Origin of the sequence: Mycobacterium sp. 1423905.2 (genome assembly GCF_001673155.1) — a bacterium.
In the GTDB taxonomy this organism is placed as follows: domain Bacteria; phylum Actinomycetota; class Actinomycetes; order Mycobacteriales; family Mycobacteriaceae; genus Mycobacterium.
In genome coordinates this window covers 1-57,671 of sequence record NZ_LZLE01000306.1, presented here as the reverse complement: position 1 = coordinate 57,671, position 57,671 = coordinate 1, and the positions used below count along the sequence as shown (strand labels likewise).

Annotated in this window: 51 protein-coding genes and 2 pseudogenes (1 of these 53 running past the window's edge); 26 read left to right on the top strand and 27 right to left on the bottom strand. The window is 64.3% G+C overall.

Features of this window, described 5'->3' with window-relative positions; translation table 11 throughout:
- Positions 1-358 carry the end of a Tex family protein gene (locus A9W95_RS20440; RefSeq protein WP_067416923.1) on the top strand. Its footprint begins 1,961 nt before the window's first position, so 358 of the gene's 2,319 nt are visible here — the last part of the coding sequence; its start codon lies beyond the left edge, outside the window; the stop codon is at positions 356-358.
- A 58-nt stretch (positions 359-416) separates the two neighbouring features.
- Positions 417-1,700: pseudogene (locus tag A9W95_RS20435) on the top strand (acyltransferase); the annotation flags it as partial.
- Here A9W95_RS20435 and A9W95_RS26510 read toward each other — a convergent pair.
- The 7 genes from A9W95_RS26510 to A9W95_RS20405 form a co-directional block, all read right to left on the bottom strand.
- Positions 1,689-2,126, bottom strand: a complete 438-nt coding sequence (locus A9W95_RS26510; RefSeq protein WP_082983229.1) for a nuclear transport factor 2 family protein — start codon at positions 2,124-2,126, stop codon at positions 1,689-1,691. The pseudogene A9W95_RS20435 and the gene A9W95_RS26510 overlap by 12 nt on opposite strands.
- 3 nt (positions 2,127-2,129) lie before the next feature.
- Positions 2,130-3,287, bottom strand: a complete 1,158-nt coding sequence (locus A9W95_RS20430; protein WP_067416919.1) for an FAD-dependent oxidoreductase — start codon at positions 3,285-3,287, stop codon at positions 2,130-2,132.
- Complete coding sequence (locus tag A9W95_RS20425) at positions 3,284-4,165, bottom strand: DUF1295 domain-containing protein (RefSeq protein WP_172826670.1); 882 nt, start codon at positions 4,163-4,165, stop codon at positions 3,284-3,286. The genes A9W95_RS20430 and A9W95_RS20425 overlap by 4 nt, the downstream gene beginning before the upstream one ends.
- A 180-nt stretch (positions 4,166-4,345) precedes the next feature.
- The gene (locus A9W95_RS20420; RefSeq protein WP_067416916.1) at positions 4,346-4,621 is read right to left on the bottom strand and encodes a DUF4235 domain-containing protein; all 276 of its coding nucleotides are present in this window, start codon (positions 4,619-4,621) and stop codon (positions 4,346-4,348) included.
- A gap of 155 nt (positions 4,622-4,776) precedes the next feature.
- Entirely contained in the window at positions 4,777-6,963 is a 2,187-nt protein-coding gene (gene glgX / locus A9W95_RS20415) for a glycogen debranching protein GlgX (protein ID WP_067416914.1), read from the bottom strand.
- 253 nt (positions 6,964-7,216) lie between these two features.
- Positions 7,217-7,807, bottom strand: coding sequence for a hypothetical protein (locus tag A9W95_RS20410; RefSeq protein WP_067416911.1), 591 nt, complete (start codon positions 7,805-7,807; stop codon positions 7,217-7,219).
- A 164-nt stretch (positions 7,808-7,971) separates the two neighbouring features.
- On the bottom strand, positions 7,972-8,808 hold the full coding sequence (locus A9W95_RS20405) for an SDR family NAD(P)-dependent oxidoreductase (RefSeq protein ID WP_067416961.1): 837 nt from the start codon (positions 8,806-8,808) through the stop codon (positions 7,972-7,974).
- A 75-nt stretch (positions 8,809-8,883) separates the two neighbouring features.
- On the opposite strand from A9W95_RS20405, the gene A9W95_RS20400 reads away from it, so the two are divergent.
- The 3 genes from A9W95_RS20400 (at position 8,884) to A9W95_RS20390 (ending at position 12,237) form a co-directional block, all read left to right on the top strand.
- Positions 8,884-10,497 carry an arylsulfatase gene (locus tag A9W95_RS20400; RefSeq protein ID WP_067416909.1) on the top strand — a complete coding sequence of 538 codons (1,614 nt, stop codon included), beginning with the start codon at positions 8,884-8,886 and terminating at the stop codon, positions 10,495-10,497.
- A gap of 121 nt (positions 10,498-10,618) precedes the next feature.
- Entirely contained in the window at positions 10,619-11,725 is a 1,107-nt protein-coding gene (locus A9W95_RS20395; protein ID WP_082983228.1) for a type III polyketide synthase, read from the top strand.
- 41 nt (positions 11,726-11,766) lie between these two features.
- A complete protein-coding gene (locus tag A9W95_RS20390; protein WP_067416956.1) occupies positions 11,767-12,237 on the top strand; it encodes an isoprenylcysteine carboxyl methyltransferase family protein in 471 nt (156 codons plus the stop codon).
- A gap of 83 nt (positions 12,238-12,320) precedes the next feature.
- On the opposite strand, the gene A9W95_RS20385 is transcribed toward A9W95_RS20390, so the two are convergent.
- Positions 12,321-12,524, bottom strand: a complete 204-nt coding sequence (locus A9W95_RS20385; RefSeq protein WP_067416906.1) for a cold-shock protein — start codon at positions 12,522-12,524, stop codon at positions 12,321-12,323.
- A 207-nt stretch (positions 12,525-12,731) separates the two neighbouring features.
- Positions 12,732-13,535 carry a transglutaminase family protein gene (locus A9W95_RS20380; protein WP_067416904.1) on the bottom strand — a complete coding sequence of 268 codons (804 nt, stop codon included), beginning with the start codon at positions 13,533-13,535 and terminating at the stop codon, positions 12,732-12,734.
- 102 nt (positions 13,536-13,637) lie between these two features.
- Here A9W95_RS20380 and A9W95_RS20375 point away from each other — a divergent pair, with 102 nt between their 5' ends.
- Positions 13,638-15,836, top strand: a complete 2,199-nt coding sequence (locus A9W95_RS20375) for a molybdopterin-dependent oxidoreductase (RefSeq protein WP_082983227.1) — start codon at positions 13,638-13,640, stop codon at positions 15,834-15,836.
- A 3-nt stretch (positions 15,837-15,839) separates the two neighbouring features.
- Here the strand turns inward: A9W95_RS20375 and A9W95_RS20370 are convergent, their stop codons facing one another.
- A complete protein-coding gene (locus A9W95_RS20370; RefSeq protein ID WP_156746308.1) occupies positions 15,840-17,237 on the bottom strand; it encodes an acyl-CoA desaturase in 1,398 nt (465 codons plus the stop codon).
- 27 nt (positions 17,238-17,264) lie between these two features.
- A complete protein-coding gene (locus tag A9W95_RS20365) occupies positions 17,265-18,362 on the bottom strand; it encodes a ferredoxin reductase (protein WP_067416953.1) in 1,098 nt (365 codons plus the stop codon).
- 280 nt (positions 18,363-18,642) lie between these two features.
- Here A9W95_RS20365 and A9W95_RS20360 point away from each other — a divergent pair, with 280 nt between their 5' ends.
- Positions 18,643-19,674, top strand: coding sequence for an alpha/beta hydrolase (locus tag A9W95_RS20360; protein WP_067416893.1), 1,032 nt, complete (start codon positions 18,643-18,645; stop codon positions 19,672-19,674).
- Positions 19,675-19,714: 40 nt separating this feature from the next.
- On the opposite strand, the gene A9W95_RS20355 is transcribed toward A9W95_RS20360, so the two are convergent.
- The gene (locus A9W95_RS20355; RefSeq protein WP_067416890.1) at positions 19,715-19,951 is read right to left on the bottom strand and encodes a hypothetical protein; all 237 of its coding nucleotides are present in this window, start codon (positions 19,949-19,951) and stop codon (positions 19,715-19,717) included.
- Positions 19,952-20,169: 218 nt separating this feature from the next.
- Between A9W95_RS20355 and A9W95_RS20350 the strand changes: the two genes are divergently transcribed.
- The gene (locus A9W95_RS20350; protein ID WP_067416950.1) at positions 20,170-22,800 is read left to right on the top strand and encodes an FHA domain-containing protein; all 2,631 of its coding nucleotides are present in this window, start codon (positions 20,170-20,172) and stop codon (positions 22,798-22,800) included.
- On the opposite strand, the gene A9W95_RS20345 is transcribed toward A9W95_RS20350, so the two are convergent.
- Complete coding sequence (locus tag A9W95_RS20345; RefSeq protein ID WP_067416887.1) at positions 22,787-23,674, bottom strand: M48 family metallopeptidase; 888 nt, start codon at positions 23,672-23,674, stop codon at positions 22,787-22,789. The genes A9W95_RS20350 and A9W95_RS20345 overlap by 14 nt on opposite strands.
- Before the next feature lie 168 nt (positions 23,675-23,842).
- Here A9W95_RS20345 and A9W95_RS20340 point away from each other — a divergent pair, with 168 nt between their 5' ends.
- Genes A9W95_RS20340 through A9W95_RS20330 form a run of 3 tightly spaced genes read left to right on the top strand, consistent with a single transcriptional unit; the run spans position 23,843 to position 27,521 of the window.
- Complete coding sequence (locus tag A9W95_RS20340) at positions 23,843-25,474, top strand: class I adenylate-forming enzyme family protein (protein ID WP_067416885.1); 1,632 nt, start codon at positions 23,843-23,845, stop codon at positions 25,472-25,474.
- Complete coding sequence (locus tag A9W95_RS20335) at positions 25,461-26,234, top strand: class II aldolase/adducin family protein (RefSeq protein WP_067416882.1); 774 nt, start codon at positions 25,461-25,463, stop codon at positions 26,232-26,234. The genes A9W95_RS20340 and A9W95_RS20335 overlap by 14 nt, the downstream gene beginning before the upstream one ends.
- A gap of 18 nt (positions 26,235-26,252) precedes the next feature.
- On the top strand, positions 26,253-27,521 hold the full coding sequence (locus A9W95_RS20330) for an amidohydrolase family protein (protein ID WP_067416880.1): 1,269 nt from the start codon (positions 26,253-26,255) through the stop codon (positions 27,519-27,521).
- A gap of 10 nt (positions 27,522-27,531) precedes the next feature.
- Here the strand turns inward: A9W95_RS20330 and A9W95_RS20325 are convergent, their stop codons facing one another.
- Entirely contained in the window at positions 27,532-28,314 is a 783-nt protein-coding gene (locus tag A9W95_RS20325) for an SDR family oxidoreductase (protein WP_067416877.1), read from the bottom strand.
- 165 nt (positions 28,315-28,479) lie between these two features.
- On the opposite strand from A9W95_RS20325, the gene A9W95_RS20320 reads away from it, so the two are divergent.
- Genes A9W95_RS20320 through A9W95_RS20310 form a run of 3 tightly spaced genes read left to right on the top strand, consistent with a single transcriptional unit; the run spans position 28,480 to position 30,351 of the window.
- The gene (locus tag A9W95_RS20320; protein ID WP_067416873.1) at positions 28,480-28,797 is read left to right on the top strand and encodes a DUF2218 domain-containing protein; all 318 of its coding nucleotides are present in this window, start codon (positions 28,480-28,482) and stop codon (positions 28,795-28,797) included.
- A gap of 58 nt (positions 28,798-28,855) precedes the next feature.
- Positions 28,856-29,653, top strand: a complete 798-nt coding sequence (locus tag A9W95_RS20315; protein WP_067416870.1) for an SDR family oxidoreductase — start codon at positions 28,856-28,858, stop codon at positions 29,651-29,653.
- Between the two features lie 20 nt (positions 29,654-29,673).
- Entirely contained in the window at positions 29,674-30,351 is a 678-nt protein-coding gene (locus A9W95_RS20310; RefSeq protein WP_067416867.1) for a hypothetical protein, read from the top strand.
- On the opposite strand, the gene A9W95_RS20305 is transcribed toward A9W95_RS20310, so the two are convergent.
- From A9W95_RS20305 to A9W95_RS20295, 3 genes are read right to left on the bottom strand one after another with little or no spacing between them, the layout of a single operon-like run.
- Positions 30,348-31,211, bottom strand: a complete 864-nt coding sequence (locus tag A9W95_RS20305) for an NYN domain-containing protein (protein WP_067416863.1) — start codon at positions 31,209-31,211, stop codon at positions 30,348-30,350. The two genes, A9W95_RS20310 and A9W95_RS20305, sit on opposite strands and share 4 nt — an antisense overlap.
- 51 nt (positions 31,212-31,262) lie before the next feature.
- Positions 31,263-32,852, bottom strand: a complete 1,590-nt coding sequence (gene fadD1, locus A9W95_RS20300) for a fatty-acid--CoA ligase FadD1 (protein WP_067416860.1) — start codon at positions 32,850-32,852, stop codon at positions 31,263-31,265.
- Complete coding sequence (locus A9W95_RS20295; protein ID WP_067416947.1) at positions 32,849-33,499, bottom strand: TetR/AcrR family transcriptional regulator; 651 nt, start codon at positions 33,497-33,499, stop codon at positions 32,849-32,851. The genes fadD1 and A9W95_RS20295 overlap by 4 nt, the downstream gene beginning before the upstream one ends.
- Positions 33,500-33,633: 134 nt before the next feature.
- Between A9W95_RS20295 and A9W95_RS20290 the strand changes: the two genes are divergently transcribed.
- The 9 genes from A9W95_RS20290 (at position 33,634) to A9W95_RS20250 (ending at position 44,242) form a co-directional block, all read left to right on the top strand.
- Positions 33,634-34,872 carry a hypothetical protein gene (locus A9W95_RS20290; protein WP_067416857.1) on the top strand — a complete coding sequence of 413 codons (1,239 nt, stop codon included), beginning with the start codon at positions 33,634-33,636 and terminating at the stop codon, positions 34,870-34,872.
- A gap of 96 nt (positions 34,873-34,968) precedes the next feature.
- A complete protein-coding gene (locus tag A9W95_RS20285; protein WP_082983225.1) occupies positions 34,969-36,210 on the top strand; it encodes an FAD-dependent oxidoreductase in 1,242 nt (413 codons plus the stop codon).
- A 143-nt stretch (positions 36,211-36,353) separates the two neighbouring features.
- Entirely contained in the window at positions 36,354-36,599 is a 246-nt protein-coding gene (locus A9W95_RS20280) for a hypothetical protein (protein WP_067416855.1), read from the top strand.
- Positions 36,600-36,663: 64 nt separating this feature from the next.
- Positions 36,664-37,350: a TetR/AcrR family transcriptional regulator gene (locus tag A9W95_RS20275; RefSeq protein WP_067416852.1), complete on the top strand. Its 687-nt coding sequence runs from the start codon at positions 36,664-36,666 to the stop codon at positions 37,348-37,350.
- A gap of 186 nt (positions 37,351-37,536) precedes the next feature.
- Entirely contained in the window at positions 37,537-38,739 is a 1,203-nt protein-coding gene (locus A9W95_RS20270) for a cytochrome P450 (RefSeq protein WP_067416849.1), read from the top strand.
- Positions 38,740-38,802: 63 nt separating this feature from the next.
- Complete coding sequence (locus A9W95_RS20265) at positions 38,803-39,774, top strand: enoyl-CoA hydratase/isomerase family protein (protein ID WP_067416845.1); 972 nt, start codon at positions 38,803-38,805, stop codon at positions 39,772-39,774.
- A 15-nt stretch (positions 39,775-39,789) separates the two neighbouring features.
- Positions 39,790-42,147, top strand: coding sequence for a CoA transferase (locus A9W95_RS20260; RefSeq protein WP_067416842.1), 2,358 nt, complete (start codon positions 39,790-39,792; stop codon positions 42,145-42,147).
- Positions 42,144-42,908, top strand: a complete 765-nt coding sequence (locus tag A9W95_RS20255) for an SDR family NAD(P)-dependent oxidoreductase (RefSeq protein ID WP_067416839.1) — start codon at positions 42,144-42,146, stop codon at positions 42,906-42,908. The genes A9W95_RS20260 and A9W95_RS20255 overlap by 4 nt, the downstream gene beginning before the upstream one ends.
- A gap of 26 nt (positions 42,909-42,934) precedes the next feature.
- Entirely contained in the window at positions 42,935-44,242 is a 1,308-nt protein-coding gene (locus A9W95_RS20250; RefSeq protein ID WP_067416941.1) for a hypothetical protein, read from the top strand.
- On the opposite strand, the gene A9W95_RS20245 is transcribed toward A9W95_RS20250, so the two are convergent.
- The 7 genes from A9W95_RS20245 to A9W95_RS20215 form a co-directional block, all read right to left on the bottom strand.
- The gene (locus A9W95_RS20245; RefSeq protein WP_067416836.1) at positions 44,214-45,335 is read right to left on the bottom strand and encodes a Xaa-Pro peptidase family protein; all 1,122 of its coding nucleotides are present in this window, start codon (positions 45,333-45,335) and stop codon (positions 44,214-44,216) included. The genes A9W95_RS20250 and A9W95_RS20245 overlap by 29 nt on opposite strands.
- Positions 45,325-46,566: a Xaa-Pro peptidase family protein gene (locus A9W95_RS20240; RefSeq protein ID WP_067416834.1), complete on the bottom strand. Its 1,242-nt coding sequence runs from the start codon at positions 46,564-46,566 to the stop codon at positions 45,325-45,327. Before A9W95_RS20240 ends, A9W95_RS20245 begins: the two co-directional genes overlap by 11 nt.
- Entirely contained in the window at positions 46,560-47,789 is a 1,230-nt protein-coding gene (locus A9W95_RS20235) for a cytochrome P450 (protein ID WP_067416832.1), read from the bottom strand. Before A9W95_RS20235 ends, A9W95_RS20240 begins: the two co-directional genes overlap by 7 nt.
- A gap of 34 nt (positions 47,790-47,823) precedes the next feature.
- The gene (locus A9W95_RS20230; protein WP_067416829.1) at positions 47,824-48,501 is read right to left on the bottom strand and encodes a TetR/AcrR family transcriptional regulator; all 678 of its coding nucleotides are present in this window, start codon (positions 48,499-48,501) and stop codon (positions 47,824-47,826) included.
- Positions 48,502-48,530: 29 nt separating this feature from the next.
- Positions 48,531-48,935 carry a PPOX class F420-dependent oxidoreductase gene (locus A9W95_RS20225; protein WP_067416939.1) on the bottom strand — a complete coding sequence of 135 codons (405 nt, stop codon included), beginning with the start codon at positions 48,933-48,935 and terminating at the stop codon, positions 48,531-48,533.
- Positions 48,936-49,387: 452 nt separating this feature from the next.
- On the bottom strand, positions 49,388-50,497 hold the full coding sequence (locus tag A9W95_RS20220) for a glycosyltransferase (protein ID WP_067416826.1): 1,110 nt from the start codon (positions 50,495-50,497) through the stop codon (positions 49,388-49,390).
- Positions 50,498-50,585: 88 nt separating this feature from the next.
- A complete protein-coding gene (locus A9W95_RS20215; RefSeq protein ID WP_067416823.1) occupies positions 50,586-51,452 on the bottom strand; it encodes a DUF4344 domain-containing metallopeptidase in 867 nt (288 codons plus the stop codon).
- A gap of 173 nt (positions 51,453-51,625) precedes the next feature.
- Here A9W95_RS20215 and A9W95_RS20210 point away from each other — a divergent pair, with 173 nt between their 5' ends.
- Positions 51,626-52,198: a DUF417 family protein gene (locus tag A9W95_RS20210; protein ID WP_082983223.1), complete on the top strand. Its 573-nt coding sequence runs from the start codon at positions 51,626-51,628 to the stop codon at positions 52,196-52,198.
- A gap of 440 nt (positions 52,199-52,638) precedes the next feature.
- Here A9W95_RS20210 and A9W95_RS28250 read toward each other — a convergent pair whose 3' ends face one another.
- A complete protein-coding gene (locus tag A9W95_RS28250; RefSeq protein WP_256388922.1) occupies positions 52,639-52,773 on the bottom strand; it encodes a hypothetical protein in 135 nt (44 codons plus the stop codon).
- A 22-nt stretch (positions 52,774-52,795) separates the two neighbouring features.
- Positions 52,796-53,107, bottom strand: a complete 312-nt coding sequence (locus A9W95_RS28085) for a hypothetical protein (protein WP_253851713.1) — start codon at positions 53,105-53,107, stop codon at positions 52,796-52,798.
- Between the two features lie 200 nt (positions 53,108-53,307).
- On the opposite strand from A9W95_RS28085, the gene A9W95_RS20200 reads away from it, so the two are divergent.
- Complete coding sequence (locus A9W95_RS20200; protein ID WP_067416821.1) at positions 53,308-56,103, top strand: RND family transporter; 2,796 nt, start codon at positions 53,308-53,310, stop codon at positions 56,101-56,103.
- Between the two features lie 57 nt (positions 56,104-56,160).
- Positions 56,161-57,039 carry an SDR family NAD(P)-dependent oxidoreductase gene (locus A9W95_RS20195; protein WP_067416818.1) on the top strand — a complete coding sequence of 293 codons (879 nt, stop codon included), beginning with the start codon at positions 56,161-56,163 and terminating at the stop codon, positions 57,037-57,039.
- A gap of 7 nt (positions 57,040-57,046) precedes the next feature.
- On the opposite strand, the pseudogene A9W95_RS27345 reads toward A9W95_RS20195, so the two are convergent.
- Positions 57,047-57,671: pseudogene (locus A9W95_RS27345) on the bottom strand (antibiotic biosynthesis monooxygenase); the annotation flags it as partial.

Sequence of the window (57,671 nt, the reverse complement as noted above, 5' to 3'; positions counted from 1 at the left end):
GGGCATGATCCTGGAAGGCGTCGTGACCAACGTGGCAGCCTTCGGAGCCTTCGTCGACGTCGGGGTGCATCAAGACGGGTTGGTGCACGTGTCGGCAATGTCGGACCGGTTCGTCTCCGACCCCCGCGAGGTGGTGCGCTCCGGCCAGGTCGTCCGAGTCAAAGTCGTCGATGTCGACGTGCCAAGGCAGCGGATCGGGTTGAGTTTGCGCCTTAACGACGAGGCTCCGGCCAGCCGCGGCAGACGCAGCGGTCAGCCACCCCGGTCCGGTCCCGTCCGGGACAAGAAACCTGAGCGCCGGCAATCGTCGAGCGGATCCTTGGCCCAGGCGTTGCGGGATGCCGGCTTCGGGCGCTGAGGCACGGACGAGTAGTCCTACTCATGTCACCGGATGCGTTTCCCCGCATGGTGGGCACATGACCAGCGCTCAGCTCATCAGCGACCCGCGCCGCCTCGCGGCTTGCACCCCGTCACACCGTGATCGCGCCGTCGACGTGGCGCGACTGGCCGCCCTAGTCGTCGTGATGTTCGGGCACTGCGCGTTGTTGTTGGCAACCATCGATTCGTCCGGTGTGCGCATCGGCAATCTGCTCGGAGAAGTGCCCGCCTTGACGCCCATCACCTGGATCGTGCAGGTCATGCCGCTGTTCTTCTTTGCGGGAGGCGCCGCCGGCGCATACGGTTGGCGTGCCGGAACGCCATGGGGTACCTGGTTGGCCGTGCGCGCGCAGCGGTTGTGCCGCCCGGCATTTTGGTATCTGGCGGCTTGGGTCGGGGCGCTGATCGTGGTGCGCATGCTCCTGGGCGACCAATCTGCCGATGGGTTGGGGCGGGAGTGCGTGGCGCTGTTGTGGTTTCTCGGGGTTTACCTGGTCACCCTCGCCTTCGTCCCCGTGTTCGTGCGGTTGCGCACCGGACGTGCCGTCGCCGTGGTCCTCGGCTCGCTGCTGGTGGCGGCCGCCGTGCTGGACGGTGTTCGGTTCGCCGTCGGAACCCCGGAAGCGGGCGCCTTGAACTTCGTCGTGGTTTGGCTGATTCCGGTAGTCATCGGTGTGGCCTACGCCCGCCGGCTGATCACCCCGCGGATGGCGCTGGTGTTGGGCGCCGCCGCGCTGCTCGGGCAATTCGTGCTGGCGGTAAGCGGGGCCTATGAGGTCTCCCTAGTCGTCACCGGCACCGAGCGAGTCTCCAATGTCTCCCCACCCACCCTGCTGTTGGCACTGCACTGCGTGTGGATGTCGTCCTTGTTCGTCGCGTTCGCCGGAGCGGTCCGCCGGTGGGCGTCCCGGCCGCGGGTATGGCAGGTCGTTGCCCTGGGCAACGGGGGAGCAATGACGTTGTATCTCTGGCACATTCCGGCGATCGCGGTGGCCGCTTTCTGCTTGCACGCGGCCGGTCTGGATGCCTACGACCCGCACGCCCCGGGGTTCTGGGCTCTGCTTGCGCTACGGGCGGCCGTGTTTGCCGCGGTCATGACCGCAATGTTCCGCCTGCTCTCCCCGCTAGAGCATCGCCGGTTGCCCTGGTGGGATGCGCCCTTACGTGCTGCGGGCCGGTGGTCGAGCGCTGCCGGTGTGCTGATCTGCCTCGGCGGTGTCGCACTGGTGCTGATGGCCAAGAGCGGCCTGGGCGACGCGCCCGGGTGGACCGCCCTGGGCTTGTTCCTGGCGTCGACAGCCGCTGCCCGGTTAGCGGCGGGCCATGGTCGACTCCGGAGCGGCCCAGTCGGTGGTGACCTGGCGGTGTTGGATGAGCCAAGTGCCCCCGTCGGGCACCAGAGTGTCGCGGTAGCGGCCGAAATGATCGAGCCCGATATGGGTGGTGACGGTGAAGTAGGACGAGACATGGGCCCGACCGGGAGTGACGTCGTCGAATAGCAGGTTAGCGACGTTGTGACGAACGACGGCCGTGGTGGTGGCGGTACTGGCGACGTTCTTGGTGACGCCGGTGAGGAAAGCCAGGATTTCCGATCGGCCCTGCAAGGTGGGCATGCCACGGATCTCGAGCACCCCATCGCGACAGAAGGTCGCTACGAGCCGATCAAGCTGTCCAGAGTCCCCCGACCAGTTGTAGCGCGCGAGCGTGTCACGGATCTGCTCGCGAGCGATCAGCTCCCATATCTCCACCGGCTACGGCCTCTCACCAATATTGTTGTCCGATAACCCTTTCGATGGTTCATTGGGGCGCACACCGCGATACATGCCCCAGCGCACGATCCCCGGCATCACAACCCGTTCGACCGCCCAGGAGGGGAACCGGAACGCATGTCCGGTGGGCAAGAAGACTTCCAACCCGTCAGGTTGGGTGCCCAACAACGAACCCCACCGCCGGCGCGGCGCTCGGAACGAGCGCAACTGCCGACCGGCTAATTCGGCACGAATGTTGTTCGCCACCAAGGCGTCGCCACGGTTGCGTGCTGAGCTGCGTAGTGGGTCCGTCGCGGCGACGTCACCGACGGCGAAGACGCCGGGATGTCCGGGTACGCGCAGTTGCGGAGTCACGCGCACAAAGCCCTGCTCATCGAGCAACTCCGCCGGCAACCAGCCGGTGTTGGGCCGTACCCGTCCGACTGCCCAGAGCACGGCCTCAGCGGTGGCCGGCGATTGCCCGGTGCTCCATTGAATCGGTCCACTGGTGATCTCATCACCGGTGAACCCGTCCGGCAGGACGGCACGGTGAGCGGGGTGGAGCTGGACGCCAAGCATGTTGAGCCGCTGCTGAATTCGTTGCCATGTACGAGGGTGGTATGCCGGCAGTGGGCGCTGGCCGGGAAAGTACAAATCTATCCGCTTGTCCGGCCAGGTGGTGGCCATGTTGACAGCGCTGCTGACCGCCGCCGCGCCGCCCCCGACGACGGCCACCGATGCCGCCGCGGCCAGCCGCTGGTGGGCGGCGTGCAGCTCGGCGCCGATCTCGGCGGCGGATTGCACGGTGGGTCGGCGCCAGAAGCCGTTGCTCACCCCGGTCGAGATCACCAACGCGTCATACGCCTCGGCGACTGGTGCGCCATCGGCGCCACGACCGAACACCTTCCCGGTCGCCAGGTCCAGTCGGGTCAGCTCGGCTTGCACCGTCCTGACCGCGTCCAGGCGGCGGAACCGGTCGAACGGAATCCAATAGTCGCGAGCCCAATCGCTCGGCCTGGCCAGGCGCAGGCCGAGTTCCTGGCCGCTGACCAGCGCGGGTTTTGCGGAGATGCCGACTACCTCGACATGCCGGCACAACCGGATGGCGGTCAAAAGACCGACGTCACCGAGTCCGGCGATGACGACCCGCTTGCGGCTCATGCCGCGACTCGACGCGGCGGCCTGGGCACGAACCGCGGCACCCGATCGATCACTTCTCGGTAGCGCGGCCGCCGCTGCAGGCTGCGCGCCTCCATCATCGGGATACTGGCGCCCAAAAACATGCCCAGCATGGAAAGCGCGCCGATGAACAGCCACCACCCGTCGGAGGGAGCGGCGGCAACCCCGAAGAGGGCCAGGGCGAACCAGAAACTGAACTCTCCGAAGTAGTTCGGATGCCGCGACCAACTCCACAGTCCGCGGTCCATGACCTCGCCGGGTCGCCGTGTCCGGACGAACCGGTGCAATTGCAGATCCGCAAAGAACTCGAGGGTCACCGCCGCCACGCCGAGGACGAAGGCGGTGACGGTCAACCAACGGATGTCGCGACCAGCACGGGTGACACACACGTAGACCGGCAACATGGCGACGAAGACTTGCACCGTGGGGATGAGGTGAATCGCCACTAAATCAGCGACAGCTTCCCAACGTCCTGCACGTTGCCGAAACATGGGGTAACGCCAGTCTTCATGATGCAAACCGGGGAATCCGTACACCCAATTACCGGTCAACCGCACCGCCCACAACAGCACCAGCCCCGCGACCAGCCAGCAGCGCACCGGATCGACGCCCGAGCCGGCCTGACTCCACCAGTAGAAGGTCAGCAGCGGGGGGATAACACTCCAGTACGCGTCGTAGCAGCTCGAGTTGCGGTAGACGCGGCTGAATACGAAGACCGTCAGCGTGGCCACCACGTCGGCGATCAGGGTGTCCAGCCACAGCCGTCCGGTGGATGGACCCCAGACGAGCCATGCGGCGGCCAGGCCCACCGCTACGGCGTACGCTGCACCGACGATCAGCAGTGAGCGGGTCTTGGTCATCACCGTGGGCGGCGGCCGCTGCGAGGATGAGAAGCCATGCCGCACAGTGCGTCTCGTTGCACAGGATCCATGACGGCTCCTCCTGACGCACACAGCCGATCACCCCGGCCCCGTCGGCGGGTCGGCAAACTGTAACACGTTCTACTGGCGGCGCGTGGTGCAGTTCGCCGGCTTGGACGGCTAGGGAACCGGGGATTCGTGCGTGACAGCTTGGTAGCCGCGGGCACCCACCCGGTCGACCGCTGCCTTCACCACACCGAAGATCAGGCCCTGCAGTCCGGCGCCGATGAGCGCCGACCGGGCCGAGTTGCTCAAGTCCTTCGGGTCCGGCGGGGCCTGGTCTTCGTCGGTGAAACGCTTCCATACCTGGCTGAAGATGGCGCCCGCGAGGAGGCCTCCGGTGACACTGGTGGCAATGGAAAGCGGCATGTAGAAGGCTTTCGACTTCGCGCTCATAGCGATCCTCACGGTCTGGCGGGGGTGCATGTGGGTACCGGTATTCATTCCCCGATCGCCACCAAATTAAGCCGCCAACACTCAGCGCCGCACCGCCCTAACCTCGTGAAGGTTCGAGCGGATCGGCCAACGACTCACACCCGCAACGGCTTTGGCTACTCGCCGGTCTCGGAGGTGGCTTGCAACAGCACCATGGAACGGCCTTGTACCGGGATCGTGCCGCCGGCTTTCAAAGCGCCGTCTTGTTCGACCTGGCCGGTCGCCAGGTTCGTGTCCAATACCGGAGTCCAGCCGGGACCGAATTCCTCTGGTGGCAGGACAAAGTCGATCGGCTCGTGGTGGGCGTTGAAGCACAGCACAAACGAGTCGTCGGTGATGCGCTGCCCGCGCGCGTCGGTGCCCGGAACACCGAGACCGTTCAAGTAGACCGCGATTGATTTGCCGAAGCCTGAGTCCCAGTCTTCGTCGTTCATCTCCGACCCGTCCGGCCTGAACCACGAGATGTCAGGTAGGCCCTTGGCGCCGCGCCGGCGCACCGGAGCGCCGGTGAAAAATCGGCGACGGCGGAACACCGGATGCGCGGCCCGGATCGCGGTGACCGCGCTGGTGAACTCGATCAGATCGGGGTCCGCGTTGTCCCAGTTGATCCAGGTGAGCTCCGAGTCTTGACAGAAGCCGTTGTTGTTGCCGTTCTGGGTGCGACCCAGTTCGTCGCCGTGGCAGATCATCGGGACGCCCTGCGACAGGATGGTTGTCGCCAAAAAGTTGCGCTGCTGGCGGGCGCGCAGCGCGTTGATCTCCGGGTCGTCCGTCGGGCCTTCGACCCCGCAGTTCCACGATCGGTTGTGGGACTCCCCGTCGTTGTTGTCTTCACCGTTGGCTTCGTTGTGTTTTTCGTTGTAAGACACCAGGTCACGAAGCGTGAAACCGTCGTGTGCGGTGACGAAATTGATCGAGGCGACCGGCCGGCGCGCGGTGTGCTCGTACAGGTCGGCCGAACCGCTTATCCGGGAGGCGAATTCGCTCAGGATGGCATCCTCTCCCCGCCAGAAGTCGCGAATCGAGTCACGAAACTTGCCGTTCCACTCGGTCCACTGCGGAGGGAAGTTGCCGACCTGATATCCGCCCGGGCCAACGTCCCAGGGTTCGGCGATCAGCTTCACCTGACTGACAATCGGATCCTGCTGCACAAGTTCGAAGAATGCCGAGAGCCGGTCGACGTCGTAGAACTCACGAGCCAGGGTGGACGCGAGGTCGAACCGGAAGCCGTCCACATGCATCTCGGTGACCCAGTAACGCAGCGAGTCCATGATCAGTTGCAGCGTGTGGGGATGACCGACATTGAGGCTGTTGCCGGTGCCCGTGTAGTCCATGTAGTACTGCTTGTCGTCGTCGACGAGCCGGTAATACGCGGCGTTGTCGATACCGCGCATGCAGAGAGTCGGGCCCATGTGATTGCCCTCGGCCGTGTGGTTGTAGACGACGTCGAGAATCACCTCGATACCGGCTTCGTGCAGGGTGCGCACCATCGCTTTGAATTCCTGCACCTGCCCGCCGGGTATGTCGGTGGCGCCGTATTTGAAGTCGGGGGCGAAGAAGCCGATGGTGTTGTACCCCCAGTAGTTCGACAATCCCTTGTCGATCAGGGTGGAGTCGTTGGCGAAGTGATGCACGGGCATCAATTCGATCGCGTTGACGCCGAGGCTGGTGAGATGATCGATGATCGCCGGGTGAGCGATCGCCGAGTAGGTGCCGCGCATGCGTTCGGGAATCGCCGGGTGGGTCTGGGTGAGCCCTTTGACGTGGGCCTCGTAGATGACGGTGTCGGCGTATTCGTGTCCGGGCGGACGGTCGACTCCCCAGTCGAAGTAGGGGTTGATCACCACTGACTTGGGCATATTGGCCGCCGAGTCCTCGTCGTTGCGGCTCTGCGGGTCGCCGAAGTTGTAGCTGAACAGCGACTGATCCCACTGGAAGCTGCCGTCGATCGCCTTGGAATACGGGTCTACCAGCAGCTTGTTGGGGTTGCAGCGTTGGCCGTTGCCCGGGTCGTAGGGGCCGTGCACCCGGTATCCGTAGCGCTGGCCCGGTTGGACACTGGGCAGAAACGCGTGCCAGACGAATCCATCGACCTCGGGCAACCCGATCTTGGTTTCGTTGCCGTCGTCATCGAACAGGCACAATTCGACATGCTCGGCGACCTCGCTGAAAACTGCGAAGTTGGTCCCTGACCCGTCGTAGGTCGCTCCCAGCGGATAAGCCTTGCCAGGCCAGACTTCGGGGCGGTCTTCACCGCTGGCAGTCGATGCCGCCGTGCGCTGCGAACTGGCACTCGTAGTCACCGTGTCTCCTGACTTCCTGCTGGGGCTCGACCAGACTTGCGGGCGCGAACACCTGCGGTCGCGCTGCACTGTATAACCGTTGAACCCGCTGCCTAAGCATGTGGGCGGCGGTGAGTATCGGGGCTGGGGTTTGCCGCGGCTGTGACCGGCGGGGGAGAGGCGGGCTCAAACCGGAGAATTCGGGCGATCGCGTTGTGCCGCAATCTTTGCCGTCCACTCAAGGCAATGGAACCCAATGGGCTCTTAGTGGACGTCAGTTGCAAAACGTGTAGCCGATGAAACGGCGGTCCGGTGCGTTGGTCACCGAGTAGTTGACGTAGTGCACCGCCGGCATGCCGTTGTACTGGGCATTCAGTGGTTGACCGCTGTCCGGAGGAGGTCCTTGCGGGAAGGCCAGGATCATATCGCCGAAGATCTGAAGTCCCGCCGAACAACCGGAGTCCGGCCGCGGCGGCTGGGGATTCCACGCGTGCACGACAACTGGCTTGGTGAGTTCATATCCGCGCGCGCAGTTAGGGTCGCAGATCTTGAAATTGGCGACGCCAGTCCCGTCGGCGCCTTGTGGGCCCCAGGAACTCCACGACATGTCCTGTAACGCAACAGCTGTGCTGGCGCACCCGACGACCTTCAAGCGGATGGGACGGGCGAAGGGAGGAAATGACGGGGTGTAGCAACCCGGGATGGCGAAGACGCTGGGGGGTGTGGCCGAGGACGACGGCTGGGCGCCGGACGGCTGCGACGTACTGCCGTGCTGACGTCCGCCGTGGACGCCGACGAAGGTGAGTCCCGCGGCCAGCAGCACCAGCAGCACGATACCCGTCACGTTGCGAGGCCCCGTCGACATCGGAGCACGCAGGGATGGCACGTTCAACAGGATCCCCTCGGGAACTGGATGCATCTAGCGCCTCGGCAGCGCGGCACCCAGACTTTAGCCGTATCTAGCAACATATTTAACAGATATCGATTTCGCTGCCGAGCGCCGAGCAGTTAACCCCTTGGACACACGCTTCAAGGGGCAACCGGACGGTTTGTCCACTCCCGGTCCGGCCGCCGCGAGGACCGGAACCATCCGCCGGCCGCAGCGGTACCGCCATCGGTGGGAATCGTGTGGCCGGTGACGAACGCCGACAGGTCGGAGGCCAGGAACAAAATTACTCGGGCTTGGTCTTCAGGCACACCCATCCTGCCCACCGGCACCCATTGCGGCCATTGCGTCTGCTCGTCCTCAGACAGCCACTGCGAGTACGGCACCTGCAGCGTTTCAGTGACGTCCGGGCCGATCGCGTTGACCCGCACGCCGTCGCGGCCCACCTGAACCGCCAGGCTTCGGGTGAACTGGATGACGGCAGCCTTGAATGCGGCGTATACCGGGTCCTCGGGATATCCCCGCAGCCCTTCCACGGACGAGACATTGACGATCGCCCCGGCGCGCCGGGCAACCATGTCGGGCAGGAATGCGCGAGTGACGAGGAAGACATGGTGCAGATTCACCCGGTACAACTCGTCCCACAGCGGAGGACCGGTGCCGGCGAAGCTGCCCGGATGCCGCACCCAATGACCCACGTTGTTCACCAATATGTCGGCCCGCCCGTAGCGATCCAGCACCATCTGCGCCAAAGCGTCGACGTCGTCTTCGTCCCGAACGTCCGCCGACACCGGTAGCGCCGACGGGCCGATCTCGTCGGCGGTGCGCTGGGCGCGTTCGGCGTCGATGTCCGCTATGACCACCGACGCGCCGTGCTGGGCGAAGAGGCGGGACGTCGCCGCGCCGATGCCGCCTGCGCCGCCGGTCACTACGGCGACCCGGTCGGCGAGCAGCGGGCCTGTTGCCTGCACCATGCTCATATCTTCGGTCACGGCAGCGCCAAGGGTGCGCAGACCCATTTCCTACCGCGCCGAGAGCTGACAGGATGCTGCATCGTGACGCGACCAAACTTCCTCGTGATTGTGGCCGACGACCTCGGGTTCTCCGATATCGGCGCGTTCGGCGGCGAAATCGCGACACCGAACCTTGACCGGCTGGCCTATGCGGGGATTCGGTTGACCGATTTCCATTCCGCGCCGGCATGCTCGCCGACGAGGGCGATGCTGCTCACTGGAACCGATCACCACATCGCCGGAATCGGGACGATGCTCGAGGTCGCCGTCCCCGGTTTCCAAGGTGCTCCGGGCTATGAGGGCTATCTGAACGACCGCGTCGTCGCGTTACCCGAGCTGCTACGCGACGCCGGCTACCTGACGCTGATGTCCGGTAAGTGGCACCTCGGCGCAACGATCGAAACATCACCGTGGGCACGGGGCTTCGAGCGATCCTTCGCCTTGTTGCCCGCCGGCGCCAGCCACTACGGCGGCGCAGCCGCAGCCGGGTTCTCGCCCGTCCCAACGCTTTACACCGAAGACGACCGGTTCGTCTCGGTTGGTGAGGACTTCTACTCATCGGACTTCTATACCGACACCCTGCTGCGTTACCTCCATGACCGTCCCGCCGATGACGACAGACCGTTTTTCGCCTATCTGCCGTTCCAAGCGCCGCACTGGCCGCTGCAAGCACCCGAAGAGTCGATTGCGGCGTATCGGGGCCGTTATGACGACGGCCCGGACGCATTACGCGACGAGCGGTTGGCCGCATTGAAACGGCTTGGCCTGTGTCCGGCTGATGTCGAAGCCCACCCGGTGGTGGCTGACGGCGCCCCGGAGTGGGAAGACATGACGCCCAGCGAGCGCGCCAAGTCCGCGCGCAGCATGGAAGTCTATGCCGCGATGGTCGATCGCATGGACTGGAATATCGGCCGCGTGATCGAGTACCTGACCCAGACCGGTGAATTGGCCAATACCGTCGTCATCTTTCTCTCGGACAACGGTGCTGAGGGCGCGATCGTTGAGGCGATGCCCCTTCGCGGGGCGCAGATCGCCGCACAAATCGAAAAGCATTGCGACAACAGCCTTGACAACCTCGGCGGCCCGACCTCTTACATCTGGTACGGCCCGCGTTGGGCGCAGGCCGCCACCGCGCCGTCGCGGCTGCACAAAGCTTTCACCACCGAAGGCGGAATTCGGGTGGTCGGCTTTGTCACCTGGCCCGGGTTCCAGCGGCAGGGCGAGATCGGGACGGCGTTCACAACCGTCATGGATATCGCCCCAACGTTGTTGGATCTCGCTGGCGTTGCGCATCCCGGGACGACTTACCGCGGCCGGGAGGTGGCCGCCATGCGCGGCCGCTCGCTGGTCGGATACCTCTCCGGCTCGGTCGCAGACGTGCATAGCCAGGCCACGGGGACCGGATGGGAGTTGTTCGGCCGCCGCGCCATACGCCAGGGCGACTGGAAGGCCCTGTATCTGCCCGCGCCGTACGGTTCAGCGGCGTGGCAGCTCTATGACCTGTCGACCGATCCCGGAGAGATCCATGATCAAGCCGCGGCGCGACCGGACAAGCTGATCGAACTGGTGGGGCTGTGGGACCGCTACGTCGAGGAGAACGGCGTCATACTCGAACCGATATCGGTGTTCGACGCCGACCTGCAGGCGTTCGGTTAGGTCTCAACCAGAGTCGGTGAGCTGCGGATAACCGGTGCCCCGGCGGCCGTCGAAACGCTGCTGTGCAAATTGTCACCACGTGTCGATGAACCTTTCGCGGGTATCGGTTCGTAGCCTAGGCATGACAGTTACAAGTTATTCCCCCCTTGTGGACCAGGCCGCCCGATATGGCGGTGGCGCTCCACACGTCGCCGGCACCGGCGTCGCCTTCTCACCGCACCGGTACAACCAGGATGAGGTGGCGCGGGAGCTCACCGAGGTTACCGACCCAGAATTCTTGCGATTCGTCCGCACCACCGGGGTCGACGAGCGTAGCCTCGCGCTGCCGTTGTCGCGGTATCCGACGATGACCGGGTTCACCGAGGCCAACACCGCCTACATCGAGGTTGCCGTGGATCTTGGTGAGCGCGCGGTACTTTCCGCGCTGGAGTCGGCTCACATCGAACCCGCCGAAGTCGACACCATAGTCATGGTTTCCAGTACCGGCATCGCCGTCCCCACCATCGATGCCCGACTGATCTCGCGAATCGGATTGCGTCCGAGCGTAAAACGCATTCCGCTGTTCGGTCTGGGCTGCGTGGCGGGCGCGGCGGGGCTGGCCCGTGTGCACGACTACCTGCGCGGCTTTCCCAACGATGTCGCCGTGCTGCTGTCCGTGGAGCTCTGCTCATTGACGTTGCAGCGTGACGACACATCCATTCCGGCGCTGATCGGGGTGTCCTTATTCGGTGACGGTGCGGCCGCAGTGGCGGCTACCGGGGCAGAACGCAAGATCATGTCGCACAACGAAATTCGCGGACCGCAGATCCTCGCTACGCGCAGTAGGGTCATCCCCGCGACCGTCGACGTGATGGGGTGGAACGTGAGTTCCAGCGGCTTCCAACTGGTCATGTCACGCGACGTCCCGAGAATGGCTGATCAGTACCTGCGCGGTGAAGTCGATCAGTTCCTCGCCGATCACGGTTTGACAGCGGCGGACATCTCGACATGGGTCTGTCACCCGGGTGGCCCGAAGGTGCTCGACTCGATCGCGAACGCGTTGTCGCTGCCGGCGCCAGCGTTGATACACAGTCGAGAATCCATGCGGGACAACGGCAATATGTCCTCAGCTTCCGTCCTCGACGTGCTGCGCCGGACGATCTCCGAGCCGGTACCGGAGGGAGCGTTGGGACTGATGCTCGCGATGGGCCCAGGGTTCAGCTTCGAACTGCTGCTACTGCGCTGGTGAGGGCGGACGTGTACTACTACCTGTTCGTCCTGGCCGTCGGTATGGAACGTCTGGTCGAACTGGCGGTCGCCCAACGCAATGCAGCATGGTCAATGGCTCGCGGCGGCAAGGAGTTCGGCCGCGATCACTACCCGGCCATGGTGAGCATGCACACGCTGGTGCTGGTCGCCTGCATCGTCGAAGTCTGGGCACTGAACCGGCCATTCATTTCCTGGCTGGGCTGGCCGATGGTAGGAGTGGTGCTGCTCAGCACCGCAATTCGCTGGCGCTGCGTCGCAGTGTTGGGCAAACGCTGGAACCCGCGGCTCATCGTGATCCCCGAGGCGCCGTTGGTCACCATCGGACCTTATCGATGGTTGCGTCATCCGAATTATGCCGCGGTCGCGGCCGAGGTCGCCGCACTGCCGTTGATACATTCGGCTTGGCTGACGGCGCTGGTGTTCAGTGTGGCCAACGCCGTGATCCTCAACGTGCGAATTCGCGCGGAGAATGCGGCTTTGGGGTATGCGTGAAGTGAGCGGACCCTGGGGCTGAGAACAGATGTGCCAGTCCGAGATGCGGGCCGACACACCCTCAGCCCCAGGGGCTTCGATCGCTAGACCGCGGTCACTCCGACCGCTTGCGGACCCTTCGGACCCTGAGCGATATCGAATTGAACTCGTTGATTCTCGTCGAGGGAACGGAAACCGCTCCCTTGGATCTCGGAGTAGTGGACGAACACGTCCTTCGCGTCGCCGTCAGGAGCGATGAAGCCGAAGCCCTTTTCCGCGTTGAACCATTTCACAGTTCCCTGTGCCATACTAACTTCTCTCTTCTTAAGTGGATGTAATCAGTTACACCCGGCCGCAACCCTAACACAGAGGGAACCGGCTCCCTCGGTGTCGCAGCTTGGGTCTCGCCTCGGCGGTCCGAGCGCTGTGCGTTCAAGACTCCTAAAGCGTTGAGCGATAACTGCTTCGGGGGCAACGCGACCTCGTTCTGCCGGCGCCGGAGAGTGACCCGCGGTTCACCGGATGCAAACCAGTTCGTCGATCGAATCCTTCGGCAGGTCACCGTCCACGACGGCCGTCACCATCATGCTGTTGAGGGTGATCATGCCGTTGTGGTTGTCCAGGAATGCGGTATCAGCGGCGTCGCGCCCGGTGGCTATGCGGACCAGGCTCTGTCGCGGTGCCAACAACGTCGCATCCACGACGCGCCATCGGCCGTCGACGAACGCTTCGGCCACCGCGTGGAAATCCATCGGGTTCACCCCGGGCGCATACACCGAGACCAAACGAGCAGGCACATTGACCGCACGCAACAACGCCACAACCAGATGGGCATAGTCGCGGCACACACCCCTGCCGGCGAGCAACGTATCGACCGCACCGTCGATGGGATCGCTGGATCCAGGCACATAATCCAGCCGTGTGCCGACCCAAGAGCTCACGTGCTCTAGCAGCGTCGTCGCGTTCAGCTCACTGCCGAATTCGGTTGCCGCAAAACCGAAAAACTTGTCCGACTCGGCGTAGCGGCTCGGCCGCAGATACATCGATTGATCGTAGTCGGTTACCGGCGCGGGATCGGTCTGACCGATGATCGTCGCCGCGTAATCGACTTTCAGTGTGCCCACCGCTGCGTCGAACTTATGGATACGGTTGCCGTGCACACCGCTGATTTCCACCGGATCTATGGCTTGTCCGTCCAAGGAGAAGCGCAACGACTCGAAGACCTCGGCCCCCGGATGTGGTGCCACGGCTATCTGGAATTCCAACGTGGTCGCCGCCGTGATCTCGACTTCCAGTTCGGCGCCCACTTCTCGTTTCATAGCGCGATGATGCGCGAACGGGTCCAGAAGTGCCAGTTGAAGCTCATCTCCGGTCGCAATCGGACACTTCCGCTACTCTCGGTAGCGTAATATGCTATCCGGGTGAGCACCGCCCGGGACGGCACCTATCTGCATACCTGCCCGCTCTGTGAAGCTATGTGCGGCTTGAGAATTCGGGTCGAAGGGGGACAAGTCACCGGCATCCGGGGCCACCGGGACGACGTGTGGAGTCGCGGACACATCTGTCCCAAGGGCGTGTCGTTGGGTGAGCTGCACCACGACCCGGACCGGATCCGACGCCCACTGGTCAAAGTCGACGGGCGCTGGCAAGAGGTCAGTTGGGACGCGGCGTTTCGGCGCTGCACCGAGCTGCTGACCCCGGTGATACGCGAATACGGCATTGGTGCTGTCACCGCCTACACCGGTAACCCGCTGGCCCACTCCTTCTCGCTGGCTCGCTACTCCGGAGTGCTGCTGGGCATGTCGGGGATGCCCGTCACGTACTCGCCGGGCACGGTCGATCAGTGGCCGAAGAATTTGTCGTCGCACCTGATGTACGGCGGCTGGTGGAGTTTTCCGGTGCCCGACATCGAGCGCACCGACCTGCTCGTCATCATGGGCGCGAATCCGGCCGCGTCTCAGGGGTCGCTGCTGGCCGCCCCCGACGTGATGGGCCTGATTGACGCGATCCGCAAGCGCGGCAGAGTGATTGTGATCGATCCGGTGCGCACCGTCACGGCGGCCCATGCCGACGAGTGGCTGCCGATAGTACCGGGCACAGATGCCGCGTTGCTGCTCGCCGTCGCGCACACGCTCTTCGACGAAGGCATGGTCAATCCCGGTCCGCACGTCGAAGGCGTCGACACGATGCGGCAGGTCGCCGCGGCTTGGCCGCCGAGCCGGGTCAGCGCTGCCACCGGCATCGCCGAGGAGCGGATGCGGGGGCTGGCGCGCGAGCTGGCGGGCACCGAGAAAGCGGTGGTGTATGGCCGGATTGGGTTGTGCAACCAGGAGTTCGGCAGCCTGGCCAGTTGGCTTGTCGACGTGATCAACATTTTGACCGGCCACTTCGACGCCCCTGGAGGGGCGATGTTCCCGAAGCCGGCAGCCTGGTCCATCACCACCCAGCCGCTGCCGGGACTGGAAGGCGGTGTCGCTGATTTCGGACGCTGGCATACCAGGGTGCGCGGGGCCAAAGAGGTGCTGGGCCAGGCACCGGTGTCGTGCATGGCCGAAGAAATCGCAACACCTGGCGAGGGTCAGCTCAAGGCGCTCATCACGGTGGCCGGCAACCCGGTCTTATCAACACCGGGCGGAGACAAGCTCGACGAAGTGCTGCCCAATCTGGAAGCGATGATCTCTGTCGACCTCTGGCTCAACGAGACCACCCGGCACGCCGACGTTATCCTGCCCGGGCTATCCGCCCTCGAGCAGCCGCACCACGACGATCTGGTGTTGCAGTTCGCGATCCGCAGCTTCGCCAAGTACTCCGAGCAGGTGTTCGATCCGGGTGATCGACCGCACGAGTGGGAGATTCTGATCCGACTCACCGGCCTGTGCACGGGCACACCGGCCGAGGACGTCGACGTCGCGGCGATCGATGACGGCTTTTTCGACTACCTGGCATTCACCCGCGGTCTGGACGGTGCGCAGCTTCGCAAGCTCTACGATCACGGCGGTCCAGAACGAATGCTCGACCTCACGCTGCGCACTGGCCCGTTCGGCGACCGGTACGGCGAGAACCCCGATGGTCTGACCCTGGACCTGCTCAAGGCCAATCCCAACGGCCTCGACTTCGGGCCCATGGTGCCGCAACTGCCCGACATACTGGGCACACCCGACAAGAAGATCCGGCTCGCTCCGCCATACCTGCTCGACGACCTGCCACGACTGGCCGCGCGCCTCGAGCGACCTACCGAACCGCTGGTCCTGGTCAACCGCAGACACCTTCGGTCAAACAACTCGTGGTTGCACAACGTCCCCGCGTTGATGAAGGGCAAGGACCGCTGCACCTTGCAGATCCATCCGGACGACGCCGCGGAGCGGGGAATCACCGACGATGAGGTGGTCACGGTGAAATCCGAAGCCGGCGAGATCTCGGTTCCGGTCGAAGTCACCGACGCGATCAAGCCCGGGGTGGTGTCCATGCCACACGGCTGGGGTCACGGGAAGGCGGGCACTCGGATGGCGGTGGCGAACGGCTCGCCCGGCGTCAATACAAATGTGCTTTCCCCGCCGACATTTATCGACGAGCCGTCCGGTAACGGCGTCCTCAACGGCATACCGGTGACGGTGATCTGACCGTTATCCGTCCTTGCCGCGCGGCGGCGGTTGCACCTCCACGCCGGTCGAATCGTGTTCGGGGCCGGCGGCGGGATGTTCGGCAGGCACGCGGTCTCGGAATCGTTGCGCCTCGCTCGAGTCGTGCGTGCCGCTGGACCGTTCTTCCCCGTGGTACGGGCCCGGCTTGGGGCGCGGCTTGCCGCCGGGAAAGGCCAGGCGGAAGATGCTGCGGTGCACGGTGTACCACTGCTTGCCGAATCGCCCTGAATTGTAGGGCAATTCGTAACGCTCACAGATCTCCTTGACCTTCGGCGCGATCTCGGAGTACCGGCTACTGGGCATGTCCGGATACAGGTGGTGCTCGACCTGATACCCCAGGTTGCCGCTGATGACGTGGAAGAGCGGACTGCCTTCGATGTTGGCCGCGCCGATCAACTGCCGCACATACCAACCGCCGCGCGTTTCGTCTTCGACCTCTTCTTGGGTGAATGTGTAGGTCTGGTCGGGGAAGTGGCCGCAGAAGATGATGGCGTGCGCCCACACATTGCGGATGACGTTGGCCAGCGCGTCGGCGGCCAGGGTCCGCAGGTAGGTGCTTTCCACTCCGGGCAGGTAGCGGTCGAGGAAGTTCGCCGTCGCGCCGATCCGCCCCTTGTTGGAGATCCTGCGGAGCCGCCGGCCAATTCGGGACTGTGCCGGTTGGTCTAAACGGCCACCGAGGGCCAATTGCGCCAGAGCGAACGCGCCCGCGCTGATCACCGGCCAACCGACGTAATCCTTCTGAATCTGCGAACGGGCTTTGCCCCAAATGCCTTTGAGGTCCTTGCGCACTTCCGGCCAAGGCTTCTCCCGGCGGCGGATGGCGTCGATATCCATGTCGTGAACCGCGACGCCCCACTCGAACAGCACCGTCAGCAGCATGTTGTACAGCGGTTGGAACAGGTAGCCCCACTTCCACTGCTGGGCCGGATCGATCCGCATGATCTCGTAGCCGAGATCCTTATCCTTGCCCAAGATGTTGGTATACGTGTGATGGATGTAATTGTGGGAATGTCTCCACGCCTCGGCGGTGGAGGCGGTGTCCCAGTCCCACACCGAGGAGTGGATGTCGGGGTCGTTCATCCAATCCCATTGGCCGTGCATCACATTGTGGCCGATCTCCATGTTCTCCAAGATCTTGGCCATGCCCAGGCACGCGGTGCCAAGCGCCCATGCGGTCCTGGATCGAGACGCCAGCAACAGCACTCGGCCGACCACCACGATCTGGCGTTGTACCGAGATGACCGTCTTGATGTATCGCCGGTCACGCTCACCCAGGTCGGCGAACACCTCGTCGTGTATCGCGTCGAACTCTTTGGCGAGCTTCTCCAGCTCTTGCTCGGTCAGGCGGTGTAGGGGCTTCTCAACTGGCTTGTCCAGCGAAGCGGTCACTGTGGCTCCTTTCGATCACAGTTCGAGTTCCACGTCACCTTCGGCGGTGTGGATACAGATTCTTACGTCTTGTCCGACCGGCTCAATGACGTCACCGGAGCGCAAATCGCGCAGCTTGCCGGACTTCAATGTCCCGACGCAGGTATGGCAGATCCCGATCCGGCAGCCGTAGGCGAGCTTGAGACCGGCCTCCTCGCCGGCCTCGAGTATCGGTGTGCTGCCGTCACATTCGACGGTCGTCTCGCTCTCCAGGAACTTGACTTCGCCGCCTTCGCCGGCTTCCCCGTCGCCGCCGATCTTGGGCTGGAACCGCTCGTAGTGCAGGCAATCCGGGTTGGCGTTGGCCTCCCAGTGTTCGATCAACCCGTCGAGCAGTTCGCTGGGACCGGAACAGAACGCTTCACGCTCCCGCCAGTCGGAACAGATTTCGTCGAGATCCTTGGGCGACATGCGGCCGCGCTCGGAGGTGAGCCGCAGGTCCAGCCGCAGCCCGTCATGGCGGCGATCGAGGTCTTCCAGTACGTCGAGGAACATGACTTGTTCGCGCGTGCGCGCGGAGTGAATGACGACCACGTCGCCGAGCTCGTCGCGCCGGTCGAGGCTGCGCAGCATGCTCATGATCGGTGTTATGCCGCTACCCGCGCTGATGAACAGCATCTTGCGCGGCAGCGGGTCGGGCAGGGTGAAGACCCCTTCGATTTCGCCGAGCCGAACCACTTCACCGGGTTGGATCTGCTCCACGAGGTAGGGCGACACGGCGCCGCCGTCCACCCTCTTGGGCGTGACGCTGATCAATCCGTCTTGGGGTTCAGGATCCGATGTCAGCGAGTAGGCACGCCAGTGGTAACGCCCGTCGATGATTACGCCCAGTCGCACATATTGACCGGGTTTATGGCTGGGCCATTCGTATCCCGGGCGGATCAGCACGCTGGCCGCTTCCGAACCCTGCGGTTCGATTCGCTCGACCTTCCCGCGAAGTTCCTTGGTGGTCCAGAGCGGGTTGATCATCTCGAGGTAGTCGTCGGGCTTCAGGGGGCTGAAGAGTTGGCGCACTGCGCGGAGGAACAGTCGCCGCCCGCGAGGGACTTGGGGAGTTGCTCCACGCTCGGCCATGGTATGCATGGTACACAGTCGTACACCGGGCACAAGTTGACCCGCGCAAAACTGGCTTGTAGGACCAACTTTCGTGGGGCGTCACCAGGACGTATTTGAATACTACAAGTGTTCACTGACACGCTTAACAAGCGCCACCTCTGCGCACTTGCTCGAGGGCCCTCGCGTGCGCGGCCTCACCCTGACTACCCAGCAGTGCACTAGATCACACATAGAGAATTCTTCCGTTTGCCGGTGCGGGGCGGGGGTACTCGGAGAGCTCGGGAATTAGGAGTGGTCAATGGTTACAGCGCAGTATCCGCCCCTCGCGTGGCGCAGCAGCGGTCCGATCCGGCGTCGAGTCCATCGTCGTCACAGCCCGCAATCGCTCGCGGTGTCCATGGCCAGTCGGTTACTGGTGAAGAACTTTGTGCGCGCCTGGGCGCTGCAGCCCAACCTGCACTGGCCTTTCGAGTACGTAGACACCATGGCCGGATTATTTCCGCACCGGTGGCCGGACGCCGAAATCGAGCCGGTGAAACTGCAGAACTGCACCGCCGAATGGGTGCGTGCGCCGGGTGTGTCGTCAAACCGAGCGATCCTGTACTTCCATGGTGGCGCGTTTCTCACCTGCGGACTCAATACTCACCGTTCGCTCGTCATGCGGCTGTCAAAGGCGGCGAACGCCCCGATACTCACTGTGGGCTATCGCAAGCTACCGGCATTCCAGGTCACCGATGCTATTGACGACGGGCTGACCGGCCTGCGCTGGTTACACGAGCGCGGCTACGGCGGTGACCAGATTGTCGTCGCGGGTGACTCGGCCGGCGGTTACCTCGCATTCATGACCACCCTTTCTGCCATCAAGAGCCGGCTGGCGACACCAGCCGGGGTCGCGGCGATTTCGCCGTTTACCGACCCCGACCCAGCACGGAAGCTCAAGCACCGCAACGCGCGTCGCTGTTCGATGTTCACCCGTGCAGCGTTCTCCATGTTCTCCCGATACCTCGGCGAGGCGCCCATGCGAGACAAGCGCGGAATCACCCCGGACAAGGTCGTCTCGCCCGTCGACGCCGACCTGTCCATGATGCCGCCGGTCACCATCCATGTCAGTTGCGACGAGCTATTGCTCCCCGACGCTGAGCTCATGGCGTATCGGTTGGGTGTCAACGGGATTCGTTGTGACTTGCACTTGTGGGAAGGCCAGATACACGACTTCCCGATCGCGGCCGACGTCCTACCGGAGGGCAGGAGAGCGCTGCACTACATCGGCGAGTTCATCCAGGATGTGACCGCCGGACACGGCGAGCAGCTCACTGCGGCCGCGGGATAACGCCTGCGCGACTCGACGGTTGGCTGACCAACGCCTACTGCTATTCGTCGTCCGCCCCGGGTTGTGCCGGCTCTTCGAGTTCCGGATCGATGAGGACGCTCTCTTCTTGCTCTTGCCAGTCGGCAGGATTGGCCTCCAACGGCACTTCGCCCTGTAGCGGCGGCTCGGCATAGTCGTCGTCGGCCGAAGACGACAAGAACTCCGCGGTGGGCCGCTCTTGCTCGGCGGCGTCGGCGATGGGCACGTCGTCGGGGAAAATTCCGTCGCTCTCGTGCATAGACGGCCGGTTACCCGATGCCTCCTGATCGAAAACGGGCCGCGCCAGTCCCGGACCGAGTCCACGCTGGCGGCGCTTCGATGCCGCCAGTGCCGGTCAAGGACGGTTCGATTCTGCCCCTACTCGGTAGGGATGCCACCGGGAGGCCTGCGCCTTCGAGTAATACTTCTTGCCGGTATGCGGTGCACTTCGGGCTGGTGCCGATACAGTTGTTCTCGATGACCCAAACAGCCGCCCCTCCTGCGTTGACTGTGCGGTATGACGGAGCCGAGCGCACCTTCGCAGCAGGTCACGACGTAGTCATTGGACGCGATCTGCGGGCCGACGTCCGTGTCGCCCACCCGCTGATCTCCCGCGTTCACCTGTTATTGCGCTATGACCAGGGTCGATGGGTCGCCATCGACAATGGCAGCCTGAACGGCCTGTACGTCAACAACCGTCGCGTGCCGGTTGTCGATATTCAGGACGGACAGCGGATCAACATCGGGAATCCGGACGGCCCTGCCTTGGAGTTCGGAGTGGGTCGTCACCAGGGTTCGGTGGGCCGCCCGCCGCCAACCACAGCGATGAAGCTGCCGCCGTTGCCGAGCGGGGCGTACCCGACCCAAGGGCCGCCGCAAACCGGCGCCCAGCACTACGGTCAGCCGGCACAGCACCCGTCCACCGCTCGGATTCCGGCACCCCCCACCGGGGCGCAGCAGGCACATCCCTCGGGTCCACAGCCACGATTCCCGTCCGGCCCGCAACCGGTCCGGCCGCAAAGCGGAGCGCCGTCGACCCCCCACATCTACCGGTCGTCGTCAAACCTGCCGCCGGGTCCGGCAGTGTCTCCGGCCCCGCCGGTGGCCCCTCGTGGCAACACTGCGGCGGGAAACGTCGCCACGTCGATGATGAAGATCCTGCGGCCGGGCAAGGCGGGCGACCTGCCGCCGGGCGCAATCAAGATCGGCCGCGCCGACGACAACGACATCGTCATCCCCGAAGTTCTGGCCTCGCGCCACCACGCCACCCTGGTCCCGACCGCCACCGGCACCGAGATCCGGGACAACCGCAGCATCAACGGAACCTTCGTCAACGGGACCCGGGTCGAGTCGGCGGTGCTTCACGACGGCGACGTCGTCACCATCGGCAACATCGACCTCGTCTTCGCCAACGGAGCGTTGTCGCGTCGCGAAGAGAGTCTGCTAGAGACGCGCACCGGCGGCCTCGATGTGCGGGGCGTGACGTGGACCATCGAGGGCAACAAGACGCTGCTGGACAACATCTCGCTCACCGCCCGTCCCGGCATGCTCACCGCGGTGATTGGTCCGTCCGGGGCCGGTAAGTCGACCTTTGCCCGATTGGTCGCTGGATACACGCACCCGACCAACGGCACGGTCATGTTCGAGGGCCACAATGTCCACTCCGAATACGCCTCGCTGCGCAGCAGGATCGGCATGGTGCCGCAGGACGACGTGGTGCACGGTCAATTGACCGTCAAGCAGGCCCTCATGTACGCCGCCGAGCTGCGGTTGCCTCCAGACACCACGAAGGAAGACCGCGAACAGGTGGTCGCGCGGGTGCTCGAAGAGCTGGAGATGACCAAGCACCTCGAGACTCGAGTCGACAAGCTGTCCGGCGGTCAGCGCAAGCGCGCGTCGGTCGCGTTGGAGTTGCTGACCGGGCCGTCGCTGCTGATCCTGGACGAACCGACCTCCGGCTTGGACCCGGCGTTGGACCGGCAGGTCATGACCATGCTGCGCCAGCTGGCCGACGCCGGACGTGTGGTGCTGGTCGTCACCCACTCATTGACGTACCTGGATGTCTGCGACCAGGTGCTCCTGCTCGCTCCCGGCGGCAAGACCGCGTTCTGCGGCCCGCCCAGGGAAATCGGTCCGGCCATGGGAACGACGAACTGGGCCGACATCTTCAGTTCGGTCGCCGAGGATCCGGACGGAGCCAAAGCGCGCTATCTGGCGCGCACCGGTCCGCCGCCACCTGTGCCACCGATGGAGCAGCCCGCCGAATTGGGTGACCCGTCACATACCAGCTTGCTGCGCCAGTTCTCCACGATCGGCAGGCGCCAGCTGCGACTGATCATCTCCGACCGCGGCTACTTCATCTTCCTTGCGTTATTGCCGTTCATCATGGGTTCGTTGTCCATGTCGGTCCCCGGTGACGTCGGGTTCGGCACCCCAAATCCGATGGGCAGCGCGCCCAACGAACCGGGGCAGATACTGGTGTTGCTCAACGTCGGGGCGGTATTCATGGGAACCGCACTGACCATCCGCGACCTGATCGGGGAGCGACCCATCTTCCGCCGAGAACAGGCGGTCGGTCTGTCGACCACCGCATACCTGCTCGCCAAGATCTGCGTCTACACCGTGTTCGCGGTCGTCCAATCGGCCATCGTGACCGTGATCGTGCTCGTCGGTAAGGGCGGACCCACGCAAGGTGCCGTGGCGTTGGGCAAGCCGGGCCTGGAGTTGTTCGCCGATGTGGCTGCGACCTGCGTCGCCTCGGCCATGCTCGGGTTGGCGCTGTCCGCCATCGCCAAGTCGAACGAGCAGATCATGCCGTTGCTGGTGGTAGCGGTGATGTCCCAGCTGGTGTTCTCCGGCGGCATGATTCCGGTGACCGCGCGCATCGGGCTGGACCAGATGTCATGGGTGACCCCGGCCCGCTGGGGTTTCGCCGCGTCGGCCTCCACTGTGGACCTGATCAAACTGGTGCCAGGTCCGTTGACCCCCAAAGACTCGCACTGGCATCACACGGCGGGGGCATGGTGGTTCGACATGGCAATGCTGGCCCTGATCAGCGTCGGGTATGCCGGCTTCGTGCGTTGGAAGATCCGCCTCAAGGGTGGCTGACCGGCCACGGCGCCCGCATGAGCGGTGCCGTCGGAGGCTTGGGCCGGAAAAACAGCGCTCCGGCGACTGCGCGGTTGCGAAGCGCCGCCGCGCGCCAGGTGTTCACGGGATGTGATGCCAGCATGTTGGCCAGCCACACGAAGAAACCGGTCTCCGACCCGGCCCGGTCCGCCATGCCGTCGAAATCGACGAAGCGAAGCAGGTACTTGCCGGCGCTGAGCACTCCAATCGCCCGGCGGGCACCTTCGGGGCGAAACGCGTACCCGTAATTGTCGGCGGTGTATTCCATCGACCGGGACAACGACTGTCCGAGGAAGGGGATCTTCATCGCCAGCTGGCTGAGCTGTCGCCAATAGGACGCGTGGCCGGCCGCGATGTGTCCGACTTCGTGACCGATGACAAAGGCCAGCGCTTCTGGATCGCGGGCTTGGCCGCCGACCTCGAAAAGGTCGCTGTAGACGACGACGTAGCGACGGTAGCCATGGCCGCTGGCGAAGGCGTTGATGCGCCCGTTGCCAAGCACCACATAGGCGTCCGGCACTTCACTGAGACCGAAGCGCCTGGCTGCCTCGACGACCAGCCAGTAGCCCTCCGGGAACTGGGTGGGCGACATCTTGACGCCGTTGGCGCGTTGTTGTCCGTAGTTCAGGCCGCGGGCCAGGAACAGCACGGCCGGGGTGGCCAACACCGACAGCCACAGCACACTGACTTTGCCCGACAACACGACGACGGCGGCGATCAGGTAGAGCACGACGCTGGAGAAGATGACCAGCACGAGAAGTGCGATCTCCCAGGGGTGACGTCGGGGCTGCTCCACGTAGGGCGCGGCGGGGAAGTGCGGGTAAGGGTGAGCCGGCGAATCCAGGATGGCCATAGCTGCTCTCGGGCTCCTTCGCGTGTAGTCCGGGCTCTCCGGACGATTCAGGGTGGAAGACGACTCTTGGAAGATTCTCAAAGAATCCTTGGAGCGGCGTGAGGCTTCGGTGCCGCGCCCGCCGGAACGCAGTCTGGTCAGCGCCGACCCTGCTTATCATCGTTGGTTATGACCGCCGGTGCGTTGGACTTCGCCCAGTCGCCGGCATTCACCGCCGAGGACGCGGCCCACTACCGCGCGGTGGGTTGGTGGTCGGATGTGACGCTCTCCGATGCGGTTCGCCGCAACGCACACCGGTCACCTGACCGCGTCGCCTATGTCGATCATCCCGACCAGCGATCACTGAGCTGGCGTGAATTTGATTGCGCGGTAGATGATCTGGCGGCGCAATTGGCCGGCATGGGTGTCGTCCGAGGAAACAAGGTGGGGGTGTGGCACGGTGACTCGGTTGCCGTCCACGTGCTGTTCGTCGCCGTAGAGCGGTGCGGGGCGGTGGTGGTCGGGATCGGTGCCCGCGCCGGCGCCCGAGAGGGCGCCCATCTGTTGCGCATCACCCAGCCCACGATGGTAATCAGCGACCCAGCACGCGGCGAAGCCGCGGCGCAGGCCGCCGCGGGCGTGTGCGCCGCCCTGGTGTTGACTCACGACAAGGATGGCTTGTGCTTGACCGGACAGCTGCCGCCCCACGCCGGCCAGGTGAAATCTCGACTGGGTCCCGACGACGTGTGGCTGATCAACTCCACCTCCGGCACCACAGGACTGCCCAAATGCGTGGTCCACACCCAGAACCGATGGCATTACTTTCACCAGAAGGCCGTCGCCAACGGCCTGCTCACCCCCGACGACATCTTCTTGCCCGTGATACCGATGCCGTTCGGTTTCGGTATCTGGACCAGCCACACCACACCGATTCATCTGGGCGCCAGCACCGTTCTGCTCGACCGGTTCTCCTCCGAAGTCACCTGGCACGCGATAGCCCACCACCGGGCGACCGTGTTGTGTTGTGTCAGTACGCAATTGACCATGCTAATGGCCGACCCGAAGCGCCGCGAATACGACGTCAGTTCGTTGCGGGTCGTGTTCACCGGCGGTGAGGCTTTGCCGTATCGACCGGCAGCGGAGTTCGAGCGACTCACCGGTGCCCAGATTCTGCAGTTCTACGGGTCCAATGAAACCGGCCTGCTGAGTTGCACCACGGTGCACGACTCGCAGCAGCGCCGGTTACGCACCAGCGGACGAATCGTGCCAGAAATGTCGGTGCGACTGTTCAGGGGAGAGCGCGACGTGACCGAGACGGGCCGGGGACAGCCGGCGTGCCGGGGACCGGCGACCAGTCTGGGTTATCTCGGCGGCACCGATCACGACCAGCTTTTCACCCGAGAAGGGTGGATGCGCATGGGCGACAGCTGCCAAATCGACGCCGACGGCTTCTTGACCGTGACCGGCCGCACCTCCGACTTCATTGTGCGCGGCGGCAAGAACATCAGCGCAAGCCAAGTCGAAGACGCCGTCATGACCCATCCCGCCATCGCGGTAGCGGCGGCGGTGGCCATGCCCGACCCGGTCTTCGGCGAAAAGGTCTGTCTTTACGCCGAACTCGCCGACTCGAGGTCTATCTCGTTAGCCGAACTCGTCGAGCACATGCTGGCTCTGGAGATATCGAAGGAACTGTTGCCCGAGCGGCTCATCGTGGTCGAACAGCTACCTCGATCATCGGGCGGCAAGATCGCCAAAAGTGCGCTGCGTGAGGACATCGTCGGCCGGATAGCCAAGGATGGGGGCTCAGATGAACGCTCCTGAGGCGCGCCGAGGCGGGCTGAAGGTCTGGTCGCCGTCGGTGCTGCCGCCTATCGGCGTGCAGTTGTCGGCCGAACAGTCGCTGGCCGTGGCCTTTCGGCACCTGGCCGCGATCGGCTTCGCGGAGAACATGGCCGGCCACATCACCTGGCAGCTCGACGGGCAGACCGACCTCCTGGTCAACCCGTGGGGCTTGTGGTGGGCCGAAGTCAGCGCATCCGACATCTGCGCCGTGGACGCCGACGCCCGGGTGGTGCGCGGCCGGTGGGACGTCACCCCGGCGATACACATCCACACCGAACTGCACCGGGTGCGCGACGACGCCCGGGTGGTCATCCACAATCACCCCTACTATGTCTGCGTACTTGCCGCAATGGGCCGGCTGCCCGAACTGGTCCACCAGACCGGGTCGTTGTTCCTGGACGACCTGTGCCTGGTCGACAGCTACGGTGGCGAAATCGACAGTGCCACCGGCGCAGCTGATCTCGCGAAGCATATCGGCAAGGCCAACGTGACGATCCTGGCCAACCACGGTGTTATCGCGACCGGTCGTAACCTTGCCGAGGCGGTATACCGGGCGGCATCGATCGAACGGGCATGCAAACTCGCCTACGACATTCTGTTGACGGGCCAAGAACCAGTGCGGATGCAGTGGTCCGACATGGCCGGTATGCAACGGTCGCTGATCGAACGAGCCGCCGACGTGTACTGGGCCGGGGCGGCGCGGATGACCATCAAAGCCGATCCCGATGTACTGCGCTGAGGACGGAGGTGGCCGTCGATGAAGTCGATCGATGAGCTGGCCGCCGACCCTACCTTCACGACCGCCAAGACCGGCGCGGATCGTTCGGTCAGCTTCCTTCCTGATCCGCCTCGCGCCGAGCGGCGCTACACGGTGATTTCGGTCGACGACCACATCGTCGAACCACCCGACACTTTCACCGGACGGCTGCCGCGCAAGTTCGCCGACCGGGCCCCCAAAGTCGTGGACACCGCGGACGGCGGACAGACCTGGGTCTATGACGGCCACGTCTTGCCCAATGTCGGATTCAACGCGGTGGTCGGTCGGCCGGTTGCCGAGTACGGCTTCGAGCCGGTCCGCTTCGACGAAATGCGCAAGGGCGCGTGGGACATCCACGAGCGAGTCAAGGACATGGACATCAACGGTGTCTACGCGTCACTCAACTTCCCGTCGTTCCTGCCGGGCTTCGCCGGCCAGCGTCTACAGCAGGTCACCACCGATCGTGAGCTGGCCCTGGCGTCGGTACGGGCTTGGAACGACTGGCATATGGAGGTATGGGCGGGCACGTACCCGCAGCGCATCATTGCCTGCCAGTTGCCCTGGCTGCTGGACCCAGAGCTGGGCGCCGCGATGATCTATGAGAACGCCGAGCGCGGATTTCCTGCCGTCACCTTCAGCGAGAACCCGGCGATGCTGGGTCTGCCAAGCATTCACTCGGGCCACTGGGACCCAATGATGGCGGCATGCGCTGAGACCGGCACGGTCGTCAACCTCCACATCGGCTCATCGGGGTCGTCCCCGTCCACCACCGACGATGCGCCGCCAGACGTACCCGGAGTGCTGTTTTTCGCCTATGCCATCTCCGCCGCCGTCGACTGGCTCTACAGCGGACTGCCGAGCCGGTTCCCGGATCTGAAGATTTGTCTGTCCGAAGGCGGGATCGGCTGGGTCGCCGGTCTGCTCGACCGGCTGGACCACATGCTCAGTTACCACGAGATGTATGGCACCTGGCGATCTTTGGGCGAAAAGCTCACGCCCGCTGAGGTTTTCCAGCGCAACTTCTGGTTCTGTGCGGTTGAGGACAAATCGTCTTTCATCCAGTACGACAGAATCGGGGCGGACAACATCATGCTGGAAGCTGACTATCCGCATTGCGACTCGACCTGGCCCCGCACCCAGGGCGCGATCCATGAACAGATCGGCGAACTGCCTGAAGACGTCATCCGAAAAATTAGCTGGGAGAACGCAGCCCGCTTGTATCGGCACCCGGTACCGGTCGAAGTGCAGCGGGATCCTAACGCGTTCTGAACACCTCGGGTCAGGTGACCCAGTCAGGCTGGGCAGCGGTGTCGACGGCGGAGAAGTCCTTGTGCCCGAGCCCGGCGACGCAACCTCCGTCGACGACGAATTCGGATCCAGTTGAGTAGCTCGACTCGTCACTGGCCAGGTACACCACCAAGTTGGACACCTCCTGCGGTTCGGCGGCGCGACCCAAGGCGGTCTGGAACAAGTCGTCGGGCACCCATTCGGTCATCGGAGTTTTGATCAACCCGGGATGGATGGAGTTAACTCGAATTCCGCTGGGGCCCAACTCTAATGCGGCGGATTTGGTCAGCCCGCGTACGCCGAATTTGGTCGCTGTGTACCCGTGGCAGGCGATGGTCCCGGCCAGACCTTCGATGGAAGAGATATTGATGATCGATCCGCGGCCGGCGCTCTTCATCGGCTTGACGACCGCCTGGATGCCGAGGAACACCCCGGTCAGATTGACGTCGAGTATTCGCTGCCACTCCGACAACGCGTAGTCCTCGAGGGTTCCGACGTTGATGATGCCGGCATTGTTCACCAGGACGTCGACGCTGCCGAACTCGCTCAGGGCCGTCTCGACGGCGGTGCTCCACTGATCGGGATTGGTGACGTCGAGGTGAACATAGCGCGCCGCGTCACCGACCTCGGCGACCACCGCTTGGCCCTGGTCGTCGAGGAGGTCACCGGAGACCACTTTGGCACCTTCGGCGATCATCGCCCGCACGTGGGCGGCGCCCATCCCGCGTGCGCCGCCGCTGACGATGGCGACCTTGCCGCTCAATCTGTTCGACATACGACTCCTGACTTCGCTGGCAACTGGCGGGTCAACCCTACGTAGCCGGCCCAGAGTATGGCCACAACCAGGGGAGGAGAGGGCACGCAAAAGCGGGTATCTCATGAGGCATCGCGCGTCGAAACGAAGGGGAGCACTGCGCACATCACGACCACGAGGAGACCGATGACCGAGCCAGGCTATTCTGCGGCCGCACGCGCCGCCGTCACCACTGACCGGCCCGAACGCTATGGCAAGCAATTGGTGTCGCATCTTGGCCGTCGCCACGGTGGCGACTGGGATTCCGACAACGGCACCGGGTGGATCGACTTGGACAGCGGTCAGGCGATCGTCACGGCCGCCGAAGGAACCTTGCTGCTACGCGTCACTGCTAGCGGCGACGAGGAACTTACTCGTTTACAAGATGTCGTCGAGGCCCATCTGGTCCGATTCGGTGAACGCGAGCAACTTGCGGTTTCCTGGGAGCGCGACGACAAGACGTGAACATCGAGCCCCCGTTCGGTTGCTTCGCATACTGAGCCGGTCGACTAGCGTTGTCGAGATGGACCTCACTGGCAAAATCGTTCTGCTCACCGGCGCCACCGGCGGCCTCGGTCGAGCCATCGCAGCCGCGCTCGCCGACCACGGCGCGCGGTTGGTTCTGAGTTCACGCAAACCGCGTGACCTTGACGAGCTCGCCGCGTCCCTTCCCGGCGGCGCCCACCGGACCGTCGTCAGCGACCTCGCCGAACCAGATGCCGCGGTGCGATTGCTTGCCGATGCTGGGCCGATCGACGTGCTGGTGGCCAACGCCGCGCTCCCGGCATCGGGGAAGCTGGACAGCTTCAGCGCCGAACAAATCGATCGGGCGCTGCGAGTCAATCTCGAGGTGCCGATTCAGCTGACACGCCAACTCATTCCGTCCTTCACCCAGCGCGGCTCCGGTCATTTCGTGTACGTCTCGTCGCTGTCCGGCAAGATGGCGATGCCCCGCGCCTCGCTGTACTCCGCGACCAAATTCGGCTTACGAGGCTTCGCGCTGTGCTTGCGCGACGACCTGCGACCCGCAGGGGTCGGGGTTTCCGTGGTCAGTCCCGGCGCGATCAGCGGAGCCGGAATGTACGCCGAATCCGGTGCGCCGCCGCCACCGTTGATCGGTACGGGAACGCCGGCGCAAGTGGGTGCGGCGGTCGTCAGCGCCATCGAACGTAACCGGGCGGAGGTGACGGTGGCGCCCTTGCGGCAACGGGCCTTGGCGCGGATCGGCTCCAACGCGCCCGAGGTGTCGTCGCGGCTGAGCGGCAACGTCACCGCCAAGCTCGCCGACGTCGTCGCCTCGGGGCAAACCGACAAACGCTGATGTGATGGCATCCTGGCTTGGTGGGACTGCTGTTTCGCTTGATCGAATTGCTCTTGATGATCGTGCCGCTGATCGGCGTGATCTTCGCAGGCATCAAGGCCATTTCGTCGCTGAACCGCAGATCGGATCGACCTGACGGCGACGCGACACCACGGACGACAGCAAGATCGGAAACCCGCGCGGCCGCAGGGGAGAATCAGGCGGCGCACTGGCGGGCGATCAGACGGGCCATCGACGCGCACGACCAGACGGACTCACGCTGGCTGGCATACGAGATCGACGCCGCGAAGCTGCTGGATTTCCCGGTCATGACCGATATGCGGGAGCCTTCGACCATCCGGTTCCACAAGGCCAAGCTGGGCGCGGACCTCCTCCGGCCGCAGCGCGCTGAGGACCTCCTGGATGACCGTGACGCCGCCCGCGCGTATCTTGCCGCGGTCGAGGAATACGTCACCGCGTTCGCCGCGGCGGAGGCAGAAGCGATGCGCAAGCGCCGAAGCGACTTCTCACGGTCTGAACAGCAGCGCCTAGCCCGGGCCCAGAACTTGCTGCGAGTGGCCGCGGACGTGGCGGCGACCCCGCAGGAACGACAGCAGGCATATGGCTTGGCGCGCGGCGAACTCGACGGGCTGATCGTGCTGCCGGAGAACACTCGCGCGGCTCTCGAGCGGGGGATCGCGGGGGAACTCGATGGCTAAGCGTCGCTGCGCAGACGCACCATGCGGGTGGTGCTGCTCTCGTCGAGGTCGACGAGGTCGCCGCGAGAGCGCAAGAAATCACTGAACGACTTGTACCCCAGCGACTTTTCACTGAAGGAGGGGTCCATCCGTTTCATCTGCGCCTTGACGACGGAGTTGTGCAGCCACTCGACGTCGTCCTTCTCCAGACCTATGCGTAGCGCCCGCTCGAGCAGTCCGGTTGCAGCGGTCTGCGGATCCGGCGGTACCGGCTCCTCGTCGGGCTCGCCCGCGCTGGCATGACGGCCACGCCGCTTGCTTTGCGGGGCGACGCCGGTGGTGATCCCGGGCAGTGCGTCATAAGTGAGGAATTCGTCGCACGCCGCGGCCAGTGACTGGCTGCTGGCACCCGCCACGCCGATGCCGACGACGTAACGGCCCAGCCGTTTGCACCGCTGCGCCAGGGCGATGTAGTCAGAGTCTCCGCCGACGATCACCACATGCGTGAGGTCCGGCAGCCGGAACATGTCCTCTACCGCGTCGACGGCCAGCCTGATGTCTGCCCCGTTTTTCCCGTAGGCGGCGGCCGGGAACAGTTGGACCAGATCGACGGCCCGCGCGACGAGTTGGCCATGGTAGGCGGCGTTCACCTCGGCCGACCAGTCGGCGTACGCCCGGGTGAGGACCAGGGTGCCGAAGGAGGACGCGAAGTCCATGATGGCGCCCAGATCCACGTTCGCCGCCTTCAGCCTCTCCTTATCGAACCCCTTAGCCTTATCGCGCTGGAACGAGTTGCGCCCATGCACTTGGTCGTACCGAGAGATGACGATGTTGTCGAAATCGAAATAGACGGCCACCCGGGTTGCGCTGGAGTCAGTCATTGGGTCATCGTGCGCCTTCTTGCCGTCAGGGGTAACGCTGACCCCTCTCGTTTACTGCGCGTCCGACGCCTGACGGTACGCAGTGCCGCGCTCGTCGCGCACCCACAAGGTTTCCCCGTCGCCGACGGTCGTTGCCTCGGAGATCAATTGACGCTTGAGCACTTTGTGGGTTGCCGTGCTGGGCAAGTCGAGGGCGACCCGGACATAACGGGGCCACGCCTTCGGTGACAGGTCGGATTGGGCGTTGAGGAAGACCTCGAATTCGACGGCATCGAAGACCCGGCCATGGTGCAGCACCACCGCTGCCATGACTTGGTCGCCAACTAGTTCGTCGGGGACGGCGTATACCGCAACCCGGTTGATATCTTTGTGCCGCAACAGTATCCGTTCGATCGGTGCGGCTGCGAGATTCTCCCCGTCGACGCGCATCCAGTCAGCGGTTCGGCCGGCAAGATAGATCCACCCGTCGGCGTCCCGGTACGCGAGGTCCCCCGACCAGTACATGCCGTGCCGCATCCGCTCAGCGTTGGCCTGCTGGTCGTTGTAATAGCCGGTGAAGAAACCAGACCCGAGCGTGTTCACCAACTCACCGACGGCCTCGTCGGCATTGACGAGGGCGCCGTGCGCGTCGAATCGTGCGACAGCGCATTCGGTTACGGTGTCACCGTGGTAAATGGCCACCCCGTCAATGCCTTTGCCGATCGAACCGGGGGGAGTACCCGGTTCTCGGATCACGATAACGGCGTTTTCCGTCGAACCGAAGCCATCCTCGACCTGCACCCCGAACCGGCGGGAGAACTCCGCGATGTCTTTGTCGTTGGCTTCGTTACCGAAGGCGACCCGCAACGGGTTGTCCGCGTCGTCGGGACGCTCTGCGGTGCCGAGAATGTAGGCGAGCGGCTTGCCGACATAGTTCATGTAGGTCGCCCCGAAACGGCGGACCTCGTCGAGGAAATTGCTGGCCGAGAATTTCGCCGGCACGATGGCCGCGCCGGACACTACCGCGGGCGCCCATCCCGCGACCACCGCGTTGGAGTGGAACAGCGGCATGGACACATAACAGGTGTCGGATGCGCTCAACCCGAACCGCTCGGTGAGACTGCGGCCGGCAAAAGTCGCCATCAGATGGGAAACCTGCACAGCCTTGGGGTTTCCGCTGGTGCCGGAGGTGAAGATCATCATGAACGGGTCCATCATGTCGACCTCCCGATGCGGCGTCAGCGCACCGGCATCGGCGACGAGGCTGGCCCAGTGGGGAGTCGAGGTATCCAAGACCCGCGTTTCGCCTAAGTCCAGACCGTCCAACAGTCCCCGATGCTCGGCATCGGTCACCACGATCTGACAGTCCGAGCGTCGGATGTCGGCGGCCAGCGCCTCACCTCGCCGGGTGATGTTCAACCCGCACAGCACATATCCACCCAGACCCGCCGCCGCCATCTGGGTCAGCATCTCGGGGCTATTGCCGAGCAGCGCGCCGATGTGCACCGGTCGGCTTGGGTCGGCGGCGGCGAGCAATGCCGCCGCCCGGGCCGCTGACCGCTCCAGGTAATCCCGCCACGACCATTGCAGGGCAACATGTTTGACGGCGGTCGCGGAGTCGGCGAGGCGCGCCCGTAGCAGCGCTTGAATCGTGTCGGTCATGACGGGGTCTCCATCCTCTGGTTCCCGGCGAAGTGCTGGTCGATGTAATTGGTCAAGATGTCGATGAGGACCCGGCGTTCCTTTGCGGTGTCCACCGGTCTCGGCATGATCAGCTGAGTCGTCACCATCCCGCGCAGAGTAGTGAGAAGGTGCTCGCCGATGGCCGCACTCTGCGTCGGGTCCAGGTCGCGATCGATCGTCCGGCCGACCGTTGCAAAAGTCTTTGCCAGTTGCCTGAGGTGACCGGTGGCCGCGGCACCGCGTGTGGCGCGGGTCCCGATCAAGATCTCGTTGGCCGCTCGCGCCGTCGGAGTCGACATCGCCCGCCACGCCGCGGTCACCACCGCTTCGACGCGATCGCGCGTGGTCACATCGGGGGTGGGCGACGGCAACGACTGCAAAGCATCCAGCAATTCGCCGAACCCCCGATCGACGACCGCCATCAACAATCCGTCCCGGTCTCCGAAGTGATACTGGATCACTCCCCAGGTGACCCCCGCTTCGTCGGCGATATGTCGGCCACTGGCCGCGGCGACGCCTTCGGTCACCACGATGCGCGCGGTGACGTCGATCGCCAAGGCGCGCGTGCGTTCGGCCCGCGGCTGATTGCCATGCGCGGGTCGGGTAGGAGCGACTCGTCGCGACACGACCACAACATCACCACACCTGTCACGGCGCGTGGCCGGGAGCCTGGCCGACGCGGTTTGACCGCAAAACATTGCAGTTGTTAGGTTATAGCCAACGCCGTTCGGCCGGGCGCACGGGGAAGCAGGCAAGCGAAATGTCATACGACGCACTGACCCAACCGGAGTTGGCCCGGCTGGTACCCGAACTGTTGTTGAGCGGACACCTGATCGACCGCAGTGGAATGGCCCACATACTGGGAGCTTTCGGGCAGCAAGTCATGACGCAGGTCGCCATCGAAGAGTGGATGGGCGCCAGCCCGGTCTATACCCGGCGCATGCGTACCGCACTGGGTCTCACCGGAGACACTGTGGCGGACATCTTCAAGATGATGCAGCTCGATGTCGGTGCTCCGCCCCAGTTCATGGACTTCCGCTACGCGGTGGTCGATGACCACCACGGTGAGTTCCACCTCGACCACTGCGGGGCCCTGCTCGACGTGGAACCCCTTGGCGACGTGGCAGTCAAGGAGATGTGCCATGACATCGAAGATCCCACCTTCGAAGCGACCGCCATCGCCACGAACCCCAAGGCGCGATTCACGCCCATCCATCGACCGCCTCGAGTACCTGCCGACCGCCACCCACACTGCGCATGGTCGGTGCACATTGCCCCCGAACACGAGGCGCTGCCGCTGCCGGAACAGGCGTCCGTCATCGGCGCGACGGAGGCCGCGCACTTGGTGCTGTCCGACATCGATCCAGCCGAGGAGGGCATCACCGACTACCGCGGTCCGCTTACCGACGACATCCAATTCCGTCAGTGGTCACGCTCGGCTCTCATCCGCATCGCCGAAGAGGTAGCGCTGCAGCACCACCTGCTATCCCTGTCGTTCGATCTGGCCGTGCGGGGACGCTGTGACGGCGATCGTGCCACGGACATACTCCGCAAACAATTCACCGGCGTGGCCGGTGTCGCAGCCACGCGGCTCGGTCAGTGCCTAGACGCCGGCTCCGACGCCACCGGCTTGGTGCGGGTGCTGCGCCTGCATCCCGCCCTCAATCCGCTGCAGTACACGGGCATTGAGGTAACACAACGCGATGCCGATGTGGTCGTTATCCGCCTGCCCGGCGACTCGCCGGCGATGCGCGATCGCGGCTGGCTATCGACGATCGACAGCGAGCATTGCGAACCGTTGGAGGCGATTGCCGTCGGCGTCGACCCGCATTGGAATCAACTGACCGCCACTCATCAAACGGGCGACCTCGTGGTCGAGATCGGCTGGTCCGCGGACGCGGCCAAGCCGCGCGACGAGGTGGTGATCACCGAATTCTCCAAAGGTGCGGCGTTCGAGATCACCGACCGCGGCATTCCGTTGCCCCTGACGCCAATTTGAGCCGCGGCCGATACCGGCGCGAATGACGTTGTAAACACGCGTAGTTGGCTGCGGTCTTTGACATTGGGCGCAGGCCGGCCCGTATGCTTTGCGTTAATGGTCGACAAAACCACGTGCGCGATCATCGGTGGCGGCCCGGCGGGCATGGTCCTTGGTCTCCTGCTGGCCCGCGCGGGCGTGGACGTCACGTTGCTAGAGAAGCACGGCGACTTCCTCCGTGACTTCCGCGGCGACACGGTGCACTGCACCACGTTGCGACTCCTCGACGAATTGGGCCTGTGGGAACGCTTCTCGCGGTTGCCGTACAGCGAAGTTCGCAAGGCGAAATTCGAGACCAATGGGCGCTCGGTCACTTACGTCGACTTCGAACGGTTGCGTCAACCCTTTCCGTTCATCGCGATGGTCCCGCAGTGGGACCTGCTCAGCATGCTCGCTGAGGCGGCGAACGCCGAGCCCACGTTCACGTTGCGAATGAACACCGAAGTCACCGGACTCCTCCACGACCGCGGTCGCGTCGCCGGCGTGCGCTACCAACATCCCGACGGACCCGGCGAACTGCGTGCCGAGCTGACGGTCGCCTGCGATGGCCGGTGGTCGATCGCTCGCCACGAGGCCGGACTCAAGACACGCGACTACCCGGTGAAATTCGATGTGTGGTGGTTCAAGCTACCGCGCGTCAACGAGGCCGAGTACTCCTTCCTGCCGCGCACCGCTCCGGGTAAGGCATTGGGTGTGATTCCGCGCGAGGGCTACTACCAGATCGCCTATCTCGGCATCAAGGGCACCGACGCCCAACTGCGTGCCCAGGGCATCGACGCATTTCGCCGTGACATCGCAGCCCTGGTGCCCGAAGCCGCCGGATCGGTCGACGCCCTGGCGTCCATGGACGACGTCAAGCACCTCGATGTACGCGTGAATCGGTTGCGGCGTTGGCATACCGACGGGCTGCTGTGCATCGGCGATGCGGCGCATGCGATGTCGCCGCTGGCCGGCGTCGGCATAAATCTTGCGGTGCAGGACGCTGTCGCGGCTGCGACGCGATTGGCCGAACCGCTGCGACGGCACAACGTCACGAACCGCGATCTGGCCGCCGTCCGCCGCCGGCGCATTCTTCCCACCGCAGTGACTCAAGGGGTGCAGCGCGTATTGCACCGAGGACTTCTCGGCCCGCTGCTGCGCGGCGAAGATCCGACCCCACCGACGGTCGTGTTCCGGTTACTGGAGCGGTTGCCGTGGCTGTCGGCGCTGCCGGCGTACTTCATCGGCGTGGGTGTCCTGCCCGAACGGGCACCCGCCTTCGCCCGCCGCACATCCAGTCCCGATAGCGGCCCGCGCTGATCGGCGACCGTCACGTGGTTTCGGGGTGGGGCGCCGCGGGTATACATAGAGAACGTAACTGGTCATTGAGTTGCCCATACCCGCAGTTCACAGCGGTGCGCCTCCCGAATGGAGTTGAGGCGGGGCGGAAGGAGACCATAAGAATGAGCATGAAGAAGATCGCCGGCACCGTCGGTATCGCCGGGTGGCTGGGAGCCAGCGCGCTCGGCCTGGGCGCCGGACTCGCGCAAGCCGATCCCGGCCCCCGCATTCCGGGCCCCCCGGGCCCGCACATCGACAACCCCAGCGACTGGCGCCCATTGCCACCCGGGCAAGTAAAGAAGTACTGCCCATGGCAGTCGCCGCCCGGGCAATGGATCGGCGGACCGCACGGTATCCCGTGCACATAAGCCAGTCGTGCCGATAGGCACTTACTGACACTACGAAAGTAGAGTACCGTCTGCGTCCGAGGCCATGGACAGACGACGGAAACCCAATCCCGCTGAACGCCGACGCGACTTGTGTGACGCGGCGATTCAATTGCTGGCCGATGACGGGGCTAAGGGTCTGAGCCATCTCAAGGTGGACCGCAAGGCCGGCGTCGCAGACGGGACCACGTCGTTCTACTTCCGGACCCGCTCGGCGTTGCTCCGCGCTGTGGCGGAGCGACTGGCCGAGTTGGACCTCGCCAATCTGCAGTCGGTGGCCGACAATTCGGGCAGTGCGGGCCAACCGCCGTCTCCGTCGCTGTTGTCCCAGGTGGTCATTCAATCCGGACGAGAGCCGGATTTGTCTCGGACCAAAGCGAGATACGAGCTGACGATGCAGGCCTCCCGGGATCCGGAAATGGCCGCGATTCTGCAGCAGGGAACCGACGCTTTCACCAAGCTGCACCGCGAAATCCTGGTCCAACTCATGCCGCACGGCAGCGCGTTGGATTCCGCGGTAATCGAAGATTTGAGCAATATCACGCTGACGTTCATCAACGGCCTGCTGCTCCGCTTCGTCCATGGCGACCGGATCGTCGATGACGCCGCGCAACTCGACACGATCTTGGCGGCAATCGCCACCGGCATCCTCAAGAGTCCGGCCAAGGGCCAGCTCACCGTGGCCTCCGATGCTGACCACCGCACCGGCGGTCTCGCGGACTCACCGCAATGAGCTGCCGATGGTCGGCGACGCGCCTCGGGTTCGGGCGCACCACCCTTGCCACCGCACCCGCCGTATGGTTCTCTACGGTAATAGAGAAACAGACGAGCGGGTCGCTCGCAGGGGCACCGCAGTTAAGCGAAATGTGTAAATTGCGCGAATCGGATCTACCGAAATTCCGGTGCTCGGAGGTGTTTCGTGACGACGAGCACTGACAGTCATGTTCGCTTCGATCCGTACGATGTGGATCTCATCGCCGATCCATATCCAGCCTTCGCACGCTTGCGCGACGAGGCACCGCTGTATTACAACGCGGAGTACGACTTCTATGCGCTGAGTCGTTTCGTCGACGTCAACAAGGCATTGGTGGATCACGTCACCTTCAGTTCCGCGCGAGGCGCAATCTTGGAATTGATCAAGGCCAATCTCGCCATCCCGCCGGGGATGCTCATCTTCGAAGATCCACCCATTCACGACGTGCACCGTAAGTTGTTGTCGCGCATGTTCACTCCGCGGAAGATCGCCGCGCTGGAGCCGATGATTCGGCAGTTCTGCGCGCAACTGCTCGATCCGCTCGTGGGATCGGGCCAATTCGACTTCGTCCGCGACCTGGGCGCATTGATGCCGATGAAAGTCATCAGCATGCTGCTGGGCATCCCGGACGACGATCAGGTCTACATTCGGGACCGCGGTAACGCCCAACTGCGCACGGAGGCCGGTAAGCCGATGCGGACGGCCGAGAAGGGATTGTCCGTCGGTGAAGCGTTCGCCGCCTACATCGACTGGCGTGCCGAACATCCGTCCGACGACATCATGACCGATCTGCTCAATGTCGAGTTCGTCGACGAAACCGGCACCACGCGGCGGCTGACTCGCCAGGAGATACTGGTATACCTCAACGTCGTCGCGGGTGCCGGGAACGAGACGACCACACGGCTTATCGGTTGGGCCGGAAAGGTTTTGGCGGATCACCCCGACCAGCGTCGTGAGCTGGCGGCGAACCCCGCGCTCGTCCCGCAGGCGATCGAGGAATTGCTCCGCTACGAGCCTCCGGCACCGCATGTGTCGCGGTATGTGACCAGTGATGTGAGTCTGTACGGCCAGACGGTGCCCGAAGGCAGCGTCATGATGATGCTGATCGGTTCTGCTTGCCGTGATGAACGTCAATTCGGCCACAACGCAGCCCAATTCGATATACATCGGCCTGTGCGACCGCACTTGACGTTCAGTGTCGGCAATCACTTCTGCTTGGGCTCGGCGCTGGCCCGCTTGGAAGGTCGCGTCGCGCTGGAAGAAGTCCTCAAACGCTTCCCCGAGTGGGATGTCGACCTGAGTGGCGCCCAGCTGAGCCCCACCTCGACCGTGCGCGGCTGGGAGTCGATGCCGGCCATGGTGCCCTGATGCAATCCAGCAAGCCCATCTTCGAACAATTCGAATCATCACCGGCCGCGAAGGAGAGACCTCATGCCTGAGTACGACTACGAGAAGATGAAGAAGGAAGCAGAGCAGTACATCAAGTTCGAGAAAGACGTGAAGAACCGGATCGCCTACATCACCTTCAACCGGCCGGAGGAACTGAACTCCACCACCTTGGGCATGCGCCAGAACTACGCCGACCTGATTCACAAATGCAACGTCGACGACGACGTCAAAGTGGTGGTGATTCGCGGCGAGGGTGAGGATTTCGGCAGTGGCGGCGATTTACCCGAGCAACGAGGGATGCTGGAGAACCCGGGCATGCCGCTGCTGCACGAACTGGCCATCAACGACGAGAACGTCAAATACCCGCCCGGCGGGTCCTACCGCTACCTTTCCACGGTCACCGACTTCTACGCCAAGGCTCGAGCGGGCAATCGCCCGCTGCAGGAACTCCGCAAGGTCAGCATCATCGAAGCCAAAGGTTACTGCTACGGGTGGCACTTCTACCAGGCCGGCGACGCCGACCTGGTGATCTCTTCCGAAGATGCACTCTTCGGCCACCCGGCATTCCGCTATGTCGGTTGGGGGCCACGACTGTGGTGGTGGGCCGAGACCATGGGACTGCGTAAATTTTCTGAAATGCTGTTCACTGGGCGGCCATTCAGCGCCAAAGAGATGTACGATTGCGGCTTTGTGAACAGCGTCGTGCCGCGTGAGAAGCTCGAGGAAGAGACGCTGAAGTACGCCATGGCCTGCTCGCGCTCGCGGCCCACCGACACTGTCGCGGTACAGAAAACGTTCCTAGAGCTCTACAAGCAGCACAAGGGAGAGTACTTCGGCAGCCTGCTGACCGGCATGGTCGAGGGAATGCTGCCGATGATCGCCAATGACCAGGAAAACGATGTCGACCTGACCGAGGGAACCTTCAGCAAGGGTCTCAACAACGTGGTCAAAGACAACGACCTGAACTTCCCGCCGGAGTGGCGCCTCAGCCGTTCGGGGCGCAAGAAGCCTTGACCGGCAAGCGCGCCCATGTCGGCTTTGACGGGTTTCACGGTCGTCGAGCTCGCTGATTCGGTAGCGGGGGAGTACTGCGGCAAGCTGCTGGCGGACTTCGGTGTAGAGGTGATCAAGGTCGAGCCGCCCCGATGCGGCAGCCGCACCCGGACCATGGCGCCCATCATTTGTCCAGACGCCGGACCAGAGGGCAGCGCGCTGTTCGCCTACCTCAACACCAACAAACAATCGGTCGTGGTCGACATTGATACCGACGACGGGCTCGAGGTTCTACATCACCTCGTCGGCACCGCCGACGCCGTCATCACCGACCACGCGACATCGTGGGCGCAGCGATACCCGGCGGGGGTGGTCTGTACGATTACCCCGTTCGGGCTGGGCGCCGACCCTGACCTGGACAATGCCAAAAGCATCAACGTCTTTCACGCCAGCGGCTGGGGTTACCATACTCCCAGCCACGCCCACCCTTCCGAGCCTCCGTTACAGGGTCCCGGCCGATTCCTCGCCGACTATGAAGCGGGGTTGGAGGCCGCGTTGTGTGTCTCAGCGGCGCTGTTTGGCCGATTGCACACCGGTGACGGCGAATCCATCGACATCTCGGAGCAGGCAGTGCTGGTATCGCGCGCCGACTGCATCCTCGGCCGGTTCATCACCGGCGAGGTTCCGGCGGAAGGGAAACGCGACGATTACGACCAGCAAGGCCCCGCAGAGTTCTTCTCCTGTGCGGACGGCTTCGTCTACCTGTATGTGACCAACCGCGCGCACTGGCTCGGTGTCAAGGCACTGTTGGGTCATCAAACATGGCTTGCCGACTTCGACGACGACTGGCTCGAATTTGGGGTCACTCCCGCGAAAGTCACGAAGTTCCAGCGCGGATTCGCAGCATGGGTTCAGCACTTGCCCAAAGAACATGCGGCCGATCAAGCACAACAGCTCGGTGTGCCTTTGGTGCCGGTCAATGACGCGGTGGATCTGCACCGCTCAGCGCAATACCAGCATCGGGGCTTCTTCCAGACCGTCCGGCATCCCATGCTCGGCACGGCCGACTATCCCACGGTGCCGTACCGGCTCAGCGCCTCGCCGGCGCGGGTGACCTCGCCCGCACCGAGTCTTGGTCAGCACACCGAAGTAGTCCGTCACCGCATCGGAACGCGGCGCATCGCGCCGGCGGCCAAACGGGCACAACTGAAACCGCCCACAGAGGGTCGCGGTGGCCCGCTGCAAGGGGTACGCGTCGTCGAGCTCACCAAGGTATGGGCCGGTCCGTACGCGGGAAAGTTGTTGGCCCTGTTGGGCGCCGAAGTCATCAAGGTCGAGACCGCGGCGATGCCCGAGGAGATGCGTGCCTACGGCGGTACAGATGTCAATCACGCGCCGTTCTTCCTGAGCATCAATCCCGAAATTCTCAGCGTGGACCTCGACATCAAGACCCCAGCGGGCATGACTCGCCTGCGGGAGCTCATTGCCCGCAGCGACATCGTGATCAACAACCTGCGGCCCGGTGCCATGGAGCGCCAAGGATTGGGCTACGAGCAGCTCAGGACGATCAAGCCGGACATCATCTCGGTCTCGATCAAGATGTGGGGAAACGACGGGCCGTTGGGGCAGCAAACCGGCTATGCCCCATGTTTCGCCGCACTGGCCGGATTGGCCGCACTGGTGGGCTATCCCGGCGGCCCACCGCGCGGGGCGAGCATGCGTTACGGCGATTCCACGGTCGGAGCCGCTGCAGCCTTCGCGGCAATCGTGGCGCTGCTGCATCGCGAGACCACCGGCGCGGGTCAATTCGTCGACCTATCGGCCGTCGAAACACTTTCCGCGATGATCGGAGACCGCCTGGTCGAACAGAACTTGACCGGACAGCACCTGGAAGTTGACGGCAACGCCCACCCCGATTTGTGCCCGCACGGTTGCTACCCGTGCGCGGGCGGCTCGTGGGTCACAATAGCGGTCGATGATGACGTTGAGTGGCAACGACTGTGCGAGGTGCTCGACGCAGAGCAGCTGGCCGCGCGCTATCCCACGCGTGGTGATCGGCATGCGCATAGCGCGGCGATAGATGCCGAGTTGCAGCGCCACACGCAGGGACATGACGCCGAACAGCTGGCACACCGACTGCGTATGGCAGGAGTGCCCGCAACCAAGAGCGCCACGGCCCCGGACGTGATCGGCGACCAACGGCTCTGGGACCGCGAGCTGTACCGCTTCGTCACCGACAACCGGGAAGGTCAGCGGCCGATTGTGGGACCGTCATGGCGGCTGACGCGTAACCCGGCCCGTATCGAGCGGGGCGCCCCAGATCTTGGTGCGGATACGGATTACGTTGTGCAGCAGATATTGTGTGCCGAGATGAACAGAGAAGCCCGAAGATGACGCCGCCGCTTGAACACACCGCCGCCTTGGTGACGGGTGCCAGCAGCGGCATCGGCGCCGCCACGGCGAGCGCACTGGCGGACCAAGGCGCCGCAGTCGCGCTCCTGGCACGGCGGGCCGACCGTTTGCGAGAACTTCAGGCCGATATCGAATCACGGGGCGGCAGGGCCCTTTTGATTCCCGCGGATGTCACCGACGCAGACCAGGTCACGGCCGCGGTGCAACGCGCCGTCGCCGAATTCGGGCGTCTGGACATCGTGGTCAACAACGCCGGCTTGATGCAGTCTGGGCCCGCGACGGAAGCGTCGATGCAGGACTGGGATCAAATGGTCGCGGTCAACGTGCAGGGAGTGCTGTACGTTACCCGGGCCGCTCTTCCGCACCTCATCGAGGCCGCCACGGATTCTCCTCGAGGGGTCGCCGATCTGGTGACCATCAGTTCCACCGCCGGGTGGGTGGCCAGACCTAACACCGCGGTCTACTCGCTGACCAAATTCGGTGTCAACGCGTTCAGTGAGGGCCTTCGTCAAGAGGTGCTCGGCAAACGCGTGCGGGTCGGTGTGGTGGGACCCGGAACGGTGGACACGGAGATTTTCAGCCACTTGGCCGCACCGTCGCGCGAAGCGTTCGAGCGCCAGACTGCCGGCATGGTGAAGATGCGTCCGGAGGATATCGCGGATGCGGTCCTGTTCATGGTGACCCGCGACCGGCGCGTGGCCGTCAACCACATGTTGGTGCGCGCCGCCGAACAGACCTGGTGACCGCGCCGCGCGGCGGGCAGCGATGGGTGACCGGCGACCAGCTAGGGCAACCGATTCCGGCCGATCCGGTCACGTTGCGTGCCGCAGGGCCCGAGTTCCTGACCCGCGCTTTCTGGGCCGCGGGGACGCTCGCCCCAGACGACGCCGTCACACACATCACCCGATTCGGTGAGGTCGCCGGCGGCAGCACGGGACGCAAAGCCACTCTGTCGGTGCGCTATCGCAACGTTGATACCAAGGCGCCCACCGAGTTGTTCGTCAAATTCTCCCGCGACTTTGACAATCCTGTCCGGGACCTAGGTCGCACGCAGATGGAACCGGAGGTGCGGTTCGCCGAATTGTCCCGCGCTCCTGGGTTTCCCATCGTCGTTCCCACCGTGCTCTTCGGCGACTACCATCGGGCAACCGCAACCGGGCTGTTGATCACCGAGCGCATCACCTTCGGAGACAACGGTATCGAGCCGCACTATGCCAAGTGCCTCGACTACCAGATGCCGCAACCCGTTGCCCACTATCGTGCGGTGCTGACTGCGTTGGGCCGGCTGGCCGGAGCTCACCGCTCGGGGCACCTGCCCGCCGCCCTTGGCGCCCAGTTTCCGCTGAACGTCGCGGCGGCGACGGTCGGGGACCGAGCCCCTTCGTCCGCGCGTCGACTGGACCGACGATTGGCCGAGCTGGCCGAGTTCGTCGACAACCATCCAATGCTCCTGTGCGAGAACGTGGCTCCGCATGAGTTCTTACCTGCACTCAGTACGCAGGCACCACGCTTCGCCGCCCACCACGACACAGTGCTGCGCGAACTGGGCGCCGACGCCGACTACATCGCTCTGTGCCATTGGAACGCCAACGTCGACAACGCCTGGTTCTGGCGCGACCGCGACGGCGTGCTCCAGTGCGGCCTGATGGATTGGGGCTGCGTCAGCCAGATGAACGTAGGCATGGCGATCTGGGGAGCCCTGTCCGGCGCCGAAGCCGACCTGTGGGATGGCCACCTGGACCAACTTCTTCAGCTGTTCGTTGCCGAAATGCGTCGCTATGGCGGTCCGCCATTGGACACCGACCGGGTCCGCCGGCACACCGTGCTGTATGCGGCCACCATGGGCGTCGCGTGGCTGTTTGACGTACCGGCGTTGCTGAGTAGACGGTTCGGCGCCGACATGCCGCAGCGGCGCGACGACCCGCGAATCCAAGACGACGAGAGCCTACGCGCCCCACTGCAGATGCTGTCGAATGTGCTCAACCTGTGGGCGAGATACCGCCCGGGTGACCTGCTGGATCTCGCGCTGGCCGAAGGAGACGGGTCGCCTAATCCGGCCAGACTGGATGCGGGGTAAGCAATTTCGCGCCATCTGGGGTGATGTGAACCGTGTCTCGACGAAAAACCGTACCGATTCCCGCGTGCCACACGTATCCCGAAATAGCGAGCACCATACCGGCCTCCAGGTGATCGTCTTCTCCTGCGGCGACGAGCGCTTGGGAAACCACCGGAGGATCGAAGCCCAAGCCTAGACCGTGCGCAATCGGCATCGGCGGCACCGGCTCGCCGGCACGGTCATAAGCGGCCAGGAACTCGCTGATCGGAGCACCAGCACGACATGCCGCGATCATGTTGCGGTACAGAGCATCTGACCGCTGGAAGAGCTGCCGCACGTCCTGGTAATCGGTGACCCGACCGGCCGGGAAGGTGCGGCCTACTTCGCTGACATAACCGCCGGCTAGCGCGCCCGCCGCGAACGCGACCAAGTCGCCGTCCCGGACTTCTCGATCAGCGCGTTGCCACGGGTGTTCGGTTGAGGTGACCCACGCGGCGTCCTGGGTTGCCGGTGTACTGACTCCGCCGGCGGCCATGGCCTCCAGCACCGCGCCCGCGAGCGTCTGCTGAGAGATTCCGGGTCGCAATTCGCCCAAGCCGGCGACCAATCCGCCTTGGGCGATCCGTACCGCCGGGCCCATCGCTGCGATCTCGTCGGGTGTCTTGATGCGCCGCGCCGCGCGCATCGCCAGTTCACCGTCGACGATCTCCGCGCGCGGGAATGCTCGCGGCAGCAAGGCCGCGAAGGTAGGCGTGATGGCGTCGGTGCCCACCCGGCGTGCCGCGGCGGCGCCGTCGATGTTCTTCAGCACATCGATCAGGGTCATCGGATTCCACGCCAATCCGTAGAGGTGGTCGTGACCGATCTCCGCGGGAACCCCTTCGTCGTCGGTGGTGTTGAGGTAGATGTCACCGGTGGCACGGATCACCACACAGACCGGTCCGAACGGCCGGGTTCCGGCGATCCAAAGCTGCGGTGCGCCAGTGACATACCGGACATTCGCTTGTCTTCCGAGCACCAAGACGTCCAGGTCGTGAGCCGCCATCTGAGCCAACGCTCGCTCTCGTCGACCCACTCGTAAGGCGGGTGGATCAGGTAAGACGTCAGTCGCCATACGGCTGATAAGGGTAGTTGGTGATCGGGGTGAAACCGTCGTCGGTGATGACCACGATTTCCTCGCTGCGATAGCCTCCCGTCCCGTCCTGCCACACGACTGGTTCCAACACCAGCAACATGCCGGGGGAGAAGACGAAGTTGTCGTCGTATTCTGCCCCGAGATCGGTGCCGATCATCGGGGCTTCGGCGGGGTAGGTGCCGATGCCGTGACCCAGGTAGAAATGCGGCAGCCACGGTTTGCGGCCTGCGTTGGCGGCGATCGCTGCGCGAGCCAAATCGCCGCACGTGGCACCGGCTTTCGTGACGGCAAGGGTCGCGTCGAGGATGGCACGCCACTGATGGAATTGGTCGTGCTGCTGGGCTGAGGGTTTTTGGCCGACCAGCCACGTCCTGCCGAAGTCCGAGCAGTAGCCGGCGTAGCTGAAGCTGATATCGGTCCACAGCACATCGCCGGAGCGCAGTTCCCGATCGGTGGGCAGCAGCGGCAACGCCAGGTCGCCGTGCGTCGTCCAGACACCAGCCGCCCGGGAACTGGGCATGACTTGCCAGATCGCTTCCAGCATGTTCGCGGTGGCGCCCAGCTCGAACGCGCGGCGCACCAACGTTGCCGAAAGGTCGATCTGGCGGACGCCCGGCACCACCGCCGTCTGTACCTCCGCCATGGCCTGCTCGGTGATCCGGCAAGCTCGACGCAAACAGGAAATCTCGTCGCGGGTCTTGATCAATTGCGCCGCGCCGACCACCGCCGCCGCATCCGACGGCACGCCCGACGGAAACAGCGTGCTCATGGCACGCCGCATGGCGCCGGTCATCTCGTCCACCGCCACGGTAGCGCCCGGCGGCAGCAACCCGGCCAACACGCGAGCGAATTGAGCTACGCCCGAGTCGAATTCGAGGTATACCGGCTCATGCACATGGTCTTCCGGCGCCGGTGGCGGTGCTGCGGAAGCTCCACTACGCAGCGGCATGAAAAGGTGGGGATGCTCGTCGTCGGCCAGTACGACGGCCACCGGACGTTCCGCGTGAGACAAACCGGCGTCCAGCAGGGGCCAGCTCGCCCCGGTCGCGTAGACCACGTGACCGTTCATCAACAGAATCAGCGCGTCGACCCCGTGTTCGGCCATGGCGGTGCGAAGTCGGGCGCCCGTCTCGGCGCGCATGCGGGCCCAATCCGGTTCGTCGGGAATGTCGAACTCCACACCACGCGCGGTGAGCGCGCCGGTCACCATGTGACGGGCAGTTCGTATACGCCGTAGGCGAGCGAATCGTGTTTGAACGGAACCTCCTCGAGGGGCACCGCCAACCGCAGGGTCGGGACGCGGCGCAACAAAGTCGGCAGGACGATCTGCAATTCCATTCGAGCCAGCTGCTGACCGACACATTGGTGACGACCGTAACCGAATCCGACATGAGGGCCGTCATCGCGGCGCAAGTCCAACCGGTCTGGTTCCGGGAACTGTCGGGTGTCCCAATTCGCCGGTGCTACATCGAGAATGATGCCTTCACCTGCCCGAATGGTCTCCCCGGCAACCTCGATATCTTCTAGGGCGATGCGTCGTTGCCCGGTCTGGATGATGCTGAGGTAACGCATCAGCTCTTCGACTGCTGTCGCGACGGCCTGGGGGTCGTCTTCCTCGCGCAATAACGCCATCTGGTCGGGATGTTCGAGCAGCGCGGCGACGCTCAGACTGATCATGTTGGCGGTCGTTTCATGCCCGGCGATCAACACGCCGGTGGCCAACTGTGCCGCTTCGCGCACACTGAGCTCATCGGCATTGACTCGTTCGGCCAAGTCCGACACCAGGTCTTCAGAAGGGTCGGTTCTTTTGGCCCGAACCAAGTTGGCCAGGTACTTGGCCAACGATGCCGCGCCCTGTGCGGTGTCCTCTGCGGTGGCATAGCGACCCATGCCGCGGTGCGCCTGCTGCTGAAAGAAGTCCGCGTCCTCATACGGCACGCCCAGCAGTTGGCTGATCACCAGCGAGGGAACCGGTAACGCCAGCTTGCTGACGATGTCACCCGGTTGCGGCCCGGCAAGCAGCGCGTCGATGTGATCGTCGGTGATCTTCTGCACCGCCGGCCGCAGTGCCTCGACGCGCCGGAAGGTGAAAGGCTTCGACAACATGCGGCGAAAACGGGTGTGTTCCTCGGCATCGGAGGTGAACACCGAACGCGGTCGGGTGTGAACCGTCGCCAACATTCCCTCGTTCCAGTGCGGGTAACCCGGTAACCGGTCATCGACACTGGCCCGCGCATCGCTGAACAGTGCACGGATCGCTTCATACCCGGTGATCAGCCACGGCGTGCTGCCATCCCAGATCCGGACCCGGCTCAATTGCCGATCGGCGTTGAGCGCCAACGACTTCTGCGGCGGAGCAAACGGGCAACCCGGTGTGCGGGTCATCGGAAACTCGGGGATATCGGTGGTTGGGTCCGTCGAGATGTCGGTCATGGTGCTCCTTGCTTGGTTTGACTGTCCCGGGCTGCTAGCCGACCGCCGGACTGACATGGACCGGCGCGCGCCACAACCCGACGATCGCGTCGATCAAGCCTTCCCCGGCAACCGGCCAACTCGAACGTGCGCTCGGACCGTGCTCGGCCAGCCCGCCTTCGTGTTCGGCACAGGTATGCATCAACAGATTTCGGGCCATGACCATGCGTTCTGCGCGCACCCGCTTGGGAAGGTCTGGCAGACAACGATTTATGCCGTCGATGGCCCGAACGAGGCGGGGTGAGGTGAGGGCGTCTTTCGTGACGACGTGACGGTAGGTCGGGTCGGCCATTGCTTGGGCCGCGAATCGTGCATACCAACTGGGCGTTCCCAGAGCGGCCAGGTGATCGGTCAGTGGCCGCACCAGCGTGCCGACCCAGTCGCGAAGCTCGGCCGAGTCCTCGATGTCGGCGAGCATCTGCGCACGCAGGTCTTCGATGGAATTTCGGTGCTTGCTCTCTATGGCCCGCAGCAGTTCGGTGCGAGTGCCGAAGTGATAACAGGCTGCCGCGTTATTACCTTGCCCGGCAGCCTCACTGATCTGGCGGTTGGAGACCGCATACATGCCGCGCTCGGCGAATAGGCGTTCGGCGGCGGACAGGATGGCCTCGCGGGTTCCTGTCGACCGGTCAGTGCGCACCGCCCGCGCCGAGGTCACCGTCTCAGTGAACACCGCGGCACGGGTTAAATCAAGCAGTTTATTTAGGTGGTCTGGTGGTTCGCTGTCGTGATGAGGAGGGCGGCGCGCTGTCCTCGGCCCCGGCCGAAGATGGTTTCCAACAGTCGCACCACGCGGTATCCGAGGCCGTATTTTCGGCGGATCACCGCCTGTAGGCGTTGCACCGTCACCGGGTCGGTGATCACCCGAGCGGTGCCCTCCACGGGCACCACGTCGTCACGCACCTTGCCGAACCGGTTGCTAGGCGCCAACAGAACCCGTGGATTGTTGCGGGCTCGCTTGACTTTCCAACTGTCCAACGGCGTCCACACGAATACGTCGTCACCGTCTCGTCCGATCCACATCGGCGTGGCAACGCCCTCGCCGTTGCGTTTGAAGGTGGTCAACGATACGAAACGTTGGTCACCCAACGCCAGGTCTTCTGCCATGGTCTCCACGATAGCCATGTCCGCGAGTTACATTCTTCGTCAACGCTTTTGGGCGCAACGACACGGTCAACAAGCGGCAACATTGGGTAACGATTCGTACCGTGCCCTGGATTTCGGCGCGCCGGGGATGGGACGGTGTTGCGCGTGAGTCTTGATGTTGGCGAGCTGGCGCAGCTGACGCGCGAGCAATGGATGGACAGGCCGCCGCAACGTTGCACGCGGGGCCACTGGCTGCTGCCGGGACACATGATCGTCGCGACGATTGCGTGCTCGTGCGGCCCACACATCTGTTGGGAATGCGAATGCGGTGCGGCGACTTACGAACCGGCGTTGATCGAATCCTGCAGCCTAGGCGGATCCTGACCAGGCTCGACACCGGTCGACAACCACACCAAGATCCGTTTCAGGCGTACCCGGAACTGCTCGGGGAAGGCAGTTCCGGCGTCTGAGCGTTATTGCGCGGTGCCCAGCGTGGTCAGCATGCCTGCCGCGGCGCGCTGCCAGGTGAACATCTCAGCTCGGCGGCGCGCGTGAACACGCCGGTGATCCTCGGGTCGGCTGACGATGGTGCGCACCGCGTGTGCGATAGCCGTCGGATCGTTATCGGCCAGTGCGCCGCTGTCAGCAGTCACGATCTCACCTAAGGCGGATGTGCGCGATACGACGGCCGGCGTGCCACAGGCCAGCGATTCGAGTGCGGCCAGACCGAAGGTTTCGTGCGGTCCCGGCGCCAGGGCAACGTCCGCGGACGCCAGCAGCCGGGCGACCGTCTGCCTATTGGAGATGAAACCGGTGAAGGCGATGGGCAGTCGCGCCGCCTGCCGTTCCAGCCTGGACCGCAACGGTCCTTCTCCAACAATGACCAGCCGAGCATCGACGCCGAAGTCACACAGTGCGGCCACCGCGTCGATGCTGCGGTGGGCATGCTTTTCCACCGACAGACGTCCGCAATGGACGAGCAAGATCTGAGCCGGATCGGCGAAGCGCTGCCGCACCCGCGCAGAACGCCAACGCGGGTGGAAGGTTTGCAAGTCGACTCCCAATGGCACGGTGACGGTGTTGGTGGCACCGATACGGTCGAATTCTTCGCGGGCAAAGCGGGTGGTGCATACAACGGTGTCGTAATCGGCTGCGGTGCGCCGATTGGCGAAGTCGGCGACGCGCTGGGCGGCGCGCCGTGGAAGTATCTGTCCGGCAAGGCGATCCAGGCGTTCATGGGAGATCATCACGGTGGTTGCGCCGTGGTCGCGGCCCCACCGGCCCAGCGATCGCAGAGTCAACCGATCCGAAACCTCCAAGGCGTCCGGCCGCAGCGATCCCAGCAGGGCACGGACTGGCCCGGGCATGATGGCGCGGTACCCGCCGGTGAACGGGAGCTGAGCGGCGGGCACGGTGATCCGGACGACTCCGGTGGGGAGGCGGCCGCTCGCGGCGTGTGAGCCAGGGACGACGAGAAAGACCTCATGGCCGCTCGCGCAGTATTCCGCACCAAGGCGGTCCACGGCAGTACGCAAGCCGCCGGAGCGAGGACCATAGAAGTTGGCGACCTGAACGACTCGCATACGGTGAGGGAAACCCGCCCGCATGTGCGGTCAACGATCCTGGTCCGACGGTTGCCTGAACAGTGCGTGAACTCTGCTCAGGCGCAGGCTAACTGGGCTTCTTGAGATGAGGCCCCAGCATCTGATGCCAAGCGCGGGACATGTTCTGGAATTCATCTTCACAGTTGCCCGCCCGGTCTTCGGGTAGGTCGCCGGAAGTCACGATATTGGCGTTGGCCACCGGATCAGATCCGTAAATCCAGCACTCCCAGTTGTACATGCGGGTGATGTCCATGGAGTGGCCATCCCAGAAGGGCAGATCATTGGCGTCGCCGGCTTCTTTGGCGCTCAATTTCCAATCCTGCGCGGTGTCGGTCGCGATTCGCACCCCATTCGGATACGGCTTGCCGTCGGCTCCGGGGGTGAGCAGCATGAAAGCGGAGAGTTGGTCGGCGACATCTTCCTCGCGACCGGTGAAAGCCAGCTGATACACGGCGAGGGTGGCGTGACCGAGTTCGTGGTAGAACCCCGAGATTGTCGCATCGACGGCCGCCTGTACCGAATCTGTATTGCCGCTGTTGGCGAACCGTTGTTCGCTTTCCTGAATGTCCTCGTAGCACAGCTGTATTTCGTTGACATTGGGATCCCAGTAGTCGTTGGCCTCACCGCATTGCTTGCCGACCGCGGTCAGGTCGTAAGGCAGGTTCAAGGTGTCGTTGACTTGCTGCGCCACGGTCTCCAACAGCTTGGCGTCGGTCATGATCTGGCGGCCCCGCTGCGCTTCGGGGGTGTTCCCAGCCTCGTAGCGAGTGGTCATTTTTCCCGCCGGCGGGGGCGGACTCGACGGTGCCGGAGCCGAGGACTGTGTTGCCGACCCTGTCGACCGACTGCCGCTTTGTTGGCCGGTGGTGCTGCTGCAGCCGCCGGCGATCAGCAAGGCAGTCAGGGACATGCTCACCGCGACTGCAACTTTCATTGCGCCACCTTCCGGTCTCTCGACACGCCGCAGGACAAGTAGTTGCACGGTACGACACTTAGCCCCACCGTCCGGTCGATTTGAGCAGCGGTCGTGGGACGAGTTGAACTTTGCGGCTGTTTCGCTCGTGACCGGTGGGAACTTCCCGCCGGTTGGGTTGAAGAGGAGCGATTTTGACTAGGGTAAAAGGTGCATCACCGAACGCAACCATTGCCGATCGGCTGGTCACCAGTGGGCAACTGGTGAGCCGATACGGATTGGTGCTGGTCTTGGCATGGATCGGATTCGGCAAGTACGTCAAGATGGAAAGCCGCGTGCTGATCGAACACAGTCCCCTGATGAGCTGGGTGTACGACGTGGCGAGCGTGTCGACGGTCGCTCGCACCCTTGGCACGTTGGAGATCGTCGCCGCGATTCTCATTGCGGCGCTACCGTTCTCGGCACGGCTGTGTGCGTTCGGGAGCGCGATGGCCATCGTCCTGTTCCTCGGCACACTGAGCTTTCTGTTCACGACGCCCGGTGTCATCGCAACTCATGCCGCCGGGGTCCCGGTGCTGTCGGGGATGCCCGGCCAATTCCTGCTGAAGGATGTCGTTCTCATCGGGGTGTCGATGTGGAGTTGCGGTGAGGCACTGAGGCGCGGCCGACGGGATAGGCGGTGGGGTGAGGATTACGGAGTGGAGAGCAACAGCATCACCCTGCCGTCGGCGGATGGCGCGGGGAAGGCGCGTTCGTCGAAGCCGTAGTGCGCTGGTTCGGGTGAAGTGATCAGCGATTCTGCCGGTGGCGGCTAGGGCGCCATTGCGAACGTGGGCCATGGTCGCGTTGAAGTCGGCACCGCCAGGGTCTCCGCGAGCAGGAGCGCCTCACCGCCGGACGGCAACGCCACCGGCACGCCCCCACCTGGCGTAGTTATTTCCGCCACGGCCGGTTCTACCCGGTGCCAATGCTGCGATGGCGCGTTTTTCTTTGACCCACATGACACCCGACGGGATGCAGACGATCGCATACACCATCGCCACCAGGACCAGCCCCGGCTGCCACGCCATCCCCCACGCTAAGCGGCGCGGCCCGACCCGGCCAATTGCTCGTCAAGTCGGCGGCGTCCCAACTTCAGTGCGTACCAACACAATACGCGTGCGACGGCCATGCAGGCGAGGATCGCCAACCCGACGGTCCCACACACCTAGAAGGTGCTATCACCGTGATTGATGGTCGCGGCAAGCATCACCGCCGGAATCAGCGTGGTCACCAACAGCAGCAGCGCGTAGGACGGATGGCTGGTCAAGTAGGGGGTTAAATAGGGGAAGTGATTGTCCACGCCCGATTGCTGCCGGATACGGTCAGCGTTCCGACCTCGGCATGTACGGCGTTATCCACGACCCGCTGACCACCCGCGGGGTCACCAGTGACCGCACGAACCAGGCGCCGAAAACCACGGCTACCACCAGGGCTCCCCAGAACACACCGCCGATCGGTCCTCCGGTGCCGGGAACACCGAACGCGCCGTGGACGTCGATAATCTTGCCGATGAAGAATGTCAGCGGCAGCCCGAAGAATAATTCGAGGAGCCACACCTGTATCAGCTGAGGAATGCATGCACCTAGCCGGTCGAACGCCAACACGCGTCGCCAGATGAAGCCCACGATTTTCATGACCGGGGTCGGGGGAGGAATGCGGGTGAACCGCTGTTGAAGCGAGTCCAGAGGAAAACAATGACCGATCCACGTGGTGAGGTGGTTGAATTAGCCCGCCCGGCGATGGCTAGAGCCAGGGCAGACAGGCGAGGGTGAGGTACCGGTCCAATGGCCAGCGGCGTGACGGCTGACCGCCCGACGCGGCGAAGGCGGATGCGGTGATTGCACGGATCATTCACCGGTTTCCGCTCATCTTCATCGGTGCGTGGGTGCTTGCGGCGGTCCTGGGCAATAGCTTGGCTCCGCCGCTCGAACAGCTGATCAGCGTCGAAGACCAACCCTTCTCGCCCTACGGGACCCCCACTTCGCTTGCCGTGCAACGTTCGGCAGCCGCTTTCCACGAAGCCGCCGGTGACAACATCGGCTACTTGGTCTTGGAGCGCAATGGAGCGTTGACTGCCCGTGACCGCGCCTTTTATGACCGCGCGATCGCGACCTTGCGCGCCGACCCGAGACATGTGGTCACTGTCTCGGACTGGTGGTCGATCCCGGCCACTGCGGACGCGGTGCTCAGCGACGACCATCATGTCGTGACGGCCAGCATGTTGCTTGCCGGCATGGTCGGCACGTCACAAGCTACTGAGTCGGTCACGGCTGCGCGGGCAACCGTGGCGCAGCTGCATCCGCCCGACGGTCTGCAAGTTTTCATCACCGGTCCTGGTGCCACCGTCACCGACGAATTCGCCGCTTTCGACAGACAGATCCAACTGATCACCGCAACGACGCTCGCGGTGCTGCTGGTGCTGTTGCTGGTCTTGTATCGGTCGCTGGTCAGCGCGTTGGTGCCTTTGACGTCGGTTCTGGTCGCGTTGGCCGTGGTCAAGCCGATTGTGTCGGTGCTCGTCGATCATGAGGTCATCGGCGTCTCGCTGTTCTCCCTCGGCTTGAGTGTGGCAGTCGTGGTGGGGGCGGGCACCGGCTTCGCCATTTCCATGATCGGGCGGTACCACGAGCGACGTCGGGAAGAACTCTCGCCGGAGGAAGCGCTGGTCGATGCCTACCGAGGGGTGGCGCCGGCAATCATCGGCTCAACGTTGATGGTGGTGGCGCCGCTGGGCGCGGTGGGATGGCTGAACCTGGCTCGCATCGGCATCTTCGCGACGACGGGAGTTCTGTGCTCGATCGGCGTGCTGGCGGTCGGCTTGGCGGCACTCACGTTGACCCCTGCGCTCATCGCGCTGGCAAGCCGCGCCAACTGGGCGAAGCCACCCCGCCGCAGGAATCTACGGGTGCGGTGGCGGCGCATCGGTATTCAGGTCGCCCGATGGCCGGCGCCGATCCTGGTGGCCTGCGGAGTGTTGATCTTCGTTCTCACCGTCTCCGGGCCCGGCGTGCCGATCGGATGGGACGAAACCGCAGCCACCGCCCCTCGGGCAGAGTCGAACCGGGGCTACCAAGCGGTGAACCGCCACTTCGGCGCTAACCAGCTACTGCCGGAAGTCGTCACGATTCAGACCGATCACGACTTGCGTAACCCCGCCGGGCTCACCGCCATCGAACGTATTACCGGCGCCGTCATGGGTGTCACCGGCGTGCGCATGGTCCAGTCCGCAAGTCATCCCAATGGGCTGGTGTCCAAGCAGGCAGCGATGACGGCGTCAGCGGGAAACCTCGGCGATCGACTCGACGAATTCTCCGATCGACTGTCAGCGCGGGATGCGACCTTCACCAACCTCGGGGCCGCGGGCGGTGACATGACGACCGCCCTGGACCTGTTGCAGAACAGCGTGCAACAGGGGGCCTACGGCATCGGCCAGGCGAGTCTGGCCGTCCATCTCATGCAGGTGTCGATCGACAAGATCCGCGCCCGCGCCGCCGATGTGTCTGACATCTTCGACCCCTTGCGCAGTTTCGTGTCGGCGATCCCTGACTGTCCGACCACGCCGGTCTGTTCGGCCGCCCAGGATGCGGTGCAATGGTCCAACACTGTGGTCGACCGGGCTACCACGTTGGCAGATTCCGGAGACCAACTGGGGAAGGGAATCGCCGATGCGGCGTCCGGACCGGCCGGCCTACCCACCGCCTTCGGCGGAGTCAACATGCAGGTGTCCGCGGTCAGGGGTTCGGCGACCAGCCTCAGACAGGCCATAGACAATCCCGGCGCGACACCGATACAACAGCTGCCCGACCGGTTACGCGAACTCGCCGCCGTCTCGCGGAGCCGCCCCGGCATCGACCTCTATGCCTCCCGGAAGATCCTCACCGACCCCAACATGCAGGTCGCGCTGGACGGCTTCTTCTCACCTAATGGACAGGCGACGCGCCTGCTGGTCTTCGGTGACGGACACGAATGGGGCAGTGACGGAGCCCAACGGGCCGGCGCCATCCGGAGCGCGATCGCCGACGCGACGAAAGACGGCACCCTCAAACCCACCAGTGTGGAACTGACAGGTGTGGGACCGGCGACGCGTGACCTGCAGACTCTGATCGGCGGTGACCTGACCTTGCTGGTCGTCATCACCCTGGCAGTGATTTTGGCGATCGCGGCGCTATTGCTGCGCAGTCCGCTCGCGGGTCTGATCGTCACAGGCACCATCGCCGCTTCGTATGTCGGTGCCCTCGGTGCCAGCGTGTTGATCTGGCAACGCGTCTTCGGTTATGCATTGCATTGGTCGGTACCGCCGATCGCGTTCGTGTTGCTGGTGTCCATGGGGTCGGCGGGCAACCTGCTCTTCGCCTTGCGTATCCGGGAAGAGGCGCCCGCCGGGCCCCGTACCAGCATCATCAGAGCCTTTGCCGCTGCCGGCGCGGTGGTTACCACCGCCGGGATCGTCATCGGGCTGCCGATGTTCGGGCTGGCGTTGAGCAGCGTGCTCAGCGTCGCGCAGATCGGCGTCACCGTCGGCCTCGGTCTCTTGCTGAACACCCTGGTGACGCGTGCCTTCGTGTTACCGGCATTGATGGCCATGCTGGGGCGCTGGCTGTGGTGGCCACGGCCACCGGTGCGCGCCTGACCTAATAGCGTTGTCCGGATAGCGTTGTCCGGCATCCACTTTTCGACAAGGAAGCGATTGAGCAGTCAAGGCCTGTTAGCGGGGCAAGGCGCGGTGGTGGTGGGCGGCAGCCGCGGCATCGGATGGGCGGTGGCCGACCTACTCGGTCAACTCGGCGCCGGTGTGTTGGTCAACGGACGCGATGCCGATCGAGTGCAACAGACAGTGGCGGCGTGGCAGGCGTCCGGCCGTCGAGCCACCGGACTGGCCGGAGCCGCCGACAGCGAGCGCGTCGCCACCGCGCTCGTCGAGAAGTGTCTGGCCGAATACGGCCGCCTGGACATCCTCATCAACTGCGCGGGCGTCGCGGAGCCCGCCCACTCGTCGATCCTCGACATCACACCGGCCGACTTCGACTCGCTGATCAAAGCCCACCTCGGCACCGTTTTTCACACCTGCCGCGTCGCGGCGCGGGTAATGGCCGCACAGGGCCGCGGCGCCATCGTCAACACCAGTTCGGTGGCGTTTCTCGGTGATTACGGCGGCACCGGATACCCCGCAGGCAAAGGCGCCGTCAACGGGCTGACGATGGCCATCGCCGCGGAGCTCAGAGCCTCCGGTGTGCGGGCCAACGTGATCTGCCCCGGCGCCAGAACGCGGTTGTCCACCGGCCCTGCTTACGAGGAGCACATCACCGACCTGCACCGCCGGGGCTTACTGGACGAGTTGACCATGCGGGCCTCGCTGGATGCCGCGCCTGCGGCGTTCGTGGCACCGCTGTACGCCTACCTGGCAAGTGACTTAGCGCGCGAAGTGACCGGTGAAATCTACGTTGCAGCAGGCGGTTTCGTCGGCAGCTTCGACCGGCCCACACCGCGTGTGCTGGCATACCGCGACCACCGGGACAACGAACCGTGGTCGCTCACCGAGCTGCATTCAATACTGACGGCACGTTGAAAACCGCTCAGCCAAGCCAGGTGAAGAACAACACCAACGCGGTGTAGCCGGCGACGACTACCGCAGCTCCGGCCGCGCCGGCGCGCGCCGACGCCCCGTCGATGGGGTCGAGCCAGCGCCGGAACGGTCGAGAGGCCGCCGGCACCAGTACCCATTGCAGCAGCACGACGCTGATGACGTTGCCTACGAAGACGGCTATCGCTGTCGCGACACCCAACCTGTCGAGCGCGGGAGCGAGCCACTTCGACAGCAGGATCACGGTCGGGTACAAGCACAAAACCACGAGCATCGCGGTCTTCCAGGCCGGGGTGATTTTCGGCTGCCCGTCGGCGATGCGGACCGTCGATCCGAATGGGGCGCTACGCGGCAATTCGGCGAAGTCACCGTTGAGTTCGTCGCGCAGGCGTGGCAGCGCTTGCTCGCGCTCGCGCGACCTGATCCATCTGGCGAGTTGTGCGGCGGTGCGGAAACGTAAGACCGACATCCACTGGCCGGAGGAGTCGGCGGGAAAGACGGTCGTTCCGTCATAGCCTGGGAAAGTCGAGCTGACAGTGGTCAGGTCTCGCTGCGCGGCGACGAACTCCGCTCCTTTGCCCGGGGTGACGCTGTGCAAGAAGACGCCGACGTTGGGT

Excerpts from the sequence above, each read along its gene's own strand:
- A9W95_RS20430 (WP_067416919.1), bottom strand. The coding sequence starts at position 3,287 with ATGAGCCGCAAGCGGGTCGTCATCGCCGGACTCGGTGACGTCGGTCTT.
- A9W95_RS20425 (WP_172826670.1), bottom strand. The coding sequence starts at position 4,165 with ATGACCAAGACCCGCTCACTGCTGATCGTCGGTGCAGCGTACGCCGTA.
- A9W95_RS20420 (WP_067416916.1), bottom strand. The coding sequence starts at position 4,621 with ATGAGCGCGAAGTCGAAAGCCTTCTACATGCCGCTTTCCATTGCCACC.
- A9W95_RS20410 (WP_067416911.1), bottom strand. The coding sequence starts at position 7,807 with ATGTCGACGGGGCCTCGCAACGTGACGGGTATCGTGCTGCTGGTGCTG.
- A9W95_RS20405 (WP_067416961.1), bottom strand. The coding sequence starts at position 8,808 with ATGAGCATGGTGCAGGCAACAGGCCCGCTGCTCGCCGACCGGGTCGCC.
- A9W95_RS20395 (WP_082983228.1), top strand. The coding sequence starts at position 10,619 with ATGACAGTTACAAGTTATTCCCCCCTTGTGGACCAGGCCGCCCGATAT.
- A9W95_RS20390 (WP_067416956.1), top strand. The coding sequence starts at position 11,767 with ATGGAACGTCTGGTCGAACTGGCGGTCGCCCAACGCAATGCAGCATGG.
- A9W95_RS20385 (WP_067416906.1), bottom strand. The coding sequence starts at position 12,524 with ATGGCACAGGGAACTGTGAAATGGTTCAACGCGGAAAAGGGCTTCGGC.
- A9W95_RS20380 (WP_067416904.1), bottom strand. The coding sequence starts at position 13,535 with ATGAAACGAGAAGTGGGCGCCGAACTGGAAGTCGAGATCACGGCGGCG.
- A9W95_RS20365 (WP_067416953.1), bottom strand. The coding sequence starts at position 18,362 with ATGGCCGAGCGTGGAGCAACTCCCCAAGTCCCTCGCGGGCGGCGACTG.
- A9W95_RS20360 (WP_067416893.1), top strand. The coding sequence starts at position 18,643 with ATGGTTACAGCGCAGTATCCGCCCCTCGCGTGGCGCAGCAGCGGTCCG.
- A9W95_RS20355 (WP_067416890.1), bottom strand. The coding sequence starts at position 19,951 with ATGCACGAGAGCGACGGAATTTTCCCCGACGACGTGCCCATCGCCGAC.
- A9W95_RS20350 (WP_067416950.1), top strand. The coding sequence starts at position 20,170 with ATGACCCAAACAGCCGCCCCTCCTGCGTTGACTGTGCGGTATGACGGA.
- A9W95_RS20345 (WP_067416887.1), bottom strand. The coding sequence starts at position 23,674 with ATGGCCATCCTGGATTCGCCGGCTCACCCTTACCCGCACTTCCCCGCC.
- A9W95_RS20340 (WP_067416885.1), top strand. The coding sequence starts at position 23,843 with ATGACCGCCGGTGCGTTGGACTTCGCCCAGTCGCCGGCATTCACCGCC.
- A9W95_RS20335 (WP_067416882.1), top strand. The coding sequence starts at position 25,461 with ATGAACGCTCCTGAGGCGCGCCGAGGCGGGCTGAAGGTCTGGTCGCCG.
- A9W95_RS20330 (WP_067416880.1), top strand. The coding sequence starts at position 26,253 with ATGAAGTCGATCGATGAGCTGGCCGCCGACCCTACCTTCACGACCGCC.
- A9W95_RS20325 (WP_067416877.1), bottom strand. The coding sequence starts at position 28,314 with ATGTCGAACAGATTGAGCGGCAAGGTCGCCATCGTCAGCGGCGGCGCA.
- A9W95_RS20320 (WP_067416873.1), top strand. The coding sequence starts at position 28,480 with ATGACCGAGCCAGGCTATTCTGCGGCCGCACGCGCCGCCGTCACCACT.
- A9W95_RS20315 (WP_067416870.1), top strand. The coding sequence starts at position 28,856 with ATGGACCTCACTGGCAAAATCGTTCTGCTCACCGGCGCCACCGGCGGC.
- A9W95_RS20305 (WP_067416863.1), bottom strand. The coding sequence starts at position 31,211 with ATGACTGACTCCAGCGCAACCCGGGTGGCCGTCTATTTCGATTTCGAC.
- fadD1 (WP_067416860.1), bottom strand. The coding sequence starts at position 32,852 with ATGACCGACACGATTCAAGCGCTGCTACGGGCGCGCCTCGCCGACTCC.
- A9W95_RS20290 (WP_067416857.1), top strand. The coding sequence starts at position 33,634 with ATGTCATACGACGCACTGACCCAACCGGAGTTGGCCCGGCTGGTACCC.
- A9W95_RS20285 (WP_082983225.1), top strand. The coding sequence starts at position 34,969 with ATGGTCGACAAAACCACGTGCGCGATCATCGGTGGCGGCCCGGCGGGC.
- A9W95_RS20280 (WP_067416855.1), top strand. The coding sequence starts at position 36,354 with ATGAGCATGAAGAAGATCGCCGGCACCGTCGGTATCGCCGGGTGGCTG.
- A9W95_RS20275 (WP_067416852.1), top strand. The coding sequence starts at position 36,664 with ATGGACAGACGACGGAAACCCAATCCCGCTGAACGCCGACGCGACTTG.
- A9W95_RS20265 (WP_067416845.1), top strand. The coding sequence starts at position 38,803 with ATGCCTGAGTACGACTACGAGAAGATGAAGAAGGAAGCAGAGCAGTAC.
- A9W95_RS20260 (WP_067416842.1), top strand. The coding sequence starts at position 39,790 with ATGTCGGCTTTGACGGGTTTCACGGTCGTCGAGCTCGCTGATTCGGTA.
- A9W95_RS20255 (WP_067416839.1), top strand. The coding sequence starts at position 42,144 with ATGACGCCGCCGCTTGAACACACCGCCGCCTTGGTGACGGGTGCCAGC.
- A9W95_RS20245 (WP_067416836.1), bottom strand. The coding sequence starts at position 45,335 with ATGGCGACTGACGTCTTACCTGATCCACCCGCCTTACGAGTGGGTCGA.
- A9W95_RS20240 (WP_067416834.1), bottom strand. The coding sequence starts at position 46,566 with ATGGTGACCGGCGCGCTCACCGCGCGTGGTGTGGAGTTCGACATTCCC.
- A9W95_RS20235 (WP_067416832.1), bottom strand. The coding sequence starts at position 47,789 with ATGACCGACATCTCGACGGACCCAACCACCGATATCCCCGAGTTTCCG.
- A9W95_RS20225 (WP_067416939.1), bottom strand. The coding sequence starts at position 48,935 with ATGGCAGAAGACCTGGCGTTGGGTGACCAACGTTTCGTATCGTTGACC.
- A9W95_RS20220 (WP_067416826.1), bottom strand. The coding sequence starts at position 50,497 with ATGCGAGTCGTTCAGGTCGCCAACTTCTATGGTCCTCGCTCCGGCGGC.
- A9W95_RS20215 (WP_067416823.1), bottom strand. The coding sequence starts at position 51,452 with ATGAAAGTTGCAGTCGCGGTGAGCATGTCCCTGACTGCCTTGCTGATC.
- A9W95_RS28085 (WP_253851713.1), bottom strand. The coding sequence starts at position 53,107 with ATGAAAATCGTGGGCTTCATCTGGCGACGCGTGTTGGCGTTCGACCGG.